The following is a 57,671-nucleotide window of genomic DNA, read 5'->3' on the forward strand; positions in this document are numbered from 1 at the left end:
CGCATGCATAAGAGCCACTAACAATCTTCCGATTGTAAGTGGCTCTAAGTGTCCCCACAACACATTTTTATCTCTTAATTAGTTTTTACTCTTGGTGAGCTGTTTTATCTTCTGCGTTAGCTTTTTTAGCTGACGCTTCTGCTTTTTTCTTACTTTGTAAGAATAAGCTTAAGATTAATGCGATAGCACTAATAACAGTAGCAATGATAAATGCATCATTAACACCTTCAACAGATGCAAGTTTATTAACATATTGTAATAACACTTTTAATGCACCTGATTCGCCACCATATTGTTGTGCTAATTCACGCATATGATCTTGGATAACAGGATTGGTTTTATCTAATTCATCCCCGAATGCTGCAACATGATTGGTTTGTTGAGTCGTCATTACTGTTACCAATATAGCTGTACCGATAGAACCTGCTAATTGTCTCATTGTATTAACAAATGCGTTACCATGTGAGATCAATCTTGCAGGTAAAGCATTCATACCTGCTGTCATAATAGGCATCATAATAAATGCCATACCGAACGAACGCAATACATATATGCCCATAATATGAAGATATGGCGTTTCTAAGTTCAATTTACTTAATTCCCATGTAGCATAAGTCATAATACCGATACCAAAGATTGCTAATGGTTTAATACCTATAGTATCTAATAGCTTACCAGCTATAGGACCTAAAGCACCCATGACTAAGGCACCCGGAAGCATGAGTAAGCCTGAGTCTAATGCTGAGAAGCCACGTAAATCTTGTAAATATAAAGGAAGTAAAATCATACCGCCATATAAACTCATCATTACAATCATATTGATAACTGTTGTAAGTGTATATGTTGGATATTTTAATACTTCAAGATTTAACATTGGAGCCTTCATTCTTAACTCTCTAATTACAAATAGAACAATGAAGATAATACCAATAACAAACATTGTTACAATTTCCGTAGAACCCCAGCCTTTATTACCAGCTTCGGAGAAACCGTATAATAAAGCACCGAAACCTATTGTACTATAGATAATTCCTGGTATATCGGCTTTAGGATTTGTGGTACGTTGGTAAAGTTTAAACCAAAACATACCTACAATAATTGCAACTAAACCGATAAAGAACATACCATAGAACATGACGTTCCAATGATAGTTTTGAACGATATAACCTGATAGTGTTGGACCAATGGCTGGTGCTAAGATCATAGCTATTCCCATTGTACCCATTGCAACACCACGTTTTTCAGGTGGGAAAATCGTTACAATAACGTTAGAACCTAATGGCATTAAGATACCTGCACCAATGGCTTGTAACACACGTCCTCCCATCATAATTGGGAAGTTAAACGAAATCGCACAGACAAGTGAACCAATCGTAAAGAGCACTAAGCCCACAATAAATAGTTTTCTATACGAATATTTGTTAAATAAGAAAGCACTAATTGGAATTAAAATACCATTGACTAACATGAAACCTGTCATCAACCATTGTCCAGTTGATGCAGAAATATTAAATTCAGTATTAATTTTAGGCAATGCCACATTTAATAATGTTTGGTTTAAAATCGCAATAAACATACCAAATAACATTGCAGCTAAAATCTTACCTCTTGAAATACCTTTACCAAAAATGAAGTTAGATTCTTGGTTTTTAATTTTCTCATTAACTCTACCTTCTACAGAATTAGGGTTAATAGGATTTAAAACTTCATCTGATTCTTCATTTGATTCTGTAGAATGATTATTTTGATTATCGTGTTTCTCTACGTTTTCTTCTTCATGTTGATCTGAACGACGTAAAGAACCAGGATAGTCATCATATCTACTTTCTGAATGTGTTGCATTAGAAGATCTTTGATCTCCCTCTTTAGTAGATTCGAAGTGATGTTTTCTTTTATCATCTTCGATATTATCAGAATGATTTCTGACATGACTTGAAGCATTGTTAGACTCAGATTGTTTATCTAGATCACTTGCTTTAAATTTAGATTGATAACTTTGATTCTTAGAATCCTTAGTCGAACGTTGTTCCGCTTTTTGACCTTTTGCTTTTTTCCTAGATTTAGAAAGAAAAACATTAATAAGACCAATAAGTATGAGCGCTATAACAATATAAACAATAATGAAGGTCGCTGTCATAAAATGACCCCCTTAATTTTTATGGATTTTAACTTCAGCGTTCATACCTGGAACAACATTTTTAGATGGTTCAGAATCTAGAGAAATTTTAACTGGCACTACTTGAGACACTTTAGTGTAGTTGCCGTCACTGTTTGATGAAGGCATTAATGAGAAACTAGCTGCAGTTGCTTCACCAACTTGTTCAACTTTACCTTTGATAGAAGCTTTTTGACCGTCGATATCAACGTCTACATCGTTTCCTTTTTCTACATCAGAAATGTCTTTTTCATCTACGTTAGCAGTAATGTATAAATCATCTAAATTGTATGCATAAGCGATTGGGTTACCAGCTTGAGCCATAGACCCTTCCATACCATCAGTTTTTACGATAGTACCTTTTTGAGGCATTTTGATGCTCATATCTTTAGATTGACCACCTTCACCTTGAGCTGAAACTTCAGCTACTTTATCACCTTTATCAAGTTTATCTCCTTGTTTAATATCAAGAGATTTAATTTGTCCTGAAGCTGGACTTGAGATTTTAATTTGATCTCCGTCTACTTTTGCGTTGTCAGTAGTTACGTAGCTAGTCGCATTGTTCCAGAACCAGAAAGCTAGAACACCTATAACTACTAAGACAATGATAGTAATGACATTCACTAATACCATTTTCTTCATGAATATATCCTCCTATTTGCTTTTAAAATTCACTTTATCTATTATAGAGATGTGAATCTAAAAATAACACCAACAATTTTTATAATTGTGTTGGATAAAAACTTATATAAAAAAATTAATCAGGTGAAACAATGAAGCAACGTGCTAAATATAAAATCATTCAAAGTCTTATTGAATTACTTGAAGAATATCCATTTGAGGACATTACTATCAAAATGATTTGTGCATATAGTAACGTAAATCGCTCAACTTTTTATGATCATTTTCAAGATAAATATCATTTATTAGAACGTATACAAAATTATCATCTCGATAAATATAAAGCTTTACTTAATTCTTTTTATCATGACTTTCATAGCATTAAGCAAGATCAAAAGAAAATGTATAAATTCTTTTTACTTGTTGCGAGTTATATCAAACGTAGGGAAGCCTTTTATAAAGCAACATTAATTACTCATCCTAATAAAGATATTGCTTTGGATTATATTAATGAAACTAGAGATTGTTATGAAAAGGTGATGAATAGATATGAAACCTCAATTCAGAATAAACACATGTTTGTTGTTTATTCTGTAGGAGGTCAAGCCGGTATTATTATCGATTGGTTACGACGTGGTTGTGTAGAGTCTCCAAAAGTCATAGCAGAAGGCTTACTCGCAAATACTATTAAACTGCAAAGGTAAGCATTTAAAGCTAAACTGAAGATGAAAAAAGTCTACTTCGAAGTTAATTTTAACTCTGAAGTATACTGAGATTAAATCATCTTAAACGGTTTAGCTTTTTTTAAATACGCGTCTATTTAAAAGTTGTAATATAATCAGAATTACAGCTGTTATAGCAATAATAATGTAGGGTGTTGGATCATTTTCCCCTTTAATACCTACGAGTGGTGACATCAGTCCACCTAATAATGTTTGAAATAGTCCAAGAAGGCTTGAAGAACTGCCTTTTCCACTTTTACTTTCATCCATTGCAATAGAGAAACCAAGTGTTGCTACACCTGTTACAGGTGCTACAAGTATTACAAAGCCAAACGCTAATAACCAGATATTCCAATGATTGATTAATGTCATACTTACTATGATGACACCTAAAATTTGGATTACAGTCATCATTCTAAGTATAGATTGCCTATCAAAGTAATCTACTAACTTTCCGGTCAGTTGACTTGAAATAATTAAAGTAATACCTATGGATGCAAACATGATACTAAACTGTAAAGGCGAAAATCCATATATTTTTTGAACAATAAATGGTGAGGCTGAAATGTAAGTAAATAATAAAACAAATGACACGCCTTGTATCAACATAGGTAATACAAATCTTGGTGTAGCAAATAAATCTTTAAAGTTCTTAAACATTGTGCCAATGTTGCTATTAACACGGTGTTCATTTTCAAGGGATTCTGGAACTTTGAAAAGTGTTCCTATGAACATAAGTAAACCGAAAATGGTCAATATAATAAAGACCATTCTCTAACCAGTAAAACTTAGTATCAAACCCCCAAGTGCTGGTGCGATAACTGGTGCAACACCGTTAACTAACATTAGAAGTGATAAGAATTTGGTTAAATCATTTCCTGAGTATTTATCACTTGCCACTGCTCTGGATATGACTGCACCTGCCCCACCAGTTAGACCTTGTATAAGACGTAATATAATCATCACCCAAATATTCGTAACAAAAATGATTCCTAAACTTGCCAACGTGAAAATAACCATCGCAATAAGAAGAGGCTTTTTACGACCTTTAGAATCGGAAATAGGACCAGCAAACAAGTTACCGAATGCTAATCCCACCATGAAAAATGAAATTGTTAATTGAGCATTTGATGCTGTTGTATGAAAATCATTCTTAATGTTAGGTAGACCTGGTAAGAACATGTCAATTGACAACGGTCCTATAGCAGTAAGCGCACCTAAAATGATGATAAATAATAGGGAATTGCGATGTTTGGGTTGTGATTGCTCCAAAGTGAAGCCTCCTTTATACCTTTAAAAGGAAATCAAGCATTTATTTTTTCTTAAGCTTTTTCTGATAATTAATTATATTACTAAATAGCTATAAAAAAGCCAAATGCATTTTGCATTTGGCTTTTATTCATCACCTTTTGTGAGTTGCATATTACTATTATCAGAGTCAATTTCTAGTTCATAGTCTTTGTTAACAAAGTTACCTGAGTTATCAATTTGTTGAATCGTGGTTTTAATTTTATCTCCGCTTCTACTGGCACTTAATACTTGTGGTGATAGCATTGAAACAGTTGTATGATTTGCAAAGTTATTTTTCATTTGTTTATAAATAGAAGAATTCTTTTTAAAATAACTTGATATAAAATCAAAATTATTCATATTAAAAGCTGAATTAATCGCCATTGAGTAACCACTGAAGAACTCCGTTAATTTATTTTTGAGACTGTTCTCTTCTTTTTCTTTTTTCTCAACATAACTATTGATTTTATCACTTTCAAAATTTAATGTCACAGTCGTATTATTTTTTAAATCATCAGCACTAATTGTTTTGGTTTCTGAACTAAATTTTCTACCTTTTGCTTTACCTGTGGCAGATATAGTAATATCTTTCGTTTTCGGATACGGACCATACTCTTTAGAATTTGAGTATGACATTTCACGATCATTAATTTTTACTTTTTCTGAACTATCACTTAATTTACTTGCACCTTTTAATTTGATATTTAAATAGGTCTGATCAAAATCTTCCGAAGCTTCTACTGTCTCAGAACTACTTTCTCTAAAATCAAAATTTAAATAGCCATTGAATGTACCATTCTTAGTAATCTTTTTAGCAGGCATGTGATAAGTACCCGGTATGAAATCACCTAATGGTGTATTCTTGTGTGCATCTGCAATGACAGTTTTGCGTTTACCACCTGTTTTAAATTCATATTTTGTTTCTTCTTTAGGTTTAATAATTGGTTGTTTCGTGGGTGCAGTAAAGCTCATATTATCAAAGAACAAATATCTCGTACCATTTTTACTAATTCTCAGTACGTCTTGACCACTTCTCGTTTGGATATACGATGCGACACTTGAATTATTTTTATTCAATTTGTCCACTGTCTCTCGAATATTACTAATAAAACTTTTCATACCTACTTCGTTTTTAATATATTTAATATATTCTTTCGCCTCATCTGGATCTACTTTATTATCTTTAGTACTTAATAAAGTTGCTACTTTTTGCGTATCATTATTATCTACTGCATTAACAAGAATCTTAGCTTGTGCATCTGGAGAATTAAAGTTCTTTAATAGGAAAAATAAAACCACAATAAGTATTAAAATAAAAAAGACGATTCCTAGTGGAACAATTCTACGTAATTTGAGGTTCGTAGCGTTATTATTTTGCGATTGAGATGATTGCTGTTTAGTTTTATTTTTTCTTTTCTTATCTCTTGATAATGATTGCCCACAATTTGGACAGCTTTCATTATCACCACTAACTGTATGTCCACAGTTTGGGCATTGATTCATTATATCACCTCTTATTCCCACACTACATTCACTTAATTTTTATATTATATAATTATTTTATCCACCTGGTTTATTTTACAGATTTTGATTTAAAATTACAATTTCTAATATATGTAGTTTTCATTTTATTTTAATTAAAAAGCATTTACGCACTTATTCGAATTATATTAATAAAACAGCTTAAGTTAAATACATAATTAGTCCTAAATACATAAAATAATTTACACTTTTCATTATATTCCTATCAATGATTCAGTGTATAGTCTGATTCTCAGAATATTTATAATTTAGAATTAAACGATTTGATACGATGATCAATGACCTCTAAAACATGTCTAACTTTTTCTATTTCCTCTGTTGAGAAATCACTTGTCATATCATTAGCAATATTACTTATGTTTGCTTTTCTTTTTACAATATATTCTTTGCCTTTTTCTGATAAAATTACAATTTTTAAGCGTTGGTCAGTATTGGCATTTGTTTTTTCGAGTTTAACTAAGTCAGCATCTAATAATTTTTTAACTCTTCTACTTACTGCTGCTTTATTGACGCCTTGTTTTTCAGTAATTTGACTCACTGTTAATGATTCATTACTTAACATATTCAACACATTAGATTGCTCTATAGAAATGCCATATTCAATTTGTAAATCTTTAAGTAGCTTTGCAGTTAATGTATTTACGTCATTTATGAATTTTTCCAAAAAAATGATATGATCTTCTATTCGTCTTACCATGTAGAATCTCCTAATTTATTTTATCTATTTATATAAAAAAATTATTTTTCATACTTTTAAATAATAGCAAGAATACTATCAAATTGAAACCTCTAATGAGCTCATGTATTTTATAGCTAAAAGATTGCTAATTATGAATAGCTAGTCTACATTATATATACAATAAATGTAGAGGTAATCCATTCATGATATCAATTATACTAACAATCATTGCTTTTATCCTTATTGCATCTTTGTATGTCAATCAACCACTCACTCTTAATTTAAGAGCTTATATTTCTTCTATTATTATCGGATTTATCATTACAATTTATCATTTAATTCATTTAACTATTCCGTATGATTTAACAAGCTTAATGTTGATTGCTTCATTATTTATTCTCATTAAACATCGACATTTATTTAACTTTAAACGTGGACGTCTATTTTTGAAACACATGTTTATTTACCTTTATCGCATCATATTATTCCTATCAGCATGTATATATATCAGTACGGTAGACATCCCAATTATTAATGGATTGGCCTTATGGTTCGCCACCATCGCTTATAGTACTATATTCGCTTTTATTTGTTATATTTCTTGGTCATCAGCTTATGGTAGTCATTTATGTTCTAAAAATGTAGACCTAATTATGGTACTAGGAGCAGGTATTTTTACAGAGGAAGTCACTCCTATGCTTGCTGAACGGTTAAATTGCGCAATCAAAGTTTATGAATCTCAAAAGCATTCTCCATATATGTTAGTAAGTGGTGGGCAAGGTCCCGATGAACCCATTACTGAGGCGCTAGCAATGAAACGCTATCTCATCGCGAAGGGTGTGCCGGAGAAACGTATTCTAATGGAAGAACAATCTACTAATACGTATACCAATTTTCAATATTCAAAGCCAATCATAGAAGGACATTTTGGAAGACGGGCACAATTCTTATGTGTTACAAGCCAATTCCATATTTTAAGATCATTGCGTCTTGCTAATAAAGTAGGTTTAGAATTCTATGGTCTCGGGAGCCATACACCCTATCATTTTTTCAGTATAGCGCTTATCAAAGATTTTTTAGGATTAATGTATCAATATAAAGTAATTCTAACTATTTATTTTGCGATTATCTTTTGGGTAAGTCTTATACGCATGATCATCGTCTAAGAAATGAATAAGCGAGATAACGAAAATTACTATTCAAGTAGACTAACGTTACCTCGCTCTTTTTATTAGTTGATTATTTTACCGTCATAAAGTTCTATAACACGGTCTGCATATTTAAATAAACTTTCATCATGTGTAATCATTATACCAATCATACGTTTGTCACTAATCTGTTCTTTAATCATTGCTACGACATCTCTAGCTCTCTCTGCATCTAAACTTGCGGTAGGTTCGTCAGCTAGTATGATTTTAGGATGATTCATAAACGCTCTCATAATCGCTACACGTTGTTTTTCTCCACCTGATAACATATAGGGATAGCTTTTCACCCTATGTGTTAAACCAATCTCATCAAGTAATTCATTAGCCCGTAACTTTGCTTCTCTTTTAGACATTCCCGCTTCTTTACCAACAGTGATCAGTTGTTCTTCTACAGTGAGGTACGGGATGAGATATGACGCTTGAAATATAAAGCCGATGTCGTTGAGCCTCATTTTAGTATTGTTGTTGTTATTAAATAAAGGGCTTTCTTCATAGATGAGTTTACCAGATGTAGGTGATAATAAACCGCCTAGTATCGTTAATAATGTAGTTTTGCCGGAACCAGAAGCACCATTTAAGATAACGAATTCTCCATCCTGAACTTCAAAATTGATTCCTTTTAAAACTTGCGTTTCAGATTCATTTTCTCCAAAAGTTTTAACAATATTATCTACCATTAATGTCATTATTCATTTCCCCCTATCGCTTCTATCGGATCAATTTTTAAAAGTTTAATGAACGAGAGTGACGCGCCAATTAAACCAACGAATAAAAATATTATTAATACAACTAACATGTTGCTCACTTCTAAATGAAATGGCATTGTAACCGGTAAAATTTGATTTATTAATATAATTAAAGCTTCAGATATAATTACACCAATCAGAGTAATTACTGAAATTTGAACGATTAATGAAATAAGTAAATGTGGTGTGGAAATGCCTATAGCTTTAAGTATTCCTATCTCGGAAATTTTCTGTATCGTCATTACATAAAAGAATGCGCTTAATACTATTGCTGTGATAATAAATAAACTATAAATCATCATTTTCAATGGACTTTGCTCAGCTTTGTAGCTAGCAATATGATTCGTTAATTCTTGTGCTTTTACATGTTGCACACCTTTAATTGAATTGATTTCATGCTTCTGTTTACTAGATAAATGACTCAATGAATAAAATGAAGCCACACCATTATTTTTATTTTGAAATACGTTTTGATTCATAAGAATCACATTACTATGCGAATACATAGCATCTTTAAGAATTCCTACGACTTTATATGGCTTACCTTCTTTGGTGAACTTCACTTTATCTCCTTTTTTAATCCCTTTTGCGATAAGTTTTTCATTCACTACAATTTCATTTTTATGATTTGGATATGTTCCAGATTTTAGATTAAATTTATTTTCGGTCGTATAGTTTAATGCAACGACATTTTCTTCATTACCTTTTATATTTAAAGTTTTTGACATCATTTTTATTGGTTGCTCGTTAACGATTTTGTTTATTTTAAATTGTTGTTTAGAGTTTAATGAAGATTTTTCTAGTTGTGGTTCCTTCATTTTCTGAATAATAAATTGGTTCCCTTTGAGGTGATCAAATAGAGAAATGTTTTCCCTGGCTAGTCCTTGAGCCAACCCACTGATAAATAAAACCATCGTAGACATTAAAAATACGATAAGCATTATAAGAATAAATCTGAATTTATAAAATTTAATTTCCTTCCATGCTAAATTCATTTATAGTCACTCCTTTATCTTTGTCACCAAAATTTTAAGAAGTGAATGTGAACTGAATATGAACGAACTTCGATATGTTAAATTAAAATTGAAAATAGTATAATAAATAAAAAACTTAGGAGCGAAAAGATGATGGCGAGCTGTTTAGTTGTTGATGATGATCGAAAAATATTAGATTATGTAAAATCTCATCTAATAAATGAACATTTTGAAACACACGCTTTTTTAAGTGGTGAGGAGGCACTTCATTTTCTTGAAAAAGAGAATGTCGACATAGCTATCGTTGATATTATGATGAATGGCATAAATGGTTTCGAATTATGTAAAACTTTAAAAGAGGATTATGATATACCCGTTATTATGTTAACGGCAAGAGACGCTTTAAGTGATAAAGAACGTGCTTTCTTAAGCGGGACAGATGACTATGTAACTAAACCATTTGAGGTGAAAGAATTACTATTTAGAATCAAAGCGGTGTTAAGAAGATATCAAATCAATGCTGAGTCTGAACTTAAACTTGGAAATTTAACACTCAATCAACCATATATGGAGATAAGCGTTGATGCTAAAACGATAAATCTTCCTAATAAAGAATTCCAATTATTATTTTTATTAGTGTCTAATCCAAAACACATTTTTACTCGAAATGACATCATTGAAAAAATTTGGGGCTTTGATTATGAAGGTGATGATCGAACTGTTGATGTACACATTAAAAGACTCCGTCAAAAGTTGTCTAGATTAGGTGCATCAATTTCAATACATACGGTCCGTGGACAAGGGTATAAGGTGAATCAAGATGTTTAAAACACTTTATTCTAGAATTGCAATCTATACCATCACAGTGATACTTTTTAGCGCCTTTATAAGCTTTGTCCTTACAAATATCTATTATCATTTTAATTTAAAAGCCTCTAATGATGCTAAAATTATGAAAACCTTAGAAGAAGCACGCAATTATGAAAACGCACAAAACACTCAATCACTCTCCTCTTATTTTAAACATTTGGGAGATATGAATTATCAAATACTTACTGTAGATAATCATGGTACAAAACATTTTTATGGAGAACCATTCCGTCGAGATACATTACCACAATCTGCTATTCAATCTGTAATGAATGGTAAAAATTATCACGGTATTAAAAATAAGCCATTTGAATTATTTGTCACAGGTTTTTTCGATAATGAAACGGATAACACGGTAGGCTTACGCTTTAAAACTAACGATAAACCAGTTGCGGTATTTATGCGTCCTGATATTGGTGAAACATTTAGTGAGTTTAGAATATTTTTAGCCGTGTTACTTGGGCTATTACTTGTCATCTCAATTTCATTAGTTATTGCTTCTACGTATTCAATTATTAAACCCGTTTCTGCTCTGAAAAGTGCAACCCATAGACTGATGAAAGGCGATTTTCAAACTCCTATCAATCAAACACGTCAAGATGAAATTGGCACCTTACAATCAAGGTTTGATACAATGCGCAAACGTTTAGGACAAGTAGATGAAATGAGACAACATTTTGTCCAAAATGTATCTCATGAAATCAAAACTCCACTGACACACATTCAAAGTATATTAACTCAACTACAATTTTCTAAAAGTAAAGAAGAAAGACAAATGCATGTTAATGAGCTATTTAATATTACTACTCAAGTCAGTGATTTAACGCAAGAACTATTATTACTATCTGAATTAGATAACGCAGAACATTTAACTTTAGATAATCGCATCCACTTAAATGATTTAATTAAAGATATTGTCAGACATGAGCAATTCCATATTGAAGAAAAAGATTTAGTAATTATGACAGAATTAGATGAGGTATATTTCCTAGGAAATGAAAGACTTATTCATCAAGCGTTAAGCAATCTTATCATTAATGCCATTAAATACACACCACAATATGGCTTAATCCAGATACATTTATCAATAGAAGCTTCCAATATTATTTTTACCATCGAAAATGAGGGCGCAGTCAGTGATAAAGATATGTCTCACATTTTCGAAAGATTTTATAAATTAAACAATGATCAGAGTAGTAATGGTTTAGGTCTCGCAATTACAAAATCCATCGTAGAATTGCACAATGGTACTATTTCTGTTCAATCTAACGACGCTACAATCTTCACAATTCAATTACCAATTAAAAACACTGTATAAACTAACTCCTAACCATGTTTTAGTTTATACTTTATCTTCATAAAAAAGGCTCTAAGATGATTTCAAGTTTGAAACCATCTTAGAGCCTTTGTTTTTAATTGACTTACTTTATCATTAACTTAGCTTCTACAAATTATTTAACATTTAAATACTTTGTAATTTCTTTATTTACGGCATGGTATACATCTTCATGTTCTGAGAGTTTCAAGCCAAATGAAGGTACCATTTCTTTGATTTTAGATTCCCAACCACTAAATTCTGATTGATAACAACGTTGTAATACATCAAACATAATATCTACTGCTGTTGACGCACCTGGTGAAGCACCTAAAAGAGCTGCTAGTGTACCATCTTCAGAAGTAATAACTTCCGTACCAAACTGTAGGTTACCTTTAGATTTATCAGTATCTTTAATCACTTGAACACGTTGTCCTGCAGTAATTACTTCCCAATCCTCGTCTTTAGCTTCAGGGAAGAACACACGTAAGTCATCAACACGTTCTTCATTAGATAACATTAATTGAGATACAAGATATTTAGTTAAATTAAACTCTTTAACACCTGCACTTAACATCGTTACTATATTATTTGGTTTAACAGATTTAATTAAATCTAAATATGAGCCAGTTTTTAAGAATTTAGGTGAGAAACCTGCGAAAGGTCCAAATAATAAAGAACGTTCACCGTTAACAAAACGTGTATCTAAGTGAGGTACAGACATTGGAGGTGCTCCCACCTCTGCTTTACCATACACTTTTGCATGATGCTGTTTAATAACATCAGGATTTTTACATCTTAAGAATAATCCACTTACTGGGAAACCACCAATGTGTTTAGATTCTTTAATACCTGTTTTTTGTAATAAAGGTAAACTAGCGCCACCAGCACCGATAAATACAAATTCCGTTTCATAATTTGTTATTTGACCAGATGTTAAATCTTTAATAACAACATTCCAATTACCATTATCCTGTTTCTTAATGTCTTGAACTTCATGCTTATAATTCACTTCGACATGTTTCTCTTGTAAATTGCTAATTAATTTTTTCGTTAAAGCACCAAAATTCACGTCTGTCCCTGTTTCATCATAAGTGATAGCAATAGGCTCTTCTGACTTACGCCCTTCCATCATTAATGGTACCCATTTCTTAATTTTTTCAGGATCTTCAGAGATTTCCATTTTTTCGAAAAGAACATTCTTTTGAAGACTATCTACACGACTTTTCAAGAAACGCACATTATTTTCGCCCTTAACAAAACTCATGTGTGGTACAGATTGGATAAACTTACCTGGGCTATCTAATTGACCCGTACGTACTAAATACGTCCAAAACTGTTTAGACACTTGGTATTGTTCATTAATCTTTATCGCTTTAGTGATATCAACTGAGCCATCTTTACCTTCTTTAGTATAATTCAGCTCGCATAATGCTGAATGCCCTGTACCAGCGTTATTCCAAACGTTTGAACTTTCCTCACCAGGTTGGTCCAATCTTTCAAATAATTTAATTTCTTTCTCAGGTGATAATTCTTTAAGTAATGTTCCTAATGTTGCACTCATAATGCCGCCACCAATTAAGATGACATCTGTTTTGCTATGTTGTGTACTCATAACAAATACAGTCCCCCTTTTCAATGAATAAATGGAACGATTGACTCTAATGGATTTGTTTTAATATAGATTTCTATATTAAAGCGCTTTCTAAACCTATAAAAAATATATCCCAAGAGTTATTTAAGGAAGACTTGATTCTCCCTCATCATAACCATTGATTAAACTAGTTTAATTATATACTATAAATTGCTATTCACAAAAGGATAAAAAGTCAGATATCTATAAATTGTTAAACTCTTACCCTTAAATAATGCTATTAATCCATTCTAACATATTACCTTTAGTAGTCTGACTAATGTTATAATGAACTACAAGATTATAGAAACAATGAGGTGTTTTACATGAAATCGTTCACGTTTTTCATGCATAATATATATGCTATGGGTGGAACAGTAAAATCTATTTCCCAGCTCGCTAATACTCTGTCTAAAAAAGGTCACTCAGTTACAATCATCTCAGTATTTAGAGGCGCTCAATCGCCCTATTTTAAATTAAACAAAGATATTAATATTAAAGTATTAGTTGACTATCGTTTTAAAGCCAAAAATTTCAAAGCGATTGTCGCTAATCGTGTAAAATCTTACACTCCACTTTTAAAACCGCAAAAAATTTCTCAACATGAACCAGGATTTAATCAGTTTTCAAGTTATGTCGAAAAGAAAATGATTAAAGCCATCAAAAATGTGTCTTCAGATGTATTAATTGGTACTCGTGCGAGCTTCAATATTTTAATCTCAAAATATGCCAAAACTCATATCACCAAAATAGGTATGGAACACATGAATTTTGATGCTCATCCTGAGCAATATCAAAGAGAAATTATTGCTGCCTATAGAAACTTAAATAAAGTCACTACATTAACTGAAAGTGATCAAAAAAACTATCAATCTCGACTTAAAACTCCTGTATACGTCGTACCAAACATGGTAACTGAGAAAAAAATTGCTGCGCCGAAGAAAAATATTATCTTGGCCGCTGGTCGTTTAGAATATGAAAAAGGATTCGATTTACTTCTTGAGAGTGTGAGACTTATACAAGATTATTTAAGAAGTTTAAACTATGAAGTACATCTTTATGGGGATGGAAAAGAACAACAACAATTACAAGAATTTATCGATCAATATAACTTAAGCGATATTATTCAAATCAATGCGTCTACACAAGAATTAAATAGTAAATTAGCGCAAAGCAAAATTGTTGTTGTACCTTCACGTAATGAAGGTTTTGGGATGATTATTTTAGAAGCGATGCTTCAGGATAATATAGTTATTAGTTTTAAAGGCAATGTAGGTCCTAAAGCTATTATAAAAAATGGCCATAATGGTTATCTTGTAGAGTATGAAAATGTATCACAATTAGCCAAGCAAATTGATTTAACAACACATAATTATAATGAACTTGATCATATTATTCAAAATACCAAAGAAACCTTAAAATTATATCACCCGGATTCAGTATATGAAGACTTTATGAATATGTTCAAATAATTAAACATCTCCAAGCCTACTAAGAACTTTTAAAGGCTTGGAGATGTTATTTTTTTATAGTAATAATGATAAGATGAATGTCCATAAACATACGAATACGAGTAAACCGATACTGTATCGTAATGTCATTTTAAGTAACTCAGATTCTTTACCAACCTCTTTAACGGCAGCTGTTGCAATCGCTATAGATTGTGGTGAGATGAGTTTGGCTGCCACACCACCTACAGTATTTGAAGCAACAAGCAATGATCCACTAGTACCTATTTGTTGAGCAACTGATGCTTGAATAGGTGCAAACAATGAGTTGTTGTTGACGACGGAACCTGTCATGAATACGCCAATCCATCCAAGTATAGGTGATAAGATTGGGAAGACACTACCTGCTTTAGAAATACCTTGACCCATCGCACTACTTAATCCACCATATGTTGTAATTTTTGAGATTGCCAGAATAAAGCAAATAGTAAGGACTGGTAGCCAAAGTTCTTTAAAAGTGACACCAAATAAACGACCAGCATCTCCAAAGTTTACTTTCTTAGACATCAATATAGTAATAACGATCGTTAGTAGAATAGCTGTACCTGTTTGGCCAATAATATTAAGTGATAATACAATTGGTTTGTGTGCTATATCACTGAATGTACCTGGTAGATTAAAGTTAAACACAAGTGATGATAATTTACCTTTTGGTAAGAATAACCCTTTAAATGATGGAGAACTCCATATCATGACAATGATTGTTAAAATAACGAATGGGCTCCATGCATATAATATTTCCTTACCTTTATGATGTTTAACTGGTTCTGGTTCAACATCTTTTTGAATTCTAAAGATATGTTTAGGTTGGAACTTTTTAGAAAATAAAGCTAAAGCTAGCATAGATGCAAGTGGCGGAATAATATCTGCTAACTCTGGTCCATTGAATACAGTTAATAGTGCTTGTAAAACTGTATAAGTGACAGAAACAACTAAAATAGATGGTAATGTTTCTTTAATACCTTGGAAGCCATCAATAATAAAAATTAATAAAAACGGAATAAAGAAGTTAATAATGGCTAATGTCAGTGTTGCGGTTTGTGAAACACCCATAGCTGTAACATTTCCCGGTAAATGTAATGTATCGACCACTCCAACTGGTATACCTATTGCCCCAAAGGCACCTGACGCTGCATTAGCTACTAAACATAACATTGCTGCTTGAAGTGGTTTAAAGCCAAGTTGTGATAATAATAAAGCACAAATTGCAATTGGCACCCCAAAACCTGCAGCACCCTCTAAGAACGCATTAAACGAAAATCCTATCAGTAATAATTGAATACGTTGGTCTTGAGAAATACTTGTTATACTATCTTGTATAGTTGAAAATTGCCCAGACTCTAAAGTAATTTTATAAAGTAATACCGCCATCATTACAATATAACCAATAGGTATCACCCCTTGGAAGAAACCTTCTACAACTGCACCAGAAGCGATTCCCACTGGTAATTTGAAAAATGGAATTGCAATGAGCAATGTCACTACAAGTGTAGTTATCGCTGCATAAATTCCTTTCATTTTGAAAACTGTTAAACATAGTAAAAATAAAATGATAGGTATTGCTGCTACTAAACTTGATAATATTAAATTACCAAATGGATTAAATGTTTGTACTAACATATTTTGACTCTTCTTTCCTAAAAAATTTTCTATGAATTTAACTAGCAACATACTAATTTTAAACAGTTAACAAAAATTAAATAAAAATTAGTATGTCATCCCCACAAATATTTGTGAACTTTTTCACAAGAAAAATATATCATCTTTCTTTTAAAAATACAATAGACTTTTTATAGTTTATTCAAGAAGATTTCAAAACCTCAAAGTTTAATATTTTCCTAAAAAAAATATAGTACTAAGTTTTTAGATTTATTACATTGAAAGTCATTTTTAAGCATTGAATTCATGAATTATAGTGAGCCACATGATAAAATAGTAGTAATAAAAGTTTAATAGATAGAAGGAAAACGAATGATAAAACAAATAAACATTTCACATATGGAGAAGTTGGAAGGACTATTAGAAAAAGCTTTACATGAGGGTTACACACATTTTGTACCCTATTCAAATGAAATTCAGATTCATCAATCAATGTTAAAATCCATTGAGCTACCTTCAACTTCATTTGTTGTCGATTATACAATACATAATACGTATCTTAATGATTGTAGATACTTTGGTAAAACATATATTAACTTTGAAGATTGGGTACAAAATATTAATTTATATCCTAATGTTATTTACGAAATCAATTCAGTGCTTAAGATATTGAATAAATTTGAGGTTGAAACGATATTTGACTTAGCTTTATTTACTATTCTTAAGGGCCATGTAGCTGTAGAAGGACATGTGGCACTTGATTTTAAAGACTCCCTCCGAACAAGCAAGGTATTCTGGAGAAGTTTTGACCGTAATGGATTAAATTATAGAGATCAATTCTTTCTTAATAAAATTGCATATGAACATCAACGTAGAATCCCTTTCACACGTGTACCTTTCAATGATCATGATAGTATACGTTATTCTGATTCCGTGTTATTAAGTACTAAATTCAAAGCACCAAGATGGCTCGTAAATCCAATTAAAAATTATTCATTACGTAAACATAAGGAAATTAGTTATATTTATGATAAAGATGATTCTAAAATTAAATCACATGTCGTATTTTTAGGTTTTGATTATCATTATAGAGGAAATTCTAAGTATCTATTTAATTACTTTGTAAAACATAACGCTACAGTAGAATCATATTTTATTACTGATGATAGAACTGGCCCACATTTCATATCTCCTAATGATGAGAGTGCAAAGGAAGTCATTGAAACTGCTAGTGTTGTAATCATAGAAAGCTATCTACCTGATGATGTTCGTCCTAATGGAAAGGTCATTCAATTATGGCATGGAACACCTATTAAGCGTCTCTTTTTAGATAGTAAAGAACCGCATCAAAATCTAAACATTTATAACTATCGAGCACGTAAATATAATAAATGGGTCCATCAAGATTATCTTGTCGTTGATTCTACAGAGGTTGTAAAATATTTTGAATCTGCTTTTCCGAGTCATAAATTAGATATCCTACCTATCGGTTATCCAAGAGTCAATTATTTATTAAATAAATCTCAAGATCTCACCCTAAGAAAAAGAATTATCAAAGGGTTACAATTAGATACCTCTAAGCCAGTTCTGTTGTATGCCCCAACTTGGAAATCAAATACATCTGAAGAAGATATACTACCTTTATCTGATAAGTTACTCAATAAATATAATGTAATATTCAAAGGGCACGTTGAAAGTAAAGATAATTACATTCCTGATGGCGTGATTGTCCCACCTGAAAGTGTAGAAACACAAGATTTAATTATGATAGCTGATATTGTTCTAACCGACTACTCTTCTATTATTTTTGATGCACTCACTCTTAATAAAAACGTATGTTTATATACGCCAAATCATGCTCAATATGTTGAAGAACGTGGTGTATATGAAGATGTACTCAATAGCTTAAAAGAAGTATGGTATACAGATGCAGAATTACTTACAAATCATTTAATTTCTGATTCAATACCACATGTAAATAGTAAATATATTAATAGACAAAATCATTCATTAGACAAACTTAGTCATTTAATAGCTCAGCAAATACATTGATAATTACTTAAATAACGCGCTCACTTTTAAATTAAGTGAACGCGTTATTTATATACTATTGATGATAGTTTGGATCTATAAGTGTTGGTTGACCTTGACGATTCACTGTGACTATTGAATAACTATTGTCTTTTGAGGCATCTTTAAAGCTAAATACATATCTAAATCCATCATTAGTAGCCTCGAGTGAGTAGTCATTATATTTTTTATGTGAGTTACCAAACATGTTTGCCTCATTCTTTGCTATATCTAGTGCTGTTTCAAAATTTGGAAGTTGTTGTAGTGCTTGACCTTCATTTCCATTAAATGGAGACAAGCTTCTAGCGACCTGTGTCGCGTGGTTGCTTTGATAAGGTGCAACATAGTCCTTATTTTTACTATTATCTTGGTTAGATTGAGGTTGCTGTTTTGATGTATTAGTATTTTCAGTTTGTGAATCAGACGACGAAAGTTCATTATTACTACTAGATTTAGATGTACTGTCTTTATCTTTATGATTTTTAGACTTATCCTTTGAATCAGTTTTAGACTTTTTCTCTTTTTGTTCCTTCTTCGAACTATCATCATTTTTCTCATTTTCATCACTTCCACTATGAGAACATGCTGCTAGTATTAATGTTAGAACTGTGATACTTGCGAATAATCTCTTCATGAATCTCTCCTCCAGCTTTTGAATCTATCTACCATTACTCTCATTTTATAACATCGTATTTTTATAAAAAGCATAAAAAAAGAGTATAATATTAATTCCTTATTAATATTATACCCTATATTTATTAATTGAGTATTAAATTTATATACAGACTATAAGAAGTCCTCTCCCATCTAATTAGTATCAAATAAACATTTTCAAATTACTTTCGAGACACCTGTCCCATATATTGATTTAACTTTCAAATGAATTTTCTTAAGTTTAGATACAAAACAGACTGTGACAATAAAATTAGTCACAGCCTTATATATAAATATTATATTTCTACTTGTTTTCTTCGATATCTTTGTGAATAAGCTCTCCGATATATTGAGAAGCTTTACCATCATCAACTGAACAGAATCTATCATAAAAAGCATCAATTTGGTCTTGATATTCATCTTGAACTTTATCTAAGTCTTTGAGTTTTTTAGCCAATACATATGGTTCAGTATAAATTGGACCTGGTAAATCTTTCATATAGTCCATGTAGAATCCACGTAATCCTTTATCATATTTATCAATGTCATATGCAAAGAAAAATTGAGGACGTTTTAAAATACCATAATCAAACATAACAGATGAATAATCAGTGATTAAACAATCACTTACCAAGAATAACTCTGAAACATCGTTATAATTAGACACATCAACTGCAAAGTTTTCATATCCTGTTAGATCAAGAGCATTAGAGATAAGATAATGCATACGTAATAAGATAACGTAATCATCCCCTAGCTCATTGTATAGATTTTCTAAATCAATTTTTAACTCAAATAAATATTTACCCTTACTAACAAATTCATCATCTCTCCAAGTTGGAGCATACATAATTACTTTTTTATCACTTGGTAAGTTAAGATTTGTCTTGATTTCATCGATATAGTCTTGATCGTTTGCACGATTCACTAATACATCGTTTCTTGGATAGCCTATTTCTAATATTCTAGGTTCATCCATCCAGAATGCACTTCTGAAAATTTCTGAAGAATATCTATTAGGCGAAATTAAATAATCCCAACGTGACGTTTCACGGTTGAAGTTTCGTTTATATCTTGAAGTTGTTGTACCAGGCATACGAACGACTTTCATATCATTTGCAAGTCGTTTTAATGGCGTACCGTGCCAAGTTTGAATATAAGTTTGGTTATCCTTTTTGTTTAAATATAACGGTGTACGTGCATTTGTTACCCAATGACTTGCTTCAGAGTATGCTTGATAGTATTCAGCAGAACCACGTTTCACTTTTTTAGCATTACCTGGAATTACACTCTTATCAGGTTTTTTAAGTGACCAAACATAATTGTAATTTGGATAGTATTTTTGCATATATTCATATATATATTTCGGACTATCACTATAATTTTTACCACCAAATGCCTCGAAAACAATCGTTCCTTGATTAACATTTTCTTCTTTATCAGTAAGTTCATATATAGAACGATCTTTATTTTTTCTTCTGAGTAAGACATTTTTAACATGACGCAATGTCTTTCTAAATTGGTTCACTTTAAAAGCATTCTCTGTATCTTGATTCATCAATAAAACCGTTTCTATGATATTGATAAGTTTTTGATGTTTAACTAGTTGGACGTTAAGATATTGTGCTAATTCAACAAGTGTATCTTTGTGAGCCTCGTATCTCGCTTTAATATCATAATGAGTTGGATCAAAATCACGGGAAATTCTATTTTCCATTTTATTAATAATAAATGTTCGCGTCATTTTATTCGAAGTACGTTCTAAAGCATCATAGAAGCTCTTTACATATTCTTCAAAAAGAACATCAAAACTTTGCTCACTTAACGTTACTGTTTCAAAAGGATCGTAAACTTCTCCACGGAAGTAGAACGGGAAGTTAAAAATACGCATAAACTTATTAACATACTTCATATATTCAAGCGTAAATGACCAATCAGTATAAATACTTAAATCTTCGTTGAATTTCAGATGATGTGCTTTGACGATTGCAGTTCGGAATATTATATTACAAGCTGTTTGCTTTCTTAAAAATGAATTAACGTTCGCGTCAGCATTGTAATACTCAACTCTAACACGATCTAAATCAACGTATTGAGGACGTTGAAGTGTAAATGAATGAATAGGCGCTATCAAGCCATCAGTATAATTAAATTTATCTAGATAAAATGTGATTGCATATGAGGCTAAAACGTCATCTGAATCAAGAAACATAAAATAAGGTGTTTCCACTTGTTCTAGAGCAACATTACGTGCATGTGCATGTCCTTGATTACTCTCTAATTTGATATAATTAATATCTTTATCATAATCTTTTAAAGCTTCATTCATTAATTGTTCACTATTGTCAGTAGAACCATCATTAACGATAATCACTTCAAAATCTTGAGTTCTCTGTTGTTTAATACTTTCAATACAACTTTTTATGTACTCTTCTGAGTTGTAATATGTGACAATAATTGTCAGTGTACTCATGTTATACGTCCTTTCTAATAACTCTATATGAATATAACGTGATTTGGCAGACATGCTATTAGATTTTATAAATCTAATATTTGTAATTCCTCTTTCACTTTGTATTACGTATTTAATTCTTCATAAGTGAAATGCTTAGGATAATTAAAACTAGTATACTCATTAAAATAAAATGTACGATTATCATAAACACATTTTAATTCAATGATTAACTGTCATCATAGCAACTGAAACATTGACGATAATGATTACTAGTTATAATAAAATCAACGCCTTGCTTTTACTAAAATTTTACGTAAAATTCATAAAAATTTAACGTGATAATTATATCTAATTTTTAATACCTACGCTAATAATAACAAGTTCAACGTTCTAATTTTATATACTTTTTGGTATATTTTAAATTAAACTTTTTTCCATAATTAAATCTTTATCTACGACATCACCAGTATAAAATTCATGTGAACCTGTAACGACAAACCCTCTTTTTTCATAAAATCGAAGTGCTTGTGGGTTGTGCTCCCATACACCAAGCCAAATCTTAGTTTTATGATATTCCTTTGCTTTTTTGACAGCCAAGTCAATGAATTTTTTACCTCTCCCGCCACCTTGATATGCCTCATCGAAATAGATTCGTTGAATTTCTAAATAATCTTCTCCCTTTTTTTCTGTTTGGGCATGATTAATATTTAATTTTAAATATCCTACTACTTTTTGTTCATCTCTAAAAAAATAGTGAAATGAATCTTTCTCTTGAAGTTCACGAGATAATTGATTAATGTTATACGCCTCTTCAAAAAATTTATTAAAATCTCTATCATCATAAGACGATTTAAATGTATGATAAAAAGTTCTCTTAGCTATATCCTGTAATATTTCAACTTCATCACTTCTTACCTCACGGATACTCTCACTCATACCAAACAACCCCTTTTTGTCGTTTAAACTACTTTAACTTATTTTATCGGACGAGTCACGCTTTTTTGTTTTATAATACTATCATTTTTCTATTGATAATCTTTATCAATGAGTATAAAGTTATAGATGAAAATTGTTTAAAAAATAGAGTGAGGTTATTATATGTTTGAAAATATGTTTGTCGTAGGTATCACTGGTCCTACAAGTTTAGTCGTAATCGCAATTATCGCATTAATTATTTTTGGACCTACAAAATTACCACAATTTGGAAGAGCTGTTGGTTCAACGTTAAAAGAATTTAAATCCGCAGCAGAACATATTGATGAAGATTCACACGAGACTCCCAGTAAAGCTTCTAAATCACAGCGAGAACAATCAAAATAGTTCTTCACTATTAGAGCATTTTGGAGAGTTACGTCACAGGCTTGTCATTGTATTGATCGCACTTATCGTTTCAGTCTTCTTAGTTTATATTTCATCACATTGGTGGATGCAACCTTTTATAAAATATATTAAACGAGCACATGTTACTTTACATACCTTCTCGTTTACCGAAACGATACAAATTTATGTAATGATTATTTTCACAGTAGCAATATGTTTAATTGTACCTATTATTTTCTATCAGCTATGGTCTTTTATAGCACCAGGCCTACATGTTTATGAGCGACAATTTATTTATAAATATAGTTTTTTCTGTGCTTTATTATTCATTATAGGAGTAGCCTTCGCATTTTTTGTTGGCTTTCCAATGATTATTAATTTCTCTGAAAAACTATCTCATATGCTCAATATAGACCAAGTTATTGGATTTAAAGCATACCTAGGAGAGCTAATTAGATGGCTCCTCGTTTTTGGATTTATATTCCAATTACCTATATTATTTATGGGATTAGCTCATTTTGGACTTATAGATGTTAATCAGTTAGGTCATTATAGAAAATATGTTTACTTTGCTTGTTTTGTAGTAGCAAGTATTATCGCACCACCTGATTTAATATTAAACTTAGCATTAACACTTCCATTAATTCTCTTATTTGAAATCAGCATGTTTATCGCAAAATTCACTTATAGAAAACAAAAAATCACAAATGAACTCTAAATGAGTCTCATTTGTGATTTTTCTTTATTGTTGATTCTTTTTACGTTGTTTAAATACAAATAATAGTATTAAAATAACTAAAATGATTTGAGCTACTATTGTTTCGACACTAGGATAGAAACCAATCCAACTCACTGTAGGCAAACCTTCGATACTATGTTGAGGTATCCAACCTAGTAATTGAGCTTTTTGGATACTTACACCTAACATTTTAAATGTCATAATGAAGATTAGTATTGAAAGCACTCGAAATATATAGTGAACTGGAATTAACTTGACAATAAATCTAAATAGTAAAGCGAAGATGATTAAAATTACAATCGCTATTACTATTCCTATTATAAAGTCTTGCGTTTTAATACTACCAATCATACCCATATAGAATATGATAACTTCAACACCTTCACGAAGTACTGATATCAAGCCGATTGTTCCCAATAAAACAAGGTTACCGTTACTAATTGCATTTTGGTACATCGACTGAATCATTTTATTCCAACGTTTTGCACTTGATCGATTATGCATCCACACACCAACCACATACATTAAAATAACGGCTACGATACCAAGTACCGCTTCCATACCCTCACGAATAATACCATTATTGCCAATTGTTGAAATCAAAACAACTGCTAACGCTATACTTAATACTAATCCTAAGAGTGCACCACCTATCACACTAGATGTACCTTTATGGTCTTTCACCTTGCGGGTCATGGTTGTTAAGGTCATGACGATTAATAGTACTTCTAAGCCTTCACGTAAGAAGATTACCATTACATCAACGAAAGTATAATCTCCTGTTCCAACCGTATCTTTAATATCATTATTGATCTCTTTTAAACCGTCTTTGACACGCTCTTTGTTGCTGTCATCTAAAATACTTTGATAATAAGGTATTTTATCTTCAATAGTTGTATATAAGCTATTATTCTTAGTTTGAATTTTACCTTCGACATATGGCCAAATTTGAATAAATTTAGATAAAGCCGCATCCGTTTGTTTTAAATCATTTTTATTGATACCAGTTATCGCCTTATCTAACTCATCATTCAATTGTGACACTTTGTACTTACCATTTTCTTCTGATGATTGTTTTTGGTCCACAGTATCTATACTTGATTTGAACGTATCCCAAGCGTTCTTAACTTTCTTTGGATCTAATGGTTCCTTTTGTATGGCTACACGAAGTTGCATTAAATTCACTTCAATCGTCCCATATTTCCCTTCATCGTAATTACGAATGACAGTTTCATGACTAGTCCAAATTTGGTTCAAACTATTATTAATGGATTCGAGTTCTGAACGATTTTTATTTTTAATCGCTTTTTGAATAGGTTCATCTTTGGCGTCTACTGCTTGCTTTAATTCTTTAATTTGACCTGATGCATCTTTAGAACTTTGTGTATTTTCATATGTAATTAATGCTTTAGTTAAGTCTGATAACTTATCAGCTTGATCATCTGAAGTTTTAGCACTTTCAACTTCCTTCAGTTTATTCTTGACTGCTTTACCTTCTTTATTATCTTTTACTTTTAAAGCATTAATTTCTTTTCTAACTTGCTTGATAGCTTTTTTCTTATCGCTATCCTTTTTTGAATTATCACTAATCGTTGATTTAGCATCCGTAATTGAAACATATACTTCACTCATTGAGGCATTTTCAGCATGTACTGGTGCTATTTTAAATAAACTTAATATTAGAATTAAGACGATAAGTATCTTAATCGAATAGTGTTTCACCGAGGTATCCTCCCTTTTTCACACCAGGTAATACGATAAATGTTGCGGAGGCACGATGTGTAATGTATTCATTTAATTTATCTTTATGACCTAAATGGTTTTGAATATCAATAAATTGTTGAGTCGCCTTTTGGAAACTAATAAATAATAACCCTGTTTCTAAAGCTCCAGTTTTGTCATTTGTTCCTGCAGTGTAGTTATAAGCACGACGTTTAATGGACGTCTTCGCTTCATGCGCTAAACGTGCATGAGCATCTGCAGGAATTACATACTCTCCACTACTATCCTTTGCACCGAGATCCATTTCATCAAATTCTTTCTTACCAGTTAGCGGAGCACCAGAGATTCGTTTACGTCCAAACGTCGCTTCTTGTTCTTCGAGTGCAGTGCGGTCCCATGTTTCAATATGAATCTGTATGCGTCGAATAATACAATATGTACCATTTTTAGCCCAACCGTCATCAATAAATACATAATCCTTGTACTCGTCAGTATGGCGAGGGTTAACAGTCCCATCTTTAAATGCCATTAAGTTACGTGGCGTTTCATGAAGTTGTCCTGAAACAAAACCTGTTTGAGACCATTTAACTTGTACAATATCTCTAAATGGTCTTATTAAGTTATGGATAGCATGGAAAGTAACTTGATCATCCATTGAACATGCTTGAATCATGATATCTCCATCACTAAAATCATCCGATAATTGATCATTAGGGAAATGTGGTAAATCTTTATAATCTTTCGGTATCTTGTCTTTCATACCAATCTTTTTCAAGAAAGATTTACTTACTCCGAACGTAAGCGTTAATTTACTCGCACTTAAGCCAATTGCTTCACCAGTATCAACAGGTGGTAATAATGGGTTACTACTCTCTTTACCGACAGAATCTCCGTCCGTCATCTGCGCTGCCATTTTCGTCCACTGTTTGAACATATCTTTGATTGCAGCTTTATCTTTCGATTTTAAATCTAAAGCTACAAAGTTAATTGAGCGTTGTGTGGGTGTAGTAATACCGGCTTGAACTTTGCCATAAAACTCATATGCATCTTTCTCTTCATCTTCTGGTGTATCAAACATTGATTTAAAAGAGAATATACTTCCTACTCCACTTGCACCAATGACTACACCAGCGCCACCTATGCCTAACATTTTTAGAAATGAACGGCGTGACATTTGTGATGATTGGTCTTTGTCTAGTTTACTCATTCTGTAACCACAGCCATCTTACTTAATGGTTCACCTAAAGCATTTACAGCATCAGCCAATGCTTTTCTATCTTTCTTAGTTACATCATTATAAGATTTATAACCATCACCGTCTTTATATTTATCAAGTAATTTATTTACCTTGTCAAAGTTCTTTTGAATATTTGAACTTAACTTTTTATCTTTTTTCTCTAGAGTAGGTTTAAATAACTCATATATTTTTTGCGCGCCTTCAATATTAGCTTTAAAGTCGTACAAATCAGTATGAGAATAAATTTCTTCTTCACCTGTAATTTTAGATGTTGAAACTTCATTTAATAAATCTACTGATCCTTGAAGCATTAATTTAGGTGTAATATCTAATGTATCAGCTTTTGCATGTAATTCTTTAGCATCTTTTAACAATTGATCAGCATCCTTTTTAGTTGTACTGTCAATTTTATTATCTTGATAAAGTTGTTTTTCAATTTTATGATATCCAGTCCATTGATCTTCTTTTTTTTCTTCTTTCATATCTGCTAAACGAGCGTCAATCTTAGGATCTAAATCACCGAAAGCCTCGGCAACTGGTTCTGAACGTTCATAATACATACGTACCTTAGGATATAATTCTTTAGCCTTTTGCATATTGTTATCTTTAATTGCATCAACGAATTGTTGCGTACCTTTTAAGAATTGATCGAGTTGCTTATCTGTGTACTTTTCATACTTCTTAGTAGCTTCATTTAATTCCTTTTTATTACCACCACTACTATTATTTGTTGAACTTGAACTATCTTTACTATTATTGTCGTTTCCACATGCTGCTAACATTAACGTTGATGCTAATAAAATAACCGGTAACTTTTTCATTACTTCACCTCATAGATTGATAAATAAATGATTAACCTATTGTGACTCACATCGAGTTGGAGTTAAAGTTCTCAATTGATAATCATTATCAAGAATATTATATTCGTGGGTGATATTTGTGTCAATAACAACTCTTTTGATTTTTTATCTAAAAATCCTTTTAAATTTTAAAGAATTTAGGAGACATTTATGTGTTATTTATTTTTAAAAATAAAATGACTGGGTAAACTATGAATAAGGGAATTTAGAGTTGACGATTACTATAATTTTTAGAATTTAAAAAGATACTTATAGGAGTGGCTATACTATGGTAGAAAAGTTTCAAGCATTTATAGTTGATCAAGACGACAAAGGTAACGTTTCTCATGATTTTAAAAAGATAAGTAAAGAGGATTTACCTGAAGGTGACGTTCTCATTAAGGTTCACTATTCTGGAATTAATTATAAAGACGCTTTGGCTACACAAGATAACAATGCAATTGTAAAAAGTTATCCTATGGTGCCTGGTATTGATTTGGCTGGTACTATTGAAGAAACGAATGCACCTGGATTAGAAGTTGGAGATGAAGTCATTGTTACAAGCTATGACTTAGGTGTAAGTCATTATGGTGGTTTCAGTGAATACGCACGTGTGAAATCAGAGTGGGTTATTAACTTACCAGAGGGACTTACTCTAGAAGAAGCTATGATTTATGGAACTGCTGGATATACAGCTGGCTTAGCTATTGAAAAATTAGAAAAAGCTGGCATGACTATTGAAGGAAAAGAAGTTTTAGTAAGAGGAGCAACAGGTGGCGTTGGCACACTTGCTATGCTTATGTTAGAGAATCTGGGATATGACGTGATAGCTAGTACCGGACGAAAGAATGTTGACGCTGATTTAAAAGAACTTGGTGCTACTGAAGTAATCAATCGCCTACCAGATAATGATGAAAAAGCATTGGCATCACGCACTTGGCAAGCAGCCATTGACACTGTCGGTGGTCAAAATTTACCTTATATTGTTAAACGTTTAGATAATAATGGCAGTGTAGCAGTAATTGGTATGACTGGTGGCAATGAGTTTGAAAGTTCGATTTTCCCATTTATCTTAAGAGGTGTAAGTATTATTGGCATTGATTCAGTTTTCACACCAATCAAGTTACGTCGTCGTGTATGGAGAAGATTAGCAAGAGATTTAAAACCAAATCAACTTCATGATATTAAGCATGTCATTTCTTTTGATGAACTTCCTCAAGCTATTGATAAAGTGATTAACCATGAAAATACTGGTCGCATTATAATAGATTTTAATGCTTCAAAATAATTAATATAAGAAAAAGAGCGCGAGTACACCTCATAGTCTACTCGCGCTCAAATCTTTAATACTTGATATACATTCCTTTTGAATATGGCTCGGTACTTATGAACCCAAACTTTTCATAAAGTTTATCAGCTGGATAATCTGCCATTAAACTTATATATGTTCCTTTTTCAGCCACTCGATCAATATACTTCATAATTTCTTCCATTATAGTACGCCCATGTCCCAAACCTTGGTATTCTTTATTTACTGCGATATCTACAATCTGAAAAGCAGTACCACCATCTCCTATAACACGCCCCATACCAATGAGCTTATTGTCATCATAAATAGTGACATTGAAACAGGCATTGGGTAACCCCTTTTCAGCAGCTTCAATTGACTTAGGACTCATACCAGCGTTGAGTCTTAAATCACAGTATTCTTGAACTTTAGGTGCTTCAAAATTAATTTCTACCATCACTATGCTATCCTTTCAATAAACTTAGTATAGATATTGGTTCACAATATCTTTGTTTGATTCCTTAAAGATATCGTTATGACTTGATACATAACCTTCAGTTGCTGCATGAGGTTCGATGTACGTCTTAGCTAAATTAGCAGCATTACCAGCATCACTGAATGCGCTCGCAATTAAATGTACTTTAGCATCATGGTGCACGATATCGCCACATGCGTAAATACCCTCTATACTAGTAGTCGTATTCCCAAAGCCTTTAACTCGGTATTCATCATAAAGTTCAAATTGTGATGTACAATCTTTGAGTAATGGATTCTCATGATCAAAGCCATGACTAATTATGACTTCATCAAAAGCTTGAGTTTCGATTTTACCGCTCTCAACATTCTCCAGTTTCACTTGATGAATACGTGTATCATTGTCATTTCCAATAAGTTGTTTAATTTTAGTGTTTGGCAGTAATTGTACACCAAGTTCTTTAAGAATCCCATTCATAGCTTCATAACCACTTGTTTCTGATTTTCGATAAATCACCGTTACGCTTTTGGCAATTTTCGCAATATCTCGCGCCCAATCTAATGCAGTATTTCCTCCGCCAGAAATAAGGACATCTTTATCTCTAAATTTTGAAAATGACTGAACGACATAGTGAAGATTGGTAAGTTGATAACGTTCTGCACCTTTAATATCAAGCGGTTTTGGATTAATGATTCCTCCTCCAATAGCGAAAATAACTGCTTTGGATTCATAAATGTGCCCTTCACTTGTTTCAATTTCAAAATGTCTTTCTGAAACTTTACGTATATCAGTAACACGTTCATTTAAATTTACTTTAGGATTAAAATGTAAACCTTGTTCAATCATATCTTCTATAATCTGGTAGCACGGTTTAGGTGCAACACCACCAATGTCCCAAATAATTTTCTCCGGATAAATTTGCATTTTACCACCTAACTTATCTTGCACATCAATGATTCTAACTGACATCCCTCTCAACCCAGAGTAGAAACTTGCAAACAAGCCAGCTGGACCGCCACCTATAATCGTAACGTCTTTCATATTGCTTCCTCCTGTAATATGTAAAGCATATAAATTAATTCCCAGTGATAATTATTATCATTTATTTCATCAATATTATACTATATGTGAAATGCGTATTGAAGATATTCATATTAGCACTACATAAAAAACTCGTGAGTCATTAAAAACTCACGAGTTAAAATTAATCCTTAGGTTCAGTAATAATTGCTTGTCTAAGTAAAAAGAATAATAATAACAGTCCTGCTAGCATTCCCGTATGACCTATACCAGCAAAGCCTGCTAAAGCTTCTGGTGAATATTTTGCACCAATCACTTGTAAAGTACCTTTATAAGTCATCATGCCTATTGTCACTATGACACCTAAATGATAGACGATAAAGAACCAATTAAATAAATAATAACTACTTAATTTAAATACCTTTTCAAGTGGTAATAAAAGTAAGAACATAAACATTCCGAGTATAAGTGTATGAGTATGTACTAATGCTAATTGTGTATCACCCGTAAAATGATGCGCTTTAGTTAATTCTCTGTAATAGAAACCACTTAATAGTCCTATAATCATATAGAATAAAAAAGAATATAGTAATCTACGCATGATGAATCCTCCCTCACGGTTATATTATAGAACATATTACTAAATATTAAAGTGACAAAATCACGAAGAATAGAGATGATTACAAAAAATTCCTAAAAAGATAAAGTAAACTTTTTAGGAATTTTTGAGCTCTTTATTTTTTATTACGTGCATGTTTAAATAGAGCAACTAATGAAATAATTATTGCAAAGATGGACACAATCCATAAAGCGATTGAGCCTCCACCATTTGAAGTAGATGCTTCAGATTTATTACCATTTGAACTTGCACCTTTTTTCACAGTAGTAGTTGGAGCAGGATGTTCGCTATTTTCTTTACCAGTCCATTTTACAACATCACCGTTATCATACGTTTGATATGCTTTCCATTTAAATGTGCCCTCATCTTCAGGATTAGCTGCTACAATCGGAAATTCTATAAACTCGTTAGGTCCTATTCCTTTACCAGTAGCTTTCCATGTAATTTTTGTGATATTGCCTTTCTTATCTTTTTTAAATTGATGTTTAAATCCTTCAACAGGTGCAACGTTTGCTACGTTGACACCTTTAGGGACATTCAATTCAACTTTGACAGTGTTATTATCTTGCTCAACTGGAACCCTCACATCATATTTGTCATAAGATCCTGGTTCACTTTGGTTGGGATTAAGTGTCACGTGCGCATCGGCGTATTTAAAACATCCAATCGCAAAAAATAAAACAATTGTCATTGATATCAATTTGCGTAACATGATTTTCCTCCTTAACTTGGGATATTAATTTGACTCATCATCACACCGGCAAAAATTAAAATAATGCCGATAATAAGTTCTGTAAATAGAGTTACTTTGTTTACATGATTTCTTTTACCTAAAGCACGGTATGTTTGGTAAAATCCTAAAATCATCATGATTAATGTACCAATCACTTTAATAATGATAAATACTGTCCAAGCTTGTATATTATTCCATATAGCTAAGACATTCGTTTCATCAATAGCCATCAGGACACCAGAAATTATCAATATAGCTACCGCTGTAATATTCGTTTTCAAAAGCATATGTCTAACATTTGTTAATTGATTGCCACGTCCATTTTTAGCGTAACAAATCAGATAGACTAACGCGCCTAACCATAGTGTCATTCCTGCTAAATGTAGCGTTCTAATTACTATAGACCAAAGTGGCACATGTTGTGACCACGCATGACCAGACATTGCTACAGCTAATATCATTGCAAACGACACAAGCCAGTACCATAATTTTTCCATATCTTTAAGAACCATTAATATAAATAATACAATAAGCGCAATTGAACTAATGATATATGGAAATTGCATAATGACGTTAGCTTTAAAAGATAAAATATCGTTTAACACATCTGATGTGAGTGTCATCATATAAACGAGTATCGACATAAGAATCGACATCCCCATTATCCATGCGACACCGACCTGTTTAGGTAATATGTTAAATTGCTTTAATCCTCGACGTTTAGCAATACCATTCATCCAGAACAAGCCAACTAAAATAATCGTTGCACCTTCTGTAAGGTATCTAAATACACCAAACCAAAAGCTTGGTTGTTCATAAAAAGAATCAGAGGTATCAACATTTTTAGCAGTCACCTTGCCTACTGAAAACTCAAATTTATTACTCACTTCATGACCATCTGCTGAAATCGCATGCCATTCAACTGTATTTGTCCCTTTAGCAATTTGATCTCCAGGAAATTCTAAAGTTTTTGACCATCCTGAAGTTGTAGGTTTAACTTCACTTATTTTTTTACCTTTATCATTATATAAAGTTATATTTGAATACTTTGCATTGACTGGCTCATTATATTCCAGCTGTATGTCTTCTGGTTTATCTTTAACAACTCCTCTATCTTGCGGTGTTGTTTTTTCTAAAGTTGCATGTGCAGAAGCTTGTTGCTGAAAGGCTGGAACCAATGTCATTAATATTATAACTATCAATGCAATCATGTACTTTGTCATTTTACTATGTACTAACATTGAAACCTCCCCATATAAGTGCTTTTAAATTTTGCCCTGTTCCCAATAATATAGCTTACATTTCCACTTAACAATAACAATTCTAATTTTTCACTATTTCGACAAAAAAGAAGACAAGTAAGAAACCTTATCCTCTAACGTCTCTTAAACTTGTCTTTTAAAATTATACTTCTGGAAGCAACTCTTCTTTATCAACTACTAAATAAACAACGTTAGCTCATTATAAACTAACGCTGTTTAATTCATATTATGAAGGTATTTCAGTACGTTTAGTACTATGTTTTCTAACTATTGCTGCGATTAAACTTGAAATGATACCGAAAATCATAAAGCCAATTAGCATCCAAACTGTACTGTTTAACTCAATTGCTTTATTCATATAAATAAGCTCTTTGAGTGTAGTAGTGTAGTGTGTAAATGGATTCCATCCATAAGCCCATTTTTGATATCCTTCTGGGAGCATTTGTTTTGGTAAAGTAACCATTTGCATACTGAAGAACATGAGTAAGATGAAGATAGGTAGAGATTTCATACCTAACCAAACCATAATTCCTAGTATTAATCCAACAAATCCCATTATTGCTAGAGCAATGAACAAAGCAACTCTATTAGGATGATCGAAATGGAATCCTAATACACCTTTCATAAAGTACACATATGCAAAGCTGCCTAGGAAAGCTGCAAGTACTGCAGTTACCATTTGTCCTACAGATGCAATAATTCTATGTTGTATCGCAAAGTTATTACTAGTTCTAAACGCATAGAATAATAACACTGAAGTAATCATTGAGCCCATCCAAACTGGCATAAACATTAAGAATGGTGCATTACCGCCACCTTGATGATCTTTAACTTTATTTACTTTGTGATCATCAACTTTAACTGGATTAGTAATGCCTTGGATATCTTTAGGACTTACATCTACGTTCTGTTTTTGAAGTGTAGATAAACTTTGTTTAGTAATTTGTTTATTTAAGTTTTGTCCGACACCTGATAGTACATTTGTAACAATGTTTGATGCTTGTAAATTTGAACCTTGGCTTACAATCGTTTTAAGTTTTGCTTGTTTTACATCAACACTTTGATTACCCATTTTTTCTTTCATTTTTTGAGCTTGTTGTGCTGGAATTTCACCAGATTCAACTTTTTCTTTCATCTCTGACTTTTTACTATCCATAACAACTTTTTGAGTTTTACTCATTGCATTTTTTGAAAAGTCTTTTTCAAATACAACTGCCCCATAATATTTCTCATTATCGAATCCTTTTTTCAAATCAGATTCTTTATCAACTTTAACCCATTTAATTTTATCTGAATCACTATCTAATAATTTATCTTCTATTTTCTTACCAATATCAACTTTATTACTTTGAATAGTTGTACCTTCATCATTATTGACGATGGCAATTGGTAAATCTTTAGGTTTTGGATTAAATGCTGGATAAAATGCTAGTGAAAAAATAACTAAGATTAAAATCGCAGCAATTGGTGCTAACCATAATAATTTGCTTTTAAAGATATTCATGAATTGACCTCCTTTTTTTATTGAACAATGTGTTGAATATTTTTTACGTTGTCTATTATAATAGGTAAGAACAATTTAACAATAATCAATTTAATAAAATACGTCTGTTATTGAACACTTTGTTGTAAATTGTCTATTAAATCATTGGGAGGTTATATTTAATTGAAAGAAGATAGGCGAATAAGAAAGACAAAATCTTCCATTAAGAAAGCATTTACAACATTATTACAATACAAAGAGCTCGATAAAATTACGATTAGAGATATTACAACTGAAGCTGATGTGAATAGAGGAACCTTCTATTTACATTATGAAGATAAATATATGTTGCTTTCAGATATGGAAGATGAGTGTATTTCAGAGCTAGCTCATCTAACGGATTTTAATCAAATAGATGGGGACACTGTTGAAGCTATTTCAGAACTCTTTATAGATAGAGTTCTTACTAAAATCCTTCAACATATAGATGATAATTTAGATTTTTATCAAATCATTCTACAGTTAGATCGTCGAAGTAAACTTGAAGAGAAAATAAGTTTATTAATTAAACAAAATATGAATCGATATATGAGTATTAATCATGAAATAGATGGTATACCAGAGATGTATTTTCATAGCTATGTCGCAGGCGCTACAATAAATACTATTAAATATTGGGTTTTAGACCCAAATCGTATTTCAGTTGATGAATTAACACATCATATTTATAAAATTGTTTATAATGGACCATTACGAATTATGGCAGAATATAAATATAAAATGAATCATGCCTAACTTAATCGTTCAAATACTATCTAACTGTTAATCAAATTGAATATAGAAGACTTTGAAAGGAATTATAGTTATGATTACTGCTTATAAACATGAAAGTATAAATTCAAATGAAATCATTGAAACTAAAGTGGATCATAGCGCGTCTTGGATTAACGTTGTTGAACCTGAACGTGAAGAAATTGAAGAATTAATGGAATTCTACAACATTCCAGAGGACTTTATCCGTGACCCATTAGATTCTGAAGAAAGTGCACGTATAGAATATGACGAAGATACTGGCTATTCACTCATTATTATCGACTTACCTATTGTCAACTCTACAAACCGTCGCGTACTTTCGTTTGTTACTATTCCACTAGGTATCATTATAGGTAATGGCATTATCATGACCGTTTGTGATGCCGAAAATGAATTTCTTGAAAATTTTGCAAGACAAGATGATATTAATTTAAAATTTCATAGTCGCTTTGCACTTGAAATTTTATTAACAATTGCAAATCACTATAATAGAAATTTAAGATTATTAAATAAATCGCGAATTCGTATCGAGAAAGATTTAAAGAATAACATTACTAACAAACAATTATTTAAACTTATGGAAGTTGAAAAAAGCTTAGTTTATTTCTTAGCGGCATTAAAAGGTAATGATACAATTATTAAAAAACTATTTCGTTTACCTGCAATCAAACGCTTTGAAGAAGATGAAGAATTACTTGAAGACTTAGTAATCGAAAATAATCAAGCTATTGAAACAACCGAATTACATCAACGTATCCTTGAAAGTATTACAACATCTTATGCTTCATTACTATCTAACGACATGAATACAATAATGAAGACATTAACACTGTTTACTGTATTACTTACTCTTCCTACGCTCGTGTTTAGTTTCTTCGGTATGAACGTACCATTACCTATAGACGACCATAGTTATGTTTCATGGGTAATCGTTGTAGGTATATCATTGATACTTGTTGCAATAGTGAGTATCTATTTATGGCGTAAACAAAAGCTTTAAATCATATTTTATATAAAAAGTCCCACTTGAATTTGATTTTAAATTCAAGCGGGACTTTTTAATTATTTAGCTGCAGCTTTATAGGTCTTTCTTTTCGATAAAACAAATGTAACAACGATTGACACAATAAAGGCAATCATCATACCTATGAGATAGTGTAACCAACCTGCATGCGCTGGATTAATAGATATAAATCCTGGTAAACCTGCAGTACCCAGTGCAATAGCTTTCACTTTGAAAAATGAAATATAAGCTGAACCTAATCCAGATCCCACAACAGCACCTATAAATGGATATCTTAATTTAAGATTGACACCAAACATCGCTGGTTCCGTAATACCTAATAATGCAGAAATTCCAGCTGCAGATGCCACACCTTTTAGTTTTTTATTATGTTTAATTATAAAGAATGCTGCAATGGCTGCACCACCTTGAGCAACATTAGACATAGTAGCAATTGGAAAGATGAACGAACCTCCTGTTTTGGTGGCGTCAGCAATCAAGGTCGTTTCAACTGCGATGAAGCTATGATGCATGCCAGTAATTACAATTGGTGCATAAAGTAAGCCGAATATGAGACCTCCTATAGCCCCACCAAAATCATACAACCAAGTTAGTCCATCTGATAACCAATATCCTAATTGACGTGTAATAGGTCCAACGAATAAAAATGTGATAAAAGCTGTAACAAATATAGATAACAATGGTGTCAGTAAATTATCCAAAACAGTCGGTATCACTTTACGTAGCCACTTTTCAATTGTAGCTAAAATATACGCAGCAACTAACATGGGAAGCACTTGTCCTTGATAGCCCACCTGATTAATATGTAATCCAAAAATATCCCAATGGGGAATAGCTTTCCCTGCTTCCACTGCTTTAGGAAAATCATAAGCGCTCATTAAACTAGGATGAACTAATATCATGCCTAGTGCGGCACCTAAGAAAGGATTACCCCCAAAACGTTTAGCTGCACTAAATCCTATTAAAATAGGAAGTAAAGTAAATGGTGCATTTGCAAAGACGTTTATCATTTCAGCCAAGCCAGCGAATTGACTGTGAACATCAATGAATGATTGTCCTTTATAGAACAAATCTTTGGCAGTTAGAATGTTATTCAATCCCATCAATAAACCACCAGCTACAATTGCTGGAATAATAGGAACAAATATATCAGACAACATTTTCACAAATTTTTGTAAAGGATTCATATTTTTAGTCGACTTATCTTTAACATCTGATGTCGTTGATGCCTCTTTACCAGTAATTTTCTCTAATTCATTAAATACTTTGTTAACAGTCCCAGATCCAATAATGATTTGATACTGTCTCCCAGTTGAGAAAGTTCCCTTTACTACATCCATATTATTTAGCGTTTCTTCATCTACTTTGCTTTCATCATTAAGAACTAATCTTAATCTTGTAGCACAATGTGCAATAGCATCAAGGTTTTCTTCCCCACCTATTGCTTGTAATATATCTTCAGCAGATTTCTTATAGCTCATTAAATAAGCCTCCTTATTTAGAAACCGGTTCCATTTATTTAACTTTATTGTAACCGGTTCCAAACTTTTACGCAATAGCTCATCAATCGTTTATTAGTAATAATATTAATTTAGAAACTTAACTTCTGGGTAACCTTAATAATATAAGATGAGGTGAATAATTTAATGAAAGAACGTGGAAAAATAGAAAAGCTTTGGCGAGAAGAGAAATATCGCGTATTACTACATGTTCAAAATGCCTATAACAAAATTAGAGCACTGCTAAAAGAATCACCCTCTCTTGAAGAAGTACAATTTCAAATTAATGAAGCAATTAATCATTCTCCAACAACTGGCTCAATAATTAATGCCTATGAACACATGTGGGGTTATTTTAAAAATATAGCAACTGATAATGAAAAACATAAGGCATTGATGTTAAAGGATGACTTTATGAATCATCAAATTGAATTGGACGCCCTACTAAGTTATTTGAGTCAACTTGCTAATAAGTATGACATTAAATACCTTCAAGAAAGTACAGTACTAAATTAAAAAAAGACCTAGGTGAAAACACCTAAGTCTTTCGCAATAATGTACGTGTTATATTATTTCTAAAAAGAGTAATTGTCTAAGTTGTTTCACACTGTAATAGCATTAAGGCTTGTTAATAAAACACTAATGGAATATCTTGCCTTATAGCTATGTCATTCGAATAATTAAAACATTAAGCTGATAATTAATAAAATATAAAACTTTACCATGACACTACACGAAATATATTTCTTTAATTTAATAGTACTTCGGGGGAGAGTAATTTTAATTAAAAATCTTCTAATTGTTGCTACTAAACAATTGTTGTTGATCGATTATACTTTAATGTGCATAGATGTTGATTCCTGTTGTTGAAATAGTAAGTATTTCATGTGTTTCAATAATTTGTCTTAACATTAATTAGTCTTGATGTTGATTCCTGATGTTTGAGAAGAATGAATTTTATTCTTGTTGATCTTATTCTTCGATGTTATGCATTCTTCTTATTCCATGGTGTCATTTCTTTCTAGATGACTTAACTTGAGTTGGTTGATGAATAAGTTTCGAGAAAATTATTAAGTATAACTGAATTTTTCTAGTTGTTTATTCTATTAGTATAGTTAAACAATTAAATAATAGAAAATGTGTGCTATTCTTTGTTGTCTCTCTCTTTATGCTGTTGATTCTTGATGTATTAACATACATAGTACATTTATTGCTACAATTTCCATCCAAAAATTAATTCACTATAAAATTAATCGCAAATCGTCTAAAAATTTACATTAACTTCTTTTTAGAATTTCAATTGGGTCGAAATCTATATTTATTATGTACTAAAAAATTCGTTTGCACTCTATCCAAAATTTTCAAAATAAGAACTCTATATTTCTAAATAATTATTTGTATTGTGTGCTACTTATAATTTTTGATTGGTTGCTTAACTTTACAAGGAAAAATTTTTATATTTCTCTATTACTATTTCAAGACGAATCGATTATAATAACATTTATTATTCTATAAGGAGCACAGTGCCGAATTATGACATGTCATTTAAATATTTATCAACAGTATCATTCACCCCCAACTCGAAATATCAATCGAATCATTTTAATGTTCTCACTTACAAATCATCTAGAAATTACGATTAATGGTGAAACTAAAGATTTAGATAATCATATTGCTATTATTAATCAAGCTGATATTTTTTATGTAAATCAATCCTCGAACTTGGTTATGCTCTCTATTCCTGTATTTTATTTCTATAGTGAGGATGAAAATTTCTTCAAATGTTATTTTGATCGACATTTACTTCAATCTAGCGGTTTTGTAAAAAATATTATTTTACAATCAATTCATCATTATATGAACGAAGAAGAGCAAGATACTCAAGCTATTTCAAAAATTATTCAGACTTTATTTAAGGAAACAGTGATAAGATACAAGGAAAAATATATCCCTCAAGTTGCTATCAATCATCCAATATTTATCCAAGGACTTAGCTACATTCATTCCAAAGTTTCAGATACGTTATCATTACGCGAAGTTGCAAATTATTGTAATATTTCTGAATCATATTGTTCAAATTTATTTGTTCGCTACTTAAATATGAACTTTAAAGATTACTTTACAAGTTTAAAAGTCATTTATGCCATAAAATTGCTATTATCTACAGATGATTCAATCAATGCGATTTCTGAACGCTCTGGTTTTAGTAGTCATACGAACTTCACTAATCAATTCAAAAATCATCTAGGCTTTAGTCCCAAACAATTCCGTTCTATGATCTCTAAAATTTCATTAAATCCAGTAATGGATTTTAGCCAAACTCATTTTTTAGATTACAAAGATTTAATCAATCAATTTGAATTTAATGATCAATTAGCAACTGAAATTACTGAGATAGATCTTAATCAATTTAATCCTAAAGATCATACCAAAAGCTCTAAAGCATTTATCCGATTTGAAAACTTTAACAAATTATTCCAGTTCGTTTTTAACGAGTACTACGATATCGATTTCTCTTATTTGCCACAACCCGTAGTATTTATCCAAGATATTAACGATATCGCAATTAGTCATATTAACCTTAATTTGTTAAATCGTTGTTTTGAAAAGTTATTCGAAATGGATATCGGTCTAGCAATGCAAATTAATTCTACGCAACAATTTGAAGCAATTAATCAAATCATATTATCATTTTTACAAAGCAATCAAGATTATAAGAATAATAAAAAGCTAGTTAAACTCATGCTTGTTTTTAATTCAGAATATATGACTGTAAACGAAATCCATTTATGCCATTTAAAAATTAAAAATAAAAATCGTGAAATTAGGTATGGTATCACCGTTGAAGGTTTACTTCGTGATTCGCCTTCCATTGATCAAACTTACGATATAATGAAACGTCTTAACTTTGATTACTATTTCATTGACATTGAGAATCTTGAAACTAAAAATTTGTTATTAACCAAACGTAAGACATATCATCATTCATCTACTCATTTTGAAAATTACAAGCAATTTATGCTAGATTCAGGAATTCCAACTACAAATTTTGTATACAATAATTTATCACTTAAGTGTTTTAAGTATACTAATAATGGCACTAATCCATTACAGTTATCAGATTTAGTATGTCACCTTATCGCCCTTATGAGATACGGTGGTGGCATAAGTTATCAACTTATCGACGATCACTCACAATATATAGCTTTATTTAACAATTATGGTAGCCCTTTACCTTTAATGCACATTTATAAAATGGGTGATTCATTTGTCGACGAACCTTTAGAACTTGGGAATAACTATCTAATAAGCCGTAAAGATGGAAATTATCATATCTTATTATTTAATAAAATCAATGATCGTTATTTATCTGATAGTAAACAGAAGTTCATTTTCAAAAATAATTTAAAACAGAATTCACTCATTATTATAAAAACGTTAAATAATGAGCACGGTTCAATCCAAAATCTACTTCCTAAAAGCAAAGAATTATTATATATAGAACGTAATATACTTGAAGAATTAGATAAATGTAATCGCCCTAAAACAGAATTAGCTATTCAAGAAGAAAACAACAAACCATTCCAAATGACTTTGAAGCATGATGAAGTTAAATATATATGTTTTAAACCCATTTAAGTGTTACAAGTGTCTGAGTTTATCATCATCAATGAATGGATATAGTAACTATTAAGGAGATGATGATTTTGGATAAACAAAAAGCAACTCAAGCAATTGAAAAAGTATTAGAAACTTCTAAAGTTGGCGTATTATCAACTGCTTATAATAACAAACCTAATAGTAGATATATGGTTTTCTATAATGATGATTTAACTTTATATACTAAAACTAGTATCAATTCAGTAAAAGTTGATGAAATTGAAGATAATCCACACGCTTACATTCTTTTAGGCTACAATGAGACAACTAATAATAGCTTTGTTGAAATTGATGCTCAAATTGAAGTAGTTAAAGATCAGAAAGTCATTGATTGGTTATGGGAAACACAAGATAAGACATTCTTCGATTCTAAACAAGATCCAGAATTGTGCGTCTTAAAAGTAATTCCTAAATCAATTAAATTAATGAATGATGATGAGTTAGATACTCCTATCACAATTGAAATTTAATATTTTAAAAGATACCGGAGAGGACAATGACATTGATTTGTTCCTCTCCCTATTTGTTTTTAAAATTTCTTTTGTAAGAAACTCTGTATATTGGTGGCCTTACCAGTAAGGTTTAATATATTTGTAAGAAGAATAATAAAGACGTATTTTCAATTTAGTTATCTATTCCGAATGTTTTAAAATACTAAAATAGTTTATATATTAGCCAAGTTTTACGTTTTAAATATTATAATTTTATGAATTTTGAAAGTGTTTTATTTCGTGATTTTTGAAAATATGATTGCAATGTAATCTCAAGTTCTGTATAAATGAAGTAACAAAAATAAAGGAGTTTTATTCAACTATGAAAAATAAAAAAGCTTTAGGTTTTGGACTTATCGCAATTATGCTTGTGCTGTGTATCGTACTTGTCATTATGATGATGGTAGGTGGTAAAAAAGATACATACTACGGTATTATGAAAAATAGTACTACTATAGATAAAATGATTAGCGAAAAAGATGAAAAAATTGAAAAGAATGTTAAATTACCTTCGAACGCTAATGTTTCTGTAAAAAAAGAAGACTTTGTAATGATCTTTAAAGATGAAAAGTCAGGAAAAATCACAAAAGTTAAAAAAGTAAAACACGATGATGTACCTCATGGTTTAATGTCTAAAATTCATGATATGAAAGGCATGAACCACGGCATGTAAACGAATATTGAAAGAATTAAAAAGACCTTGAAGTGGAATAATGTTCCCCACCTCAAGGTCTTTTTAATTTATTTATGTATATTGTTTTCATTTGTCTTGCGACAAATGCATAAGCGAATCTAAAAACTTAAGTTTTAAGATTCGCTAAAAAAAATGTCAGATATAGATTTTTATAGTGAATTAAGATACTTTTGGCCTTTTTCTTTATCGTATACCTTCTCCCATTTCGCAACAACAATCGTTGATAAAGCGTTACCCATTACGTTAACGCATGTGCGAACCATGTCTAGTAATCGGTCAATTCCGATAATTAATGCAAGACCTTGTGCTGGCAAGTGCATAGAGCCTAATGTTGTTAATAAAACTACAATAGAAACACCTGGAACCCCAGCCATACCTTTAGAAGCAATCATTAACGTAGCCATTAACACTATTTGTTCTGTTAACGATAAATGTACATCATACATTTGAGCTACAAATAATGCTGCAATTGATTGATATAATGCGGATCCGTCTAAGTTGAATGAATAACCTATTGGAATAACGAATGACGTTACATCTTTTGGCGCACCAAAATTTTCCATTTTCTTCATAATAACTGGTAATACTGCTTCTGAACTTGAAGTTGAAAATGCTAGTAACAACTCGCTTTTTAAAATTTTCATGATTGAGAAGATACTAACTCCAACCATTCGAGCAACAATTCCTAATACAACTACAACAAAGAAAATCATTGCTCCAACTACTACTAATAGAAGTTTTAATAATGGAACTAAAGCTGATACTCCAAATGTCATAACAGTTGTACATATAAATGCAAATACTCCTATTGGAGCAAGTTTTAAGATTTTATTAATCATCCAAAACACTGCTTCTAATGTGCCACTTAGAAAACCTTTAACTGGTTCAGCTTTTTCTCCTATTGCTGCGAGACCTAAACCAAAAAATACTACAAAGAATATAATTGGTAATAAATCACCTTTAGCTAATGATTCAAATAGATTGGTTGGCACAATATTTACAATAGTATCAATTAAATGATTACCGTATGTAGAAGCTTGTTCAGCTGAATGTGCAGAAGATTGATATTTAGAAATGTCACCTTTAGGTAGTTTATTATAATCTAATCCGGCACCTGGTTTGAACAGGTTACCAATTATAATACCTAACCCAATAGCAACTGTCGTTATAATTTCAAAGTAAAGGATTGCTTTCCATCCATAACTGCCTACCTTTTTCGAATCCCCTAAATTCGATATAGACAAAGCAAGTGCACAGAATACAATCGGAATAATGATCATTTTTATTAAATTTAAGAATATGTCACCAAAAGGCTTTATATAATTTGCTAAATTATCTTGTCCAAATAATAAAAGTCCTACGATGACACCTAGTACCAAAGCAATAATAACTTGCGTTGGTAAACTTATTTTTCTCTTGAATAGAGCCATAATGCAAACTCCCCTTCATCTGACATCACTTAATTATATCAGATAATATTAAAATAGCTACTTAAATTTTAAAGCTATTAATAAATAAAATATTTATGACTTGAAGTCAAATATGTTCTTAATAGTGAAAAAACACACGACTTCAAAGTGAATCATGAAGTCGTGTGTACTCTAAATTATTTATTTTGATGGTTTATAATTTTTATCAAAATCACTATGTTTCGCTTTCTTTATGCTTTTCTTCGTTTCACTATCAAAGCCTTCTACAAATATACCTTTATTCGTACTAATTGGTTGCATAACATAAGTGACATTAGATTCGCCTTTGAAAACGATTTCTTTGTAATACATCCCTTTTTTAGCACTATATAAGTTATCTTGCTTTTTAATTTTATCTTGTAAATGATGTTCTTTGATATAACTATCCATAAGTTCGATATTTTTATGACCTTGATAACTTTTTAGACCAAAGAAAAATACTATAGCTAAAATAAGTGAAATGATTAATATAATAATTATTCTTAAAATGACTTGTTTTCTACTCATGATAGAAACTCCTTTTATACTTATCTTATTAAGTATGAACTAAAAGTTGGTTATATAAAAGAGATTATTCAACATTGTAACAAAATGTTCTCATCTCATGAATATTACTTTATAAATATTCTCTCACTTCATGAACAGGTAATCTTACAGAACCATGAGCTTCTTGAGCTTTTTTACCAATAGCAATTGCTAATACTGGGACATATCTATCTGAATCATAACCAATAATCTTAGCGATATTTTCTTTATCAAAGCCACCAATAGGATTTGTGTCATATCCATAAGCTTTAGCAGTTAGCATAAATTGCATAGCCATTAAACTACTATCAATATTTACAATGTCCTTCATACCTTCTCTTGACAAACTTTTATAATAAGGAAGAATCCATTCTAACATTTGAGTTTTAATTTCCTCTGTCATATGGGCTTGGTCTACTGCATCATTATAAATTTGTTCAGCTTTTTCGTAATTTTGTAAATCTCCGAAAATAATCACCATAGCCGAAGAAGTAGTAAGTTGTCTTGAATTAAAACCAAAAGCTTCTTTGATTTTTTCTTTTCCTTCGTCACTCTCTACAACAGCAATTCTCCATGGTTGCATATTAACTGATGAAGGCGCCTTTGTAGCTTTAGTAATCATTTCATCCATTTCTTCATGAGGAATTTTATATTCACTATCGAATACCTTTACTGATTTTCTTCCGTTAAGTACTTCATTGAAATCATTTAATCTTGTCATGAGATAATACTCCTTTATTCTGTATTTATTTGAGTTTCAAAATCAAACAAAATATATTCAAATGTCGTCTAAATTTAATTTAAAACAATTTGATTATAGTGATGAAATCGGCACTTGACAAGTCATACACTTCATAATATTGTTACTTTAACAAGGAGTGATTAAATGTATGTAGAGAATAGTTATTTAAGTAAACAATTATGTTTTTTATTTTATGTTTCTTCAAAAGAAATCATAAAGAAGTACACAAATTACCTCAAAGAGTATGAATTAACATACACAGGGTATATTGTACTAATGGCGATCGAAAATGATGAGAAACTTAATATTAAAAAACTAGGTGAGCGAGTCTTTTTAGATTCAGGCACACTGACACCACTGCTCAAGAAATTAGAAAAGAAAGATTACGTTGTTCGAAGTCGTGAAGAGAAAGATGAACGAAATCTTCAAATTTCACTAACAGAACGAGGTAAAGAAATTAAAAAACCGTTATCTGAAATATCAATGAAAGTCTATAGTGAATTCGATATTAATCAAGATGAAGCTAAAGAATTAATTGAAAACTTGCAAAATTTTGTATCTAAAAATTTTGACAATAGTATAGAAAAGTGATACTTGTAGAGAAAAAGACAAAAGTAGACTTTTTGAAAATCTTAGGCAAATTCAACTTCAGCATTAACGACACAATTTAATAACATCAGTATGTATAGTAAGCTTTTGTCTTATTCTCTCGTACAATTTTTGACTTTTTTTATCCCCTAATTCCTACTAAACTTATAGAATACCTATTTATTATTAAGTGTTATCACTTTACCTCTTTTCGCTCTCTTAATATAATGTAGTTGAAAAATTATTCTAATATATTCTAACTACTCATTTAACACTTTAAGGAGTGAATTCTAATGAATAATAATGATTTTTTCAATAATAATTTCTTCAAAAATGATCCTAGTGAATTATTTAAAGACTTAGGGAAACAAGTATACAATCAATTTTCATCAAGAGCATTTCCTACTAATATTTATGATAAAAATGGTGCTTATGTATTAGAAGCTGAACTTCCTGGTTTAAGCAAAGAAGATATTTCACTTAAATTTGAACAACATATTTTAACTATTAAAGCATACAAAAAAATCAATAATGAAAATTATAAATCACAACTTAATGAACGTTCTAATGGTGAATTAGAAAGACGCTTTGAATTCGATGAAATTGATAAAGAAGGTATAGTAGCTAATTACACTGATGGCGTATTATATGTCACATTACCTAAACAAATCAATGAAGATGACAAAGCTACTACAATTTCAATTCAATAATAATAAAAGAACCCTCAACTCTGAAAAAAAGTTGAGGGTTTTTACTGTATAATATGCATAAATATGTTAAATACAATTATTTATCTACATATTAACTAACATTAGTCACTATAGAGTGTTGTACCTATTTCAGTTTCTTTTTTATATAAATGAACCATTGTGATTAAAGCGATAAGTGCAAATAGTACTAATAAACCAAATGCAAGATGACTTGAACCTGTTAGTCCTGTGACAAATGTAATCACTAAAGGTGGGAAGAAACCACCCAAACCTCCCATCATAGAAACAATTCCATTTGCAGAGCCTGCTTCTTTCGAGAAATAAGAAGGTACTAACTTAAACACGAGGCCATTACCTATACCTGCACAAACGCTTATAGTTAAACAACCAATAGTAAAATAGATGATTCCATCGAATAAAGTTAAAATTAAACCTCCAATAATCATTATTACAAAATCTATAATGAGTACTTTCACAGCATTAAATTTATCCCCTAAAACGCCACCAAGTGGACGTAAAAATGTTGCAAGAGCTATAAAAATACCGGATCGAATCCCTGCATCTACCTTATCGATAGTAAAATGATGCACTAAATAATTTGGTAAGAATAATCCAAATGCCACAAACGCACCAAATGTTATGAAGTACCAAAAACTCAAATAGTATAATTTATAATTTTTAGCTAATACTTTGACTTGAGATATTAACGGTACTTTGACTTTAGGTTCTTTATTATCTCCCAATAAGAACATTAATACTGCAAACAAGCTGATAATGATTAAATAACTTCTTACGGTATTTTGCCACCCTATTAATCCTGCCAAAACAGGTGCACAAAAAGATGAAATTGCTGTTCCTATATTGCCCATTCCATAAATCCCGTTAGCTAAACCAACTTTATCTTTTGTAAAATATTTAGGTAGCGCAGTTACTCCTACTGAGAATATCGCCCCACCGACTCCAAGAAAGAAGCCACAAATTATAAGCATCGTCGTACTTTGGGCTTGTCCTAAGAAAAATATTGGGAATAGCAATACTATAAAACTACTAAAGAATACCCATTTGGCACCTATAATATTTGTAAGATACCCAAAAGGAACTCTTAAAACTGATCCTAAAATAACAGGTATAGCTAAAATAATAGAAATTTGACTAGCAGAAATTTTAATATCTTGAGTGATAAATGGCATTAACGGAGATATAATACTCCACGCCATAAAACCTACTATCAAACTAAACGTTTGTAATGTAAGCTGGTAAACTCCTTTTTTCATTTCTTTTTCACCTTCATTAAGTTGATAGAATAATGATTAGTACCATGTCTATTTTTAAGAGAGGTCAAAATAATGAAATCTATAAATAATACATACGGGAATAGACATAGTACTAATTACAACTTTATTTTAGTTTTATTGTGAAAAAATGAACATAAGGATTTACCCTTAATATACTCAGCTTTTTCCCTATAAAAAGTATTAAAAGTTAACTCTAAAAAATAAACATCGTATGATACCTGCTAATTTTAAAGCACAAAAAATCCTAAAAAATGATGAGCTTATCATCTTTTAGGACTTGATTAATCAACAGTATGTTTTTAAAACTCGAGTAATTTCTTTTTTAATGCATATTCTACAAGCTCAGGTTTGCTCTTAAGGTTGAGTTTATTCATAATGTGCGTTTTATGTGCTTCAACTGTTTTCACTGAAACAAATAACTTTTCAGCTATATCTTTATTACCATAACCTTTTGCAATAAGCGGTAGAATTTCAAGTTCTCTTTTTGATAATATCTTAAAGGGATCTGAAGAATAACTCACTTCTTCCTGATGAGATTGATTAATAAACTCATTTACTAAAGAAGTGGTCATCTTCATATCTACATATGTTTCTCCTTTATATACTGTTCTTACAGCTAAAATTAATTGCTCATCAGGTGCATTTTTTAAAATATATCCTTTCGCTCCACTTTTTAAAACGTGAAATAGGTATTCCTCATCATCATACATCGTTAAAATAAGAATCTTAGTTTCTGGAAAACTTTCTGAAATTTTACTTGTAGCGACTAACCCTGATTCACCAGGTGGCATGCTCAAATCTAAAATTAAAACATCTGGTTTATACTCTAAAACCTTTTGATATGCTTCAACACCATCAGCTGCTGTTGCGACAACTTCCATATCTTCTTGGTAGTTTAATATCATCGAAAATCCTGTTCTTACTACAGCGTGGTCATCTGCTATAACGATCTTCACATTCATTCCCCCACTATTTTAAATAGGTATGTCTAGTGTGACTATGGTTCCTTTATTGAGGTGTGATTCAATATTAATATTTCCATTTACTAATTCCGCACGCTCTCTCATACCGTAAAAGCCTAGTCCTGATCCTCTGGGCTTGTCATCCAAATTAAAACCTTTACCTCTATCTACTACTTCCGCTAACAAGCGATGTTCACTTTTACTAATATGAACCTCTATTTCATTTACTTCTGCGTACTTTAACGCATTTAGAACCGCTTCTTGAATCACACGATAGACAACAGTTTCAACTTCATTATCAAACCGTAATCCTTTAATATTGGAATGGTAATTAATTTGAATACCATAATTTTCTTCAAATTGCTTAAAGTAGGAATTAAAAGCGGCTTCTATGCCTAAATCATCTAATGACGAAGGACGTAGTTCCACTGATAGATTACGAATGTCATCAATGAGTTGCGACACTAAACCTTCTATTTGTTGCGTACTTTCAACAACTGTTTCATCTTGAAACTTGTATTTTAATAGTCGTAGTTCAACATCAATATTTAACATTTCTTGAATCACGCTATCATGTAACTCACGAGAAATGCGCTTTCTTTCATTCTCTTGGGCTTGTATAGATTTGTGAAGCATTTTCTGTTGATACATTTTCTCCTGTCTTTCAATTTGTGGAGAAACATTTTGCAAAGTAAAAGCACTAATTCCTCTTTCATCATCAATAGTTTGATAAGTAGCTGTATAAGGTTCTATTTTATTGTCCTTTGTCTTCATAAATACTTGGAAGTTTGATTTCTGCAAATGATTCGCTTCTAAAAAGCATTCTTCACATGACTGTAAATCATATTCATTGGAATATCCTTCACAGCGATTGCAAATGGCATGCGTCATTGCTTTATAATTATCTTCTTCAGATAATATATCTCTAGCAGCTCCGTTCATTGCAATAATTTTGCCAAGACGATCGACAAAGACAATCTTTTCAGTCGTAGTATCATAATATTTATGCAACAAGTCTTCTACATTTAATTCAAATTTATTTAGCATCATATTCACCTAATTCGTTTCTGTAAAAAACCCTATTTGACTTTGAATATCAAGTTGTTCTAAAGACTGTGGCAGAGGATGATGATTTCTTTGACCTAACAATAATACTCCATACATTTGATGTTCAAGCCATAGTGGAACTGCTACAACAGCTGTTAACGATTCATTCAAAATAATTGGAAAGGCAATTTTCTCTGCTTGAGTTAGTGCTGTATCTACATCAGCAATTACCATGCGTTTTCCAGTTTTCATTACAGTCCCAGCTAAACCTCTTCCTTTTCTTAATATAATTAATTTATATCGTTCATTCGTATTACCTGAAACATATTTCCATTTGATTGGCGATGATCTAAGCGATCGTTCATACATCGCAATCCCCCCAAAATCATAACCACCATCTATTCTCAATCGGTCTAAATTATTCTGTAAACTTTGATTGTTTAATAAGGATTCTGGTCTCAATTTTCCCATCCTCTCGTCATCAAACTTTATTCTTGCGGTAAATAATATATCTTCTGTTCATATATGAAATCGGTACACTCCATACGTGGACTAATCTTGTAAATGGCCAACAAGCAAATATTGTAAATCCTAGTAAAATGTGCAATTTAAAAGACCAAGGGACGTGAATCATAAAATCAGCATTAGGTGTAAACATAAACAGATGTCTAAACCATATCGCTATAGTTTGACGATAATCAAAATCAGGTTGAACCGCGTTGGTAAAAATTGTTGAATAACAACCCATAATTAATATAATCACTAATAAAATATTAACGAAAATATCAGAAGTTGAACTAAGTTTCCTAACATTTTTAATAGTTAATCTTCTTGAAGTAAGAAGTATCATTCCTAACAATGTCATTATACCAAAAATACTACCAATATATACTGCTCCTATGTGATAGATGTGATCATTGACACCTATAGATTCAAGCCAATTTGCTGGAATCAACAAACCTACAACATGACCAAAGAATACTGGAATCACGCCAAGATGAAACATCAAACTTCCCCATTTTAACTGTTTCTTTTCAATTAATTCACTTGATTTAGCCGTCCAAGAAAATTGATCATATTTATAACGAGCAATATGTCCAATAACAAAAATACTTAAACATAAATAAGGATAAATGACCCATGTAAATTGATTAAGCATGATTTCCCACCTCTTTATTAGAAACAATACATGCTTTTAAAGTTTGTCTTAACGCTTTGATGACATACGCATAAGGATTGTTATTTTTAGCAAGATGATTAGCCATCTCATAAGTTCCATCCTCAATAATCATGATGATTAATTTTAAATTGTCTTCTGCACGAACATCATTTTCCCAGCGAGCTACTTGCAAAAATTGAAGCATTAATGGTAAGTAATCCGATAATTCATTGTCTATCATTTTAAGACCAAACATTTCATATAACACTTTAAGTTTAGCTAACATTTGCCCACGTTCTTTTTGAGTATCAAATCGATTATATGTCATGTAAAGAGGATAGTTTTTACTGAAATCAAATGTATCTGTATAAATTGCTTTAATTTCTGACAAAGAATAATTCATTATAATTTCTCTAAATGCACATAAATCTTCGTATGCTGGGTGAGATGCTTCAATTGTTTCTTGAAACACATTAGGGTGAAAGGTTAACTTTTCTGGAAAGTTAATTTGTTGGCCCAAGTAACCTAAACTTTCTTGATATTGAGCTAATTTCTGAAGATTAATCACGGAAAATCCCTCCATAGAAGTTATCATTGTATATCTCTTGTCCTGATTTACCTGAGCCAACTGCTACACCACAACCTTCACAATTTGCACCAAAGTATTCTCCACCATAACCTTGACTACCTTGTGCTCTATAGGTATCTAAATATGTTTCTTTGTGCGAAGTTGGAACAACAAAACGATCTTCATATTTGGCAATTCCTAATAAACGATACATGTCATTTAATTGACTTTCTGTTAAATTCAATCGTTCAAGCTTAGACACATCGAATGGTTGTTGAGTCACTTTCGCTCTCATATAGCTTCGCATCATCGCCATTTTTTGTAACCCTAATTTTATTGGTGCTACATCACCAGCAGTTAATAAATTAGCTAAATATTCAATAGGTAATCGCATCTCTTCTATTGCTGGGAATATCATATCTGAGTTATTTCCAGCATTTTGCCCTTCAAAATAGCTCATAATTGGACTTAACGGTGGACAGTACCATACCATCGGCATCGTTCTAAATTCTGGATGTAATGGAAAAGCCATCTTATATTCCACTGCTAATTTATACACTGGAGAATTTTGAGCTGCAGTAATCCATTCATGACTGATACCTTCTCTTTCGGCTTCGGCAATCACCTCTTCATCAAATGGGTCTAAAAATAAGTCTAGTTGTTTTTCATATAAATCCTCTTCATTAGTTGCAGAAGCCGCTTCTTGCACTCGATCTGCATCATATAACATCACACCTAGGTATCTCATTCTACCTGTACATGTTTCAGAACACACTGTTGGCATGCCCGCTTCGATTCTAGGAAAACAAAACGTACATTTTTCTGCTTTATTCGTTTTCCAATTAAAATATACTTTTTTATAAGGACATCCTGTCATACAATAACGCCAGCCTCGACAAGCGTCTTGGTCAACTAATACAATCCCATCTTCATCTCTTTTATACATTGCGCCTGAGGGACAAGAAGCAACACAACTTGGATTAAGACAATGTTCACACAAACGTGGTAAATACATCATAAACGTTTCATCAAATTGAAATTTGATATCTTCTTCAATTTGTTGAATGTTAGGATCTTTAGGACCTGTAACGTGGCCACCGGCTAAATCATCTTCCCAGTTAGGCCCCCACTCTAAGTCAAGCTTGTCACCAGAAATGAGAGAGTGTGCCTTAGCAACAGGAGAATGTTTCCCCTCCTTAGCAGTAGTTAAATGCTCGTAATTATATGTCCAAGGTTCATAATAATCTTTAATCAAAGGCATATCTGGATTGTAAAAGATTTTACCTAAAGCAATTTTTGACCATCTATTTCCAGATTTTAATTCAAGTTGACCTTTCTTATTTAACACCCAACCACCTTTATAATGGCTTTGATCCTCCCAACGCTTAGGATAGCCAACACCAGGCTTTGTTTCTACATTATTAAACCACATATATTCAGCACCAGGTCTGTTAGTCCAAGTGTTTTTGCATGTCACACTACATGTATGACAACCAATACATTTGTCTAAGTTCAGCACCATTGCTATCTGCGCTTTAATCTTCAAGCCAATTCACCTCTTTCATTTTTCTTACCGCAACATATACATCTCTTTGGTTTCCAATCGGACCATAGTAATTAAAGTGATAACTAATTTGAGCGTAACCTCCAACTAATTGTGTAGGCTTTAGGTGAATTCTAGTAGGTGCATTATGAGAGCCTCCACGAGTATCTGTAATTTCTGAACCAGGTGTTTCAATATGTTTATCTTGTGCATGATACATAAACATTGTTCCTTTAGGCATACGATGTGATGTTACAGCTCTCGCAGTTACAACACCATTTCGGTTGTACACTTCTAACCAATCATTGTCTTTAATGTCATGTTCTTCTGCATCTTCGTTTGATAGCCATACTACAGGCCCACCTCTAAATAGCGTTAGCATACGTTCATTGTCCTGATAAGTTGAATGAATATTCCATTTACCATGTGGGGTTAAATATCTAAGTACTAAAGCATCTTGCCCACCTTTAACCTTCTTATCTCGTGTTCCAAATACCATTGGTGGTAATGTTGGTTTATAAACGGGTAAGCTTTCTCCAAACTGTTGAAATATTTCATGATCGATATAATAGCTTTGTCTACCTGTTAATGTTCTAAATGGTACGAGTCTCTCAATATTAGTTGTGAAAGGAGAGTATCTTCGACCATTTTTATTTGAACCTGGAAATACCGCCGTTGGAATTACTTCTCGTGGTTGTGATGTTATATTCAAAAATGAAATCTTCTCTGAAGCACGAGCTTGAGAGATATCCTTCAATGGCATTCCAGTTTGATGTTCTAAATCTTCATAAGATAGTTGTGATAATTTCCCATTAGTCGCAGAGGAAATATTTAATATTGCATCTGCGACTTTACGTGCAGTGTCAATTCGAGGTCGATGATTTCTTACCGAATTTTTATCATTATCATTCCATGTACCGAGCATGCTTTTCAGTTCTTCATACTCATCTTTTACGCTGAAACTTACTCCATGAGCACCTACGTTGGCTTTTTCAAGTAAAGGACCAAGCGTGACAAATTTATCGTAAATTTTAGTGTAATCACGTTCTACAATGGCAAAGTTGGGCATTGTTTTTCCTGGAATACCTTCAATTTCACCTTTCGACCAATCTTTAACAATTCCAAATTCAGAACCTAATTCTTGTTTAGAATCATGACCTAGAGGTGTTGTTACAACATCTTTGAATGTTCCTGGTAAATAATCCTTTGCCATTTCTGAAATTGCTTTACTTAAAGTTTTATAAATATCCCAATCTGAGCGTGATTCCCATAAAGGATCTATCGCAGGATTAAAAGGATGTATAAATGGATGCATATCTGTTGAAGATAAATCGTGTTTTTCATACCAAGTTGCAGCTGGTAGAACGATATCGGAATATAAAGGCGTCGCAGTCATTCTAAAATCTAATGACACTAATAAGTCTAATTTACCAACAGTATCTTCTCTCCATTTAATTTCTGAAGGTTTATCATCTTCATTAGGTTCAGCCATTAAACCTGACCGTGTGCCTAATAAATGTTTCATGAAATATTCTTGTCCTTTAGCGGAACTGGATATTAAGTTTGATCTCCAAACAAATAGTGTTTTAGGATGGTTCTTTCTTAAATCTGGATCTTCAATTGCAAATTGAGTCTCTTTATTTTTTATTGAGTCAATTGCTTTTTTAAGAATAGCCTCATTAGAGTCGTTCCCTTCCTCTTTGGCTTCTTCTCCGAACAACAGACTATTTTTATTAAATTGAGGATATGAAGGTAGCCAACCTAATCGGGCAGCTGTCACATTGTAATCTGCTGGATGTTGATGTTTAATATTCTCAGCTAATGGTGATTTAAATTGATCAACATTTGATTCCTCATATTTCCATTGATCTGTTGCAAAATAGAACCAACTTGTACCATTTTGTAAACGTGGCGGTCCTTGCCAATCCTTAGCAAAGGCAACAGTATTCCATCCTTCAATAGGTCGACACTTTTCTTGACCTACATAATGTGCCCAACCGCCTCCATTGACTCCTTGACATCCACAAAGCATTACTAAATTTAAAATCGAACGGTAAATCGTATCTGAATTAAACCAGTGATTAATGCCTGCGCCCATAATAATCATAGACCGTCCATCTGTATCAATTGCATTTTGAGCGAATTCTTTAGCAACTTGAATGACTAATCCTCTATTGATACCAGTAATAGATTCTTGCCATGCTGGTGTATATTTGGATTTAACGTCATCATAGGATTGAGCTTCAAGTTCATGGTTAAAACGTTGAATACCATATTGACTCGCCATAAGGTCATAAACAGTTGATATATATACTTCTTGATCATTAGACAATCTAATCTTGCGAGATGGAATAGGTCTCTTAAACACGCCGTCACCCTTACTATCAAAGTATGGGAACTGGATAGTTTGTAATTCATAATCTTCTTCAACCATAGATAAAGCCGGATTAATTTTTGTTCCATCTTCATTCTCTAATTTTAAATTCCATTTCTTACCTTCTTCCCAACGCTGGCCCATCGTTCCATTTGGTACTACTAATTGTTGACTTTCACAATCAAAAATAACTGGCTTCCATTCACTATTCTCACTATCAATACCTAAATCACTTGCTCGTAAAAATCGACCTGCTTTATAACCATTTTCATCTTGATCTAACATAATCACGAACGGCATATCAGTATATTGCTTCGCATAATTGATAAACATATCGTTAGGTTCATTTTCATAAAATTCCTGTAAAATAACGTGCGTCATAGCTTGCGCTACTGCAGCATCTGTACCTGGATGAGGCGCAAACCAATTGTCAGCAAATTTCACGTTTTCTGCATAATCTGGTGCAACTGAAATGACTTTAGTCCCTTTATATCTTACTTCAGTCATAAAATGTGCGTCTGGTGTTCGTGTTAATGGTACATTGGATCCCCACATGATAATGTAAGCAGCGTTATACCAATCACTCGATTCAGGTACGTCTGTTTGTTCTCCCCATATTTGAGGTGAAGCAGGAGGTAAGTCAGCGTACCAGTCATAGAAGCTAAGCATTTCTCCGCCCAATAGATTAATAAATCTTGCTCCTGAGGCATAACTAATCATAGACATTGCAGGTATAGGAGTGAATCCTGCAATTCGGTCAGGACCATCTTTTTTAATCGTATATAAAATTTGTGCTGCAATAATATCTGTTACGTCTCTCCAGTTTGCTCTAACATGACCACCTTTTCCTCGAGCTTCTTTATATGCTTTAGCTTTATTTTCATCTTCTACTATAGAGGCCCATGCTGCGATTCGATTGCCGTTATTTTCCTCTAATGCTTGAGTCCATAAATCTAATAATTTCCCTCTAATGTATGGATATTTTACTCTTAGAGGACTGTACTCATACCATGAAAATGAAGCGCCTCTTGGACATCCACGAGGTTCAAATTCCGGCATATCAGGTCCGCAACTTGGGTAGTCAGTTTGTTGATTTTCCCAAGTAATCACTCCGTTTTTAACAAATACTTTCCACGAGCATGAACCAGTACAATTGACGCCGTGAGTCGTTCTAACTACCTTATCATGGCTCCATCTTTCACGATACATTTTCTCCCATTCTCTACTCTTTTGCTCTAAAACTGACCAATTTCCATTAAACTTTTCAGTAGGCTTAAAGAAATTTAATCCAAATTTTCCCATTAATGACATCCTTCCACTTTGAATGCTTTTATCATTTCGCATTTATATCGTAGTATTCGTGTTCACAATGATTGTACATTTTTTCACAAAGTTTTAATATTAGGGAAATACCTAATTGAATAGTTTTAATCCCTAAAAAAGGGACGACAATATTGAATTCGAGTGAATCCAATTTGTCGCCCCACGCTTCCGAGGAGTATCAAAATTAATTCTATTTATACTTGAATATAACTAATATCGTGTTGGTCCATTATATTTTTGTATAATACTTGTTGAGTATGATGGTAACTATTATCAAAATTAAGTAAACAATTCTTCCCTTCTTCATACAATGCTTCAGCTTTTAACATAGCAGTTTCTTTATCTCCATTAATCACGTACAAAATATGATTGATATCTTCCATGGTGCTATCCAATACCATTTTATC

At 31.8% G+C, this 57,671-nt stretch carries 50 protein-coding genes and 1 pseudogene (1 of these 51 running past the window's edge); 17 read left to right on the forward strand and 34 right to left on the reverse strand.

Annotated elements, in window-relative coordinates:
• Positions 1-85 precede the first annotated feature (85 nt).
• Positions 86-2,137 carry a DHA2 family efflux MFS transporter permease subunit gene (locus tag HMPREF2642_RS03280; RefSeq protein ID WP_037550167.1) on the reverse strand — a complete coding sequence of 684 codons (2,052 nt, stop codon included), beginning with the start codon at positions 2,135-2,137 and terminating at the stop codon, positions 86-88.
• A 12-nt stretch (positions 2,138-2,149) separates the two neighbouring features.
• Complete coding sequence (locus HMPREF2642_RS03285) at positions 2,150-2,797, reverse strand: HlyD family secretion protein (RefSeq protein ID WP_002432737.1); 648 nt, start codon at positions 2,795-2,797, stop codon at positions 2,150-2,152.
• A gap of 131 nt (positions 2,798-2,928) precedes the next feature.
• On the opposite strand from HMPREF2642_RS03285, the gene HMPREF2642_RS03290 reads away from it, so the two are divergent.
• Positions 2,929-3,480, forward strand: coding sequence for a TetR/AcrR family transcriptional regulator (locus tag HMPREF2642_RS03290; protein ID WP_070597661.1), 552 nt, complete (start codon positions 2,929-2,931; stop codon positions 3,478-3,480).
• A gap of 90 nt (positions 3,481-3,570) precedes the next feature.
• Here the strand turns inward: HMPREF2642_RS03290 and HMPREF2642_RS03295 are convergent.
• The 3 genes and pseudogenes from HMPREF2642_RS03295 to HMPREF2642_RS03305 form a co-directional block, all read right to left on the reverse strand.
• Positions 3,571-4,770, reverse strand: a pseudogene (locus HMPREF2642_RS03295) (multidrug effflux MFS transporter).
• A 123-nt stretch (positions 4,771-4,893) separates the two neighbouring features.
• Complete coding sequence (locus tag HMPREF2642_RS03300) at positions 4,894-6,291, reverse strand: membrane-associated protein TcaA (RefSeq protein WP_049428346.1); 1,398 nt, start codon at positions 6,289-6,291, stop codon at positions 4,894-4,896.
• A 280-nt stretch (positions 6,292-6,571) separates the two neighbouring features.
• A complete protein-coding gene (locus tag HMPREF2642_RS03305) occupies positions 6,572-7,027 on the reverse strand; it encodes a MarR family transcriptional regulator TcaR (protein WP_049428348.1) in 456 nt (151 codons plus the stop codon).
• Positions 7,028-7,212: 185 nt separating this feature from the next.
• Between HMPREF2642_RS03305 and HMPREF2642_RS03310 the strand changes: the two genes are divergently transcribed.
• Complete coding sequence (locus tag HMPREF2642_RS03310; protein ID WP_049428350.1) at positions 7,213-8,175, forward strand: YdcF family protein; 963 nt, start codon at positions 7,213-7,215, stop codon at positions 8,173-8,175.
• A 65-nt stretch (positions 8,176-8,240) separates the two neighbouring features.
• Here HMPREF2642_RS03310 and HMPREF2642_RS03315 read toward each other — a convergent pair whose 3' ends face one another.
• Together HMPREF2642_RS03315 and HMPREF2642_RS03320 are read right to left on the reverse strand one after the other, a co-directional pair.
• Positions 8,241-8,903 (reverse strand): ABC transporter ATP-binding protein, encoded by a 663-nt coding sequence (locus HMPREF2642_RS03315; protein WP_023351240.1) that lies wholly within the window; start codon positions 8,901-8,903, stop codon positions 8,241-8,243.
• Complete coding sequence (locus HMPREF2642_RS03320; protein WP_037550194.1) at positions 8,903-9,958, reverse strand: ABC transporter permease; 1,056 nt, start codon at positions 9,956-9,958, stop codon at positions 8,903-8,905. The genes HMPREF2642_RS03315 and HMPREF2642_RS03320 overlap by 1 nt, the downstream gene beginning before the upstream one ends.
• 132 nt (positions 9,959-10,090) lie before the next feature.
• Between HMPREF2642_RS03320 and HMPREF2642_RS03325 the strand changes: the two genes are divergently transcribed.
• Positions 10,091-10,765, forward strand: a complete 675-nt coding sequence (locus tag HMPREF2642_RS03325) for a response regulator transcription factor (protein WP_030063514.1) — start codon at positions 10,091-10,093, stop codon at positions 10,763-10,765.
• Positions 10,758-12,125, forward strand: coding sequence for a sensor histidine kinase (locus HMPREF2642_RS03330; protein ID WP_049428354.1), 1,368 nt, complete (start codon positions 10,758-10,760; stop codon positions 12,123-12,125). The genes HMPREF2642_RS03325 and HMPREF2642_RS03330 overlap by 8 nt, the downstream gene beginning before the upstream one ends.
• 133 nt (positions 12,126-12,258) lie before the next feature.
• On the opposite strand, the gene HMPREF2642_RS03335 is transcribed toward HMPREF2642_RS03330, so the two are convergent.
• The gene (locus HMPREF2642_RS03335) at positions 12,259-13,737 is read right to left on the reverse strand and encodes a malate:quinone oxidoreductase (protein WP_023351236.1); all 1,479 of its coding nucleotides are present in this window, start codon (positions 13,735-13,737) and stop codon (positions 12,259-12,261) included.
• A gap of 344 nt (positions 13,738-14,081) precedes the next feature.
• On the opposite strand from HMPREF2642_RS03335, the gene HMPREF2642_RS03340 reads away from it, so the two are divergent.
• The gene (locus HMPREF2642_RS03340; RefSeq protein ID WP_049428356.1) at positions 14,082-15,227 is read left to right on the forward strand and encodes a glycosyltransferase family 4 protein; all 1,146 of its coding nucleotides are present in this window, start codon (positions 14,082-14,084) and stop codon (positions 15,225-15,227) included.
• Between the two features lie 54 nt (positions 15,228-15,281).
• Here the strand turns inward: HMPREF2642_RS03340 and HMPREF2642_RS03345 are convergent, their stop codons facing one another.
• Entirely contained in the window at positions 15,282-16,883 is a 1,602-nt protein-coding gene (locus HMPREF2642_RS03345; RefSeq protein ID WP_070597662.1) for an L-lactate permease, read from the reverse strand.
• 351 nt (positions 16,884-17,234) lie between these two features.
• Here HMPREF2642_RS03345 and HMPREF2642_RS03350 point away from each other — a divergent pair, with 351 nt between their 5' ends.
• Positions 17,235-18,914 carry a CDP-glycerol glycerophosphotransferase family protein gene (locus HMPREF2642_RS03350; protein ID WP_070597663.1) on the forward strand — a complete coding sequence of 560 codons (1,680 nt, stop codon included), beginning with the start codon at positions 17,235-17,237 and terminating at the stop codon, positions 18,912-18,914.
• Positions 18,915-18,969: 55 nt separating this feature from the next.
• Here HMPREF2642_RS03350 and HMPREF2642_RS03355 read toward each other — a convergent pair whose 3' ends face one another.
• The 3 genes from HMPREF2642_RS03355 to HMPREF2642_RS03365 all read right to left on the reverse strand — a co-directional run bounded on the left by HMPREF2642_RS03355 (position 18,970) and on the right by HMPREF2642_RS03365 (position 22,977).
• A complete protein-coding gene (locus HMPREF2642_RS03355; protein WP_049428362.1) occupies positions 18,970-19,566 on the reverse strand; it encodes a hypothetical protein in 597 nt (198 codons plus the stop codon).
• 324 nt (positions 19,567-19,890) lie between these two features.
• Complete coding sequence (locus tag HMPREF2642_RS11390) at positions 19,891-22,059, reverse strand: bifunctional glycosyltransferase/CDP-glycerol:glycerophosphate glycerophosphotransferase (protein WP_083300170.1); 2,169 nt, start codon at positions 22,057-22,059, stop codon at positions 19,891-19,893.
• 399 nt (positions 22,060-22,458) lie between these two features.
• Positions 22,459-22,977: a GNAT family N-acetyltransferase gene (locus tag HMPREF2642_RS03365; RefSeq protein WP_049428364.1), complete on the reverse strand. Its 519-nt coding sequence runs from the start codon at positions 22,975-22,977 to the stop codon at positions 22,459-22,461.
• 162 nt (positions 22,978-23,139) lie between these two features.
• Between HMPREF2642_RS03365 and tatA the strand changes: the two genes are divergently transcribed.
• Entirely contained in the window at positions 23,140-23,361 is a 222-nt protein-coding gene (gene tatA, locus HMPREF2642_RS03370; protein ID WP_002432296.1) for a twin-arginine translocase TatA/TatE family subunit, read from the forward strand.
• The gene (tatC, locus tag HMPREF2642_RS03375) at positions 23,300-24,079 is read left to right on the forward strand and encodes a twin-arginine translocase subunit TatC (RefSeq protein WP_049428366.1); all 780 of its coding nucleotides are present in this window, start codon (positions 23,300-23,302) and stop codon (positions 24,077-24,079) included. The genes tatA and tatC overlap by 62 nt, the downstream gene beginning before the upstream one ends.
• 24 nt (positions 24,080-24,103) lie before the next feature.
• On the opposite strand, the gene HMPREF2642_RS03380 is transcribed toward tatC, so the two are convergent.
• Genes HMPREF2642_RS03380 through efeO form a run of 3 tightly spaced genes read right to left on the reverse strand, consistent with a single transcriptional unit; the run spans position 24,104 to position 27,880 of the window.
• Positions 24,104-25,822: an FTR1 family iron permease gene (locus tag HMPREF2642_RS03380; RefSeq protein WP_049428368.1), complete on the reverse strand. Its 1,719-nt coding sequence runs from the start codon at positions 25,820-25,822 to the stop codon at positions 24,104-24,106.
• Positions 25,803-27,029 (reverse strand): iron uptake transporter deferrochelatase/peroxidase subunit, encoded by a 1,227-nt coding sequence (gene efeB, locus HMPREF2642_RS03385; protein ID WP_002432933.1) that lies wholly within the window; start codon positions 27,027-27,029, stop codon positions 25,803-25,805. Before efeB ends, HMPREF2642_RS03380 begins: the two co-directional genes overlap by 20 nt.
• Positions 27,026-27,880 (reverse strand): iron uptake system protein EfeO, encoded by an 855-nt coding sequence (efeO, locus tag HMPREF2642_RS03390; protein WP_002453899.1) that lies wholly within the window; start codon positions 27,878-27,880, stop codon positions 27,026-27,028. Before efeO ends, efeB begins: the two co-directional genes overlap by 4 nt.
• A 307-nt stretch (positions 27,881-28,187) precedes the next feature.
• On the opposite strand from efeO, the gene HMPREF2642_RS03395 reads away from it, so the two are divergent.
• On the forward strand, positions 28,188-29,186 hold the full coding sequence (locus HMPREF2642_RS03395; RefSeq protein ID WP_070597664.1) for an acrylyl-CoA reductase family protein: 999 nt from the start codon (positions 28,188-28,190) through the stop codon (positions 29,184-29,186).
• Positions 29,187-29,241: 55 nt separating this feature from the next.
• On the opposite strand, the gene HMPREF2642_RS03400 is transcribed toward HMPREF2642_RS03395, so the two are convergent.
• From HMPREF2642_RS03400 to HMPREF2642_RS03425, 6 genes are all read right to left on the reverse strand, one after another.
• Complete coding sequence (locus HMPREF2642_RS03400; protein ID WP_049428377.1) at positions 29,242-29,643, reverse strand: GNAT family N-acetyltransferase; 402 nt, start codon at positions 29,641-29,643, stop codon at positions 29,242-29,244.
• Between the two features lie 24 nt (positions 29,644-29,667).
• Positions 29,668-30,702, reverse strand: a complete 1,035-nt coding sequence (locus HMPREF2642_RS03405; protein ID WP_070597665.1) for an NAD(P)/FAD-dependent oxidoreductase — start codon at positions 30,700-30,702, stop codon at positions 29,668-29,670.
• Between the two features lie 163 nt (positions 30,703-30,865).
• Positions 30,866-31,282 (reverse strand): DUF2871 domain-containing protein, encoded by a 417-nt coding sequence (locus HMPREF2642_RS03410; RefSeq protein ID WP_002432207.1) that lies wholly within the window; start codon positions 31,280-31,282, stop codon positions 30,866-30,868.
• A 133-nt stretch (positions 31,283-31,415) separates the two neighbouring features.
• Positions 31,416-32,012, reverse strand: coding sequence for a YcnI family protein (locus HMPREF2642_RS03415; protein ID WP_037550230.1), 597 nt, complete (start codon positions 32,010-32,012; stop codon positions 31,416-31,418).
• An 11-nt stretch (positions 32,013-32,023) separates the two neighbouring features.
• A complete protein-coding gene (locus HMPREF2642_RS03420) occupies positions 32,024-33,274 on the reverse strand; it encodes a copper resistance CopC/CopD family protein (RefSeq protein WP_070597666.1) in 1,251 nt (416 codons plus the stop codon).
• Positions 33,275-33,521: 247 nt separating this feature from the next.
• Complete coding sequence (locus tag HMPREF2642_RS03425) at positions 33,522-34,799, reverse strand: YhgE/Pip domain-containing protein (RefSeq protein ID WP_030062329.1); 1,278 nt, start codon at positions 34,797-34,799, stop codon at positions 33,522-33,524.
• A gap of 162 nt (positions 34,800-34,961) precedes the next feature.
• Between HMPREF2642_RS03425 and HMPREF2642_RS03430 the strand changes: the two genes are divergently transcribed.
• Positions 34,962-35,573 (forward strand): TetR/AcrR family transcriptional regulator, encoded by a 612-nt coding sequence (locus HMPREF2642_RS03430; RefSeq protein WP_023351218.1) that lies wholly within the window; start codon positions 34,962-34,964, stop codon positions 35,571-35,573.
• A 70-nt stretch (positions 35,574-35,643) separates the two neighbouring features.
• A complete protein-coding gene (locus tag HMPREF2642_RS03435; protein ID WP_002432912.1) occupies positions 35,644-36,591 on the forward strand; it encodes a magnesium transporter CorA family protein in 948 nt (315 codons plus the stop codon).
• Positions 36,592-36,653: 62 nt separating this feature from the next.
• Here HMPREF2642_RS03435 and HMPREF2642_RS03440 read toward each other — a convergent pair whose 3' ends face one another.
• The gene (locus tag HMPREF2642_RS03440) at positions 36,654-38,096 is read right to left on the reverse strand and encodes a sucrose-specific PTS transporter subunit IIBC (RefSeq protein WP_070597667.1); all 1,443 of its coding nucleotides are present in this window, start codon (positions 38,094-38,096) and stop codon (positions 36,654-36,656) included.
• A gap of 165 nt (positions 38,097-38,261) precedes the next feature.
• Between HMPREF2642_RS03440 and HMPREF2642_RS03445 the strand changes: the two genes are divergently transcribed.
• The 4 genes from HMPREF2642_RS03445 (at position 38,262) to HMPREF2642_RS03460 (ending at position 42,938) form a co-directional block, all read left to right on the forward strand.
• A complete protein-coding gene (locus tag HMPREF2642_RS03445) occupies positions 38,262-38,630 on the forward strand; it encodes a YbgA family protein (protein WP_049428388.1) in 369 nt (122 codons plus the stop codon).
• 1,017 nt (positions 38,631-39,647) lie between these two features.
• On the forward strand, positions 39,648-41,753 hold the full coding sequence (gene rsp, locus HMPREF2642_RS03450; RefSeq protein WP_037550254.1) for an AraC family transcriptional regulator Rsp: 2,106 nt from the start codon (positions 39,648-39,650) through the stop codon (positions 41,751-41,753).
• Between the two features lie 62 nt (positions 41,754-41,815).
• Positions 41,816-42,244 carry a pyridoxamine 5'-phosphate oxidase family protein gene (locus HMPREF2642_RS03455; protein ID WP_030062327.1) on the forward strand — a complete coding sequence of 143 codons (429 nt, stop codon included), beginning with the start codon at positions 41,816-41,818 and terminating at the stop codon, positions 42,242-42,244.
• A gap of 343 nt (positions 42,245-42,587) precedes the next feature.
• Positions 42,588-42,938, forward strand: a complete 351-nt coding sequence (locus tag HMPREF2642_RS03460) for a DUF4889 domain-containing protein (RefSeq protein ID WP_002432288.1) — start codon at positions 42,588-42,590, stop codon at positions 42,936-42,938.
• 170 nt (positions 42,939-43,108) lie between these two features.
• On the opposite strand, the gene HMPREF2642_RS03465 is transcribed toward HMPREF2642_RS03460, so the two are convergent.
• From HMPREF2642_RS03465 to HMPREF2642_RS03475, 3 genes are all read right to left on the reverse strand, one after another.
• A complete protein-coding gene (locus tag HMPREF2642_RS03465; protein ID WP_070597668.1) occupies positions 43,109-44,389 on the reverse strand; it encodes a cation:dicarboxylate symporter family transporter in 1,281 nt (426 codons plus the stop codon).
• A gap of 180 nt (positions 44,390-44,569) precedes the next feature.
• Positions 44,570-44,935, reverse strand: coding sequence for a DUF3139 domain-containing protein (locus HMPREF2642_RS03470; protein WP_049428394.1), 366 nt, complete (start codon positions 44,933-44,935; stop codon positions 44,570-44,572).
• A gap of 109 nt (positions 44,936-45,044) precedes the next feature.
• On the reverse strand, positions 45,045-45,674 hold the full coding sequence (locus tag HMPREF2642_RS03475) for a nitroreductase family protein (protein WP_002453908.1): 630 nt from the start codon (positions 45,672-45,674) through the stop codon (positions 45,045-45,047).
• Between the two features lie 165 nt (positions 45,675-45,839).
• On the opposite strand from HMPREF2642_RS03475, the gene HMPREF2642_RS03480 reads away from it, so the two are divergent.
• Positions 45,840-46,286, forward strand: coding sequence for a MarR family winged helix-turn-helix transcriptional regulator (locus HMPREF2642_RS03480; protein WP_002432941.1), 447 nt, complete (start codon positions 45,840-45,842; stop codon positions 46,284-46,286).
• A gap of 290 nt (positions 46,287-46,576) precedes the next feature.
• Positions 46,577-46,993, forward strand: coding sequence for an Hsp20/alpha crystallin family protein (locus HMPREF2642_RS03485; protein WP_049428396.1), 417 nt, complete (start codon positions 46,577-46,579; stop codon positions 46,991-46,993).
• 101 nt (positions 46,994-47,094) lie between these two features.
• Here the strand turns inward: HMPREF2642_RS03485 and HMPREF2642_RS03490 are convergent, their stop codons facing one another.
• From HMPREF2642_RS03490 to cobA, 9 genes are all read right to left on the reverse strand, one after another.
• The gene (locus HMPREF2642_RS03490; protein WP_023351214.1) at positions 47,095-48,267 is read right to left on the reverse strand and encodes a nitrate/nitrite transporter; all 1,173 of its coding nucleotides are present in this window, start codon (positions 48,265-48,267) and stop codon (positions 47,095-47,097) included.
• 320 nt (positions 48,268-48,587) lie between these two features.
• Entirely contained in the window at positions 48,588-49,244 is a 657-nt protein-coding gene (gene nreC, locus HMPREF2642_RS03495; protein WP_002432902.1) for a nitrate respiration regulation response regulator NreC, read from the reverse strand.
• Between the two features lie 18 nt (positions 49,245-49,262).
• Positions 49,263-50,297, reverse strand: a complete 1,035-nt coding sequence (locus tag HMPREF2642_RS03500; protein ID WP_030062322.1) for a sensor histidine kinase — start codon at positions 50,295-50,297, stop codon at positions 49,263-49,265.
• A 9-nt stretch (positions 50,298-50,306) separates the two neighbouring features.
• Positions 50,307-50,759, reverse strand: a complete 453-nt coding sequence (gene nreA / locus HMPREF2642_RS03505) for a nitrate respiration regulation accessory nitrate sensor NreA (protein ID WP_002432590.1) — start codon at positions 50,757-50,759, stop codon at positions 50,307-50,309.
• 19 nt (positions 50,760-50,778) lie between these two features.
• Complete coding sequence (gene narI / locus HMPREF2642_RS03510) at positions 50,779-51,456, reverse strand: respiratory nitrate reductase subunit gamma (protein ID WP_023351211.1); 678 nt, start codon at positions 51,454-51,456, stop codon at positions 50,779-50,781.
• On the reverse strand, positions 51,449-52,024 hold the full coding sequence (narJ, locus tag HMPREF2642_RS03515) for a nitrate reductase molybdenum cofactor assembly chaperone (protein ID WP_002453914.1): 576 nt from the start codon (positions 52,022-52,024) through the stop codon (positions 51,449-51,451). Before narJ ends, narI begins: the two co-directional genes overlap by 8 nt.
• Positions 52,017-53,570, reverse strand: coding sequence for a nitrate reductase subunit beta (narH, locus tag HMPREF2642_RS03520; protein WP_002432673.1), 1,554 nt, complete (start codon positions 53,568-53,570; stop codon positions 52,017-52,019). The genes narJ and narH overlap by 8 nt, the downstream gene beginning before the upstream one ends.
• On the reverse strand, positions 53,560-57,243 hold the full coding sequence (locus tag HMPREF2642_RS03525) for a nitrate reductase subunit alpha (RefSeq protein ID WP_070597669.1): 3,684 nt from the start codon (positions 57,241-57,243) through the stop codon (positions 53,560-53,562). Before HMPREF2642_RS03525 ends, narH begins: the two co-directional genes overlap by 11 nt.
• A gap of 215 nt (positions 57,244-57,458) precedes the next feature.
• A protein-coding gene (cobA, locus tag HMPREF2642_RS03530; RefSeq protein WP_049428399.1) for a uroporphyrinogen-III C-methyltransferase crosses the window boundary here: on the reverse strand, positions 57,459-57,671 show its end. The gene runs 726 nt beyond the window's last position; 213 of the gene's 939 nt are visible here — the last part of the coding sequence; the start codon falls outside the window, past its right edge — the gene reads right to left on this strand; its stop codon occupies positions 57,459-57,461.

It is taken from the genome of Staphylococcus sp. HMSC055A09 (assembly GCF_001809655.1).
GTDB lineage: Bacteria > Bacillota > Bacilli > Staphylococcales > Staphylococcaceae > Staphylococcus > Staphylococcus capitis.

Bases quoted from the DNA above. Each gene is read 5' to 3' on its own strand.
- HMPREF2642_RS03280 (WP_037550167.1), bottom strand. From the start codon at position 2,137: ATGACAGCGACCTTCATTATTGTTTATATTGTTATAGCGCTCATACTT.
- HMPREF2642_RS03285 (WP_002432737.1), bottom strand. From the start codon at position 2,797: ATGAAGAAAATGGTATTAGTGAATGTCATTACTATCATTGTCTTAGTA.
- HMPREF2642_RS03290 (WP_070597661.1), top strand. From the start codon at position 2,929: ATGAAGCAACGTGCTAAATATAAAATCATTCAAAGTCTTATTGAATTA.
- HMPREF2642_RS03300 (WP_049428346.1), bottom strand. From the start codon at position 6,291: ATGAATCAATGCCCAAACTGTGGACATACAGTTAGTGGTGATAATGAA.
- HMPREF2642_RS03305 (WP_049428348.1), bottom strand. From the start codon at position 7,027: ATGGTAAGACGAATAGAAGATCATATCATTTTTTTGGAAAAATTCATA.
- HMPREF2642_RS03310 (WP_049428350.1), top strand. From the start codon at position 7,213: ATGATATCAATTATACTAACAATCATTGCTTTTATCCTTATTGCATCT.
- HMPREF2642_RS03315 (WP_023351240.1), bottom strand. From the start codon at position 8,903: ATGACATTAATGGTAGATAATATTGTTAAAACTTTTGGAGAAAATGAA.
- HMPREF2642_RS03320 (WP_037550194.1), bottom strand. From the start codon at position 9,958: ATGAATTTAGCATGGAAGGAAATTAAATTTTATAAATTCAGATTTATT.
- HMPREF2642_RS03325 (WP_030063514.1), top strand. From the start codon at position 10,091: ATGGCGAGCTGTTTAGTTGTTGATGATGATCGAAAAATATTAGATTAT.
- HMPREF2642_RS03330 (WP_049428354.1), top strand. From the start codon at position 10,758: ATGTTTAAAACACTTTATTCTAGAATTGCAATCTATACCATCACAGTG.
- HMPREF2642_RS03335 (WP_023351236.1), bottom strand. From the start codon at position 13,737: ATGAGTACACAACATAGCAAAACAGATGTCATCTTAATTGGTGGCGGC.
- HMPREF2642_RS03340 (WP_049428356.1), top strand. From the start codon at position 14,082: ATGAAATCGTTCACGTTTTTCATGCATAATATATATGCTATGGGTGGA.
- HMPREF2642_RS03345 (WP_070597662.1), bottom strand. From the start codon at position 16,883: ATGTTAGTACAAACATTTAATCCATTTGGTAATTTAATATTATCAAGT.
- HMPREF2642_RS03350 (WP_070597663.1), top strand. From the start codon at position 17,235: ATGATAAAACAAATAAACATTTCACATATGGAGAAGTTGGAAGGACTA.
- HMPREF2642_RS03355 (WP_049428362.1), bottom strand. From the start codon at position 19,566: ATGAAGAGATTATTCGCAAGTATCACAGTTCTAACATTAATACTAGCA.
- HMPREF2642_RS11390 (WP_083300170.1), bottom strand. From the start codon at position 22,059: ATGAGTACACTGACAATTATTGTCACATATTACAACTCAGAAGAGTAC.
- HMPREF2642_RS03365 (WP_049428364.1), bottom strand. From the start codon at position 22,977: ATGAGTGAGAGTATCCGTGAGGTAAGAAGTGATGAAGTTGAAATATTA.
- tatA (WP_002432296.1), top strand. From the start codon at position 23,140: ATGTTTGAAAATATGTTTGTCGTAGGTATCACTGGTCCTACAAGTTTA.
- tatC (WP_049428366.1), top strand. From the start codon at position 23,300: ATGAAGATTCACACGAGACTCCCAGTAAAGCTTCTAAATCACAGCGAG.
- efeB (WP_002432933.1), bottom strand. From the start codon at position 27,029: ATGAGTAAACTAGACAAAGACCAATCATCACAAATGTCACGCCGTTCA.
- efeO (WP_002453899.1), bottom strand. From the start codon at position 27,880: ATGAAAAAGTTACCGGTTATTTTATTAGCATCAACGTTAATGTTAGCA.
- HMPREF2642_RS03395 (WP_070597664.1), top strand. From the start codon at position 28,188: ATGGTAGAAAAGTTTCAAGCATTTATAGTTGATCAAGACGACAAAGGT.
- HMPREF2642_RS03400 (WP_049428377.1), bottom strand. From the start codon at position 29,643: ATGGTAGAAATTAATTTTGAAGCACCTAAAGTTCAAGAATACTGTGAT.
- HMPREF2642_RS03405 (WP_070597665.1), bottom strand. From the start codon at position 30,702: ATGAAAGACGTTACGATTATAGGTGGCGGTCCAGCTGGCTTGTTTGCA.
- HMPREF2642_RS03410 (WP_002432207.1), bottom strand. From the start codon at position 31,282: ATGCGTAGATTACTATATTCTTTTTTATTCTATATGATTATAGGACTA.
- HMPREF2642_RS03415 (WP_037550230.1), bottom strand. From the start codon at position 32,012: ATGTTACGCAAATTGATATCAATGACAATTGTTTTATTTTTTGCGATT.
- HMPREF2642_RS03420 (WP_070597666.1), bottom strand. From the start codon at position 33,274: ATGTTAGTACATAGTAAAATGACAAAGTACATGATTGCATTGATAGTT.
- HMPREF2642_RS03425 (WP_030062329.1), bottom strand. From the start codon at position 34,799: ATGAATATCTTTAAAAGCAAATTATTATGGTTAGCACCAATTGCTGCG.
- HMPREF2642_RS03435 (WP_002432912.1), top strand. From the start codon at position 35,644: ATGATTACTGCTTATAAACATGAAAGTATAAATTCAAATGAAATCATT.
- HMPREF2642_RS03440 (WP_070597667.1), bottom strand. From the start codon at position 38,096: ATGAGCTATAAGAAATCTGCTGAAGATATATTACAAGCAATAGGTGGG.
- HMPREF2642_RS03445 (WP_049428388.1), top strand. From the start codon at position 38,262: ATGAAAGAACGTGGAAAAATAGAAAAGCTTTGGCGAGAAGAGAAATAT.
- rsp (WP_037550254.1), top strand. From the start codon at position 39,648: ATGACATGTCATTTAAATATTTATCAACAGTATCATTCACCCCCAACT.
- HMPREF2642_RS03455 (WP_030062327.1), top strand. From the start codon at position 41,816: ATGATTTTGGATAAACAAAAAGCAACTCAAGCAATTGAAAAAGTATTA.
- HMPREF2642_RS03460 (WP_002432288.1), top strand. From the start codon at position 42,588: ATGAAAAATAAAAAAGCTTTAGGTTTTGGACTTATCGCAATTATGCTT.
- HMPREF2642_RS03465 (WP_070597668.1), bottom strand. From the start codon at position 44,389: ATGGCTCTATTCAAGAGAAAAATAAGTTTACCAACGCAAGTTATTATT.
- HMPREF2642_RS03470 (WP_049428394.1), bottom strand. From the start codon at position 44,935: ATGAGTAGAAAACAAGTCATTTTAAGAATAATTATTATATTAATCATT.
- HMPREF2642_RS03475 (WP_002453908.1), bottom strand. From the start codon at position 45,674: ATGACAAGATTAAATGATTTCAATGAAGTACTTAACGGAAGAAAATCA.
- HMPREF2642_RS03480 (WP_002432941.1), top strand. From the start codon at position 45,840: ATGTATGTAGAGAATAGTTATTTAAGTAAACAATTATGTTTTTTATTT.
- HMPREF2642_RS03485 (WP_049428396.1), top strand. From the start codon at position 46,577: ATGAATAATAATGATTTTTTCAATAATAATTTCTTCAAAAATGATCCT.
- HMPREF2642_RS03490 (WP_023351214.1), bottom strand. From the start codon at position 48,267: ATGAAAAAAGGAGTTTACCAGCTTACATTACAAACGTTTAGTTTGATA.
- HMPREF2642_RS03500 (WP_030062322.1), bottom strand. From the start codon at position 50,297: ATGCTAAATAAATTTGAATTAAATGTAGAAGACTTGTTGCATAAATAT.
- narI (WP_023351211.1), bottom strand. From the start codon at position 51,456: ATGCTTAATCAATTTACATGGGTCATTTATCCTTATTTATGTTTAAGT.
- HMPREF2642_RS03525 (WP_070597669.1), bottom strand. From the start codon at position 57,243: ATGGGAAAATTTGGATTAAATTTCTTTAAGCCTACTGAAAAGTTTAAT.